General features: G+C 65.5%; 54 protein-coding genes and 3 pseudogenes (2 of these 57 cut by a window edge). 31 read left to right on the plus strand and 26 right to left on the minus strand.

Annotation, left to right across the window (positions count from 1 at the left end):
• The 5 genes and pseudogenes from OKW52_RS03395 to OKW52_RS03415 form a co-directional block, all read left to right on the plus strand.
• Positions 1-644, plus strand: the 3' portion of a protein-coding gene (locus OKW52_RS03395) for a UDP-2,3-diacylglucosamine diphosphatase (RefSeq protein ID WP_264504458.1). The gene continues 106 nt to the left of window position 1, outside the view; the window shows 644 of its 750 coding nt (coding positions 107-750); the start codon falls outside the window, past its left edge; it ends in the stop codon at positions 642-644.
• Positions 645-647: 3 nt separating this feature from the next.
• Positions 648-812: a hypothetical protein gene (locus OKW52_RS03400; protein ID WP_264504459.1), complete on the plus strand. Its 165-nt coding sequence runs from the start codon at positions 648-650 to the stop codon at positions 810-812.
• Positions 790-1746 carry a ceramide glucosyltransferase gene (locus OKW52_RS03405; protein ID WP_264507648.1) on the plus strand — a complete coding sequence of 319 codons (957 nt, stop codon included), beginning with the start codon at positions 790-792 and terminating at the stop codon, positions 1744-1746. The genes OKW52_RS03400 and OKW52_RS03405 overlap by 23 nt, the downstream gene beginning before the upstream one ends.
• A 17-nt stretch (positions 1747-1763) precedes the next feature.
• Positions 1764-2315 (plus strand): DedA family protein, encoded by a 552-nt coding sequence (locus OKW52_RS03410; RefSeq protein ID WP_264504460.1) that lies wholly within the window; start codon positions 1764-1766, stop codon positions 2313-2315.
• A pseudogene (locus tag OKW52_RS03415) lies at positions 2312-2518 on the plus strand (glycosyltransferase family 2 protein); the annotation flags it as partial. The gene OKW52_RS03410 and the pseudogene OKW52_RS03415, both read left to right, overlap by 4 nt.
• Before the next feature lie 458 nt (positions 2519-2976).
• Here OKW52_RS03415 and OKW52_RS03420 read toward each other — a convergent pair.
• The 6 genes from OKW52_RS03420 to OKW52_RS03445 form a co-directional block, all read right to left on the minus strand.
• Positions 2977-4338: an MATE family efflux transporter gene (locus OKW52_RS03420; protein WP_264504461.1), complete on the minus strand. Its 1362-nt coding sequence runs from the start codon at positions 4336-4338 to the stop codon at positions 2977-2979.
• A 92-nt stretch (positions 4339-4430) separates the two neighbouring features.
• A complete protein-coding gene (locus OKW52_RS03425; protein ID WP_264504462.1) occupies positions 4431-5471 on the minus strand; it encodes a saccharopine dehydrogenase in 1041 nt (346 codons plus the stop codon).
• 1 nt (position 5472) lies between these two features.
• Positions 5473-5925, minus strand: coding sequence for a GAF domain-containing protein (locus OKW52_RS03430; protein WP_264504463.1), 453 nt, complete (start codon positions 5923-5925; stop codon positions 5473-5475).
• Positions 5926-6146: 221 nt separating this feature from the next.
• Positions 6147-6863, minus strand: a complete 717-nt coding sequence (locus OKW52_RS03435; RefSeq protein WP_264504464.1) for an LrgB family protein — start codon at positions 6861-6863, stop codon at positions 6147-6149.
• A complete protein-coding gene (locus OKW52_RS03440; RefSeq protein ID WP_264504465.1) occupies positions 6856-7209 on the minus strand; it encodes a CidA/LrgA family protein in 354 nt (117 codons plus the stop codon). Before OKW52_RS03440 ends, OKW52_RS03435 begins: the two co-directional genes overlap by 8 nt.
• Positions 7206-7643 carry a MarR family winged helix-turn-helix transcriptional regulator gene (locus tag OKW52_RS03445; RefSeq protein ID WP_264504466.1) on the minus strand — a complete coding sequence of 146 codons (438 nt, stop codon included), beginning with the start codon at positions 7641-7643 and terminating at the stop codon, positions 7206-7208. Before OKW52_RS03445 ends, OKW52_RS03440 begins: the two co-directional genes overlap by 4 nt.
• 141 nt (positions 7644-7784) lie before the next feature.
• Here OKW52_RS03445 and hmgA point away from each other — a divergent pair, with 141 nt between their 5' ends.
• Both hmgA and fahA read left to right on the plus strand, forming a co-directional pair.
• Positions 7785-9152: a homogentisate 1,2-dioxygenase gene (hmgA, locus tag OKW52_RS03450; RefSeq protein ID WP_264504467.1), complete on the plus strand. Its 1368-nt coding sequence runs from the start codon at positions 7785-7787 to the stop codon at positions 9150-9152.
• Positions 9153-9251: 99 nt separating this feature from the next.
• The gene (gene fahA / locus OKW52_RS03455; RefSeq protein WP_264504468.1) at positions 9252-10508 is read left to right on the plus strand and encodes a fumarylacetoacetase; all 1257 of its coding nucleotides are present in this window, start codon (positions 9252-9254) and stop codon (positions 10506-10508) included.
• A gap of 190 nt (positions 10509-10698) precedes the next feature.
• Here fahA and OKW52_RS03460 read toward each other — a convergent pair whose 3' ends face one another.
• From OKW52_RS03460 to OKW52_RS03480, 5 genes and pseudogenes are all read right to left on the minus strand, one after another.
• Positions 10699-11028, minus strand: a complete 330-nt coding sequence (locus OKW52_RS03460; protein WP_264504469.1) for a DUF3775 domain-containing protein — start codon at positions 11026-11028, stop codon at positions 10699-10701.
• A 50-nt stretch (positions 11029-11078) separates the two neighbouring features.
• Positions 11079-11810, minus strand: a complete 732-nt coding sequence (locus OKW52_RS03465; RefSeq protein WP_264504470.1) for an SDR family NAD(P)-dependent oxidoreductase — start codon at positions 11808-11810, stop codon at positions 11079-11081.
• Positions 11807-12358, minus strand: a complete 552-nt coding sequence (locus OKW52_RS03470) for a DUF3833 domain-containing protein (protein ID WP_264504471.1) — start codon at positions 12356-12358, stop codon at positions 11807-11809. The genes OKW52_RS03465 and OKW52_RS03470 overlap by 4 nt, the downstream gene beginning before the upstream one ends.
• Positions 12359-12367: 9 nt before the next feature.
• Positions 12368-13122, minus strand: a pseudogene (locus OKW52_RS03475) (DUF1365 domain-containing protein).
• Positions 13119-14411 carry an NAD(P)/FAD-dependent oxidoreductase gene (locus tag OKW52_RS03480; protein WP_264504472.1) on the minus strand — a complete coding sequence of 431 codons (1293 nt, stop codon included), beginning with the start codon at positions 14409-14411 and terminating at the stop codon, positions 13119-13121. The pseudogene OKW52_RS03475 and the gene OKW52_RS03480 overlap by 4 nt, the downstream one beginning before the upstream one ends.
• Before the next feature lie 240 nt (positions 14412-14651).
• Here OKW52_RS03480 and OKW52_RS03485 point away from each other — a divergent pair, with 240 nt between their 5' ends.
• The gene (locus OKW52_RS03485) at positions 14652-15158 is read left to right on the plus strand and encodes a sigma-70 family RNA polymerase sigma factor (RefSeq protein WP_264507649.1); all 507 of its coding nucleotides are present in this window, start codon (positions 14652-14654) and stop codon (positions 15156-15158) included.
• Positions 15159-15169: 11 nt separating this feature from the next.
• A complete protein-coding gene (locus tag OKW52_RS03490; protein WP_264504473.1) occupies positions 15170-15808 on the plus strand; it encodes a ChrR family anti-sigma-E factor in 639 nt (212 codons plus the stop codon).
• A 338-nt stretch (positions 15809-16146) separates the two neighbouring features.
• Here the strand turns inward: OKW52_RS03490 and ubiG are convergent, their stop codons facing one another.
• A complete protein-coding gene (gene ubiG, locus OKW52_RS03495; protein WP_264504474.1) occupies positions 16147-16884 on the minus strand; it encodes a bifunctional 2-polyprenyl-6-hydroxyphenol methylase/3-demethylubiquinol 3-O-methyltransferase UbiG in 738 nt (245 codons plus the stop codon).
• Positions 16885-16956: 72 nt separating this feature from the next.
• Here ubiG and pip point away from each other — a divergent pair, with 72 nt between their 5' ends.
• Complete coding sequence (gene pip / locus OKW52_RS03500; RefSeq protein WP_264507650.1) at positions 16957-17940, plus strand: prolyl aminopeptidase; 984 nt, start codon at positions 16957-16959, stop codon at positions 17938-17940.
• Here pip and OKW52_RS03505 read toward each other — a convergent pair.
• Entirely contained in the window at positions 17937-18809 is an 873-nt protein-coding gene (locus OKW52_RS03505; protein ID WP_264504475.1) for an esterase-like activity of phytase family protein, read from the minus strand. The genes pip and OKW52_RS03505 overlap by 4 nt on opposite strands.
• Before the next feature lie 183 nt (positions 18810-18992).
• On the opposite strand from OKW52_RS03505, the gene rimP reads away from it, so the two are divergent.
• The 5 genes from rimP (at position 18993) to OKW52_RS03530 (ending at position 25175) form a co-directional block, all read left to right on the plus strand.
• Positions 18993-19607, plus strand: a complete 615-nt coding sequence (gene rimP / locus OKW52_RS03510) for a ribosome maturation factor RimP (protein ID WP_264504476.1) — start codon at positions 18993-18995, stop codon at positions 19605-19607.
• A 3-nt stretch (positions 19608-19610) separates the two neighbouring features.
• Positions 19611-21221: a transcription termination factor NusA gene (gene nusA, locus OKW52_RS03515; RefSeq protein ID WP_264504477.1), complete on the plus strand. Its 1611-nt coding sequence runs from the start codon at positions 19611-19613 to the stop codon at positions 21219-21221.
• A 12-nt stretch (positions 21222-21233) separates the two neighbouring features.
• Positions 21234-21878, plus strand: coding sequence for an RNA-binding protein (locus OKW52_RS03520; RefSeq protein ID WP_127106584.1), 645 nt, complete (start codon positions 21234-21236; stop codon positions 21876-21878).
• A complete protein-coding gene (gene infB, locus OKW52_RS03525) occupies positions 21865-24414 on the plus strand; it encodes a translation initiation factor IF-2 (protein ID WP_264504478.1) in 2550 nt (849 codons plus the stop codon). The genes OKW52_RS03520 and infB overlap by 14 nt, the downstream gene beginning before the upstream one ends.
• Positions 24415-24536: 122 nt before the next feature.
• Complete coding sequence (locus OKW52_RS03530; protein ID WP_264504479.1) at positions 24537-25175, plus strand: LysE family translocator; 639 nt, start codon at positions 24537-24539, stop codon at positions 25173-25175.
• Here the strand turns inward: OKW52_RS03530 and OKW52_RS03535 are convergent.
• Together OKW52_RS03535 and deoC are read right to left on the minus strand one after the other, a co-directional pair.
• Positions 25172-27469, minus strand: a complete 2298-nt coding sequence (locus tag OKW52_RS03535) for an aldehyde dehydrogenase family protein (RefSeq protein ID WP_264504480.1) — start codon at positions 27467-27469, stop codon at positions 25172-25174. The genes OKW52_RS03530 and OKW52_RS03535 overlap by 4 nt on opposite strands.
• A gap of 7 nt (positions 27470-27476) precedes the next feature.
• Positions 27477-28427 carry a deoxyribose-phosphate aldolase gene (deoC, locus tag OKW52_RS03540; protein WP_264504481.1) on the minus strand — a complete coding sequence of 317 codons (951 nt, stop codon included), beginning with the start codon at positions 28425-28427 and terminating at the stop codon, positions 27477-27479.
• A 185-nt stretch (positions 28428-28612) separates the two neighbouring features.
• Between deoC and OKW52_RS03545 the strand changes: the two genes are divergently transcribed.
• Positions 28613-29701: an ABC transporter ATP-binding protein gene (locus OKW52_RS03545; protein ID WP_264504482.1), complete on the plus strand. Its 1089-nt coding sequence runs from the start codon at positions 28613-28615 to the stop codon at positions 29699-29701.
• 73 nt (positions 29702-29774) lie between these two features.
• On the plus strand, positions 29775-31136 hold the full coding sequence (locus tag OKW52_RS03550) for a lytic murein transglycosylase (protein ID WP_264504483.1): 1362 nt from the start codon (positions 29775-29777) through the stop codon (positions 31134-31136).
• Between the two features lie 128 nt (positions 31137-31264).
• Here the strand turns inward: OKW52_RS03550 and OKW52_RS03555 are convergent, their stop codons facing one another.
• Positions 31265-31576, minus strand: a complete 312-nt coding sequence (locus OKW52_RS03555) for an ArsR/SmtB family transcription factor (protein ID WP_264507651.1) — start codon at positions 31574-31576, stop codon at positions 31265-31267.
• 273 nt (positions 31577-31849) lie between these two features.
• On the opposite strand from OKW52_RS03555, the gene OKW52_RS03560 reads away from it, so the two are divergent.
• The 5 genes from OKW52_RS03560 (at position 31850) to OKW52_RS03580 (ending at position 34458) form a co-directional block, all read left to right on the plus strand.
• Positions 31850-32185, plus strand: a complete 336-nt coding sequence (locus OKW52_RS03560) for an AtpZ/AtpI family protein (protein ID WP_264504484.1) — start codon at positions 31850-31852, stop codon at positions 32183-32185.
• Positions 32186-32187: 2 nt separating this feature from the next.
• A complete protein-coding gene (locus OKW52_RS03565; protein WP_264504485.1) occupies positions 32188-32958 on the plus strand; it encodes a F0F1 ATP synthase subunit A in 771 nt (256 codons plus the stop codon).
• Between the two features lie 45 nt (positions 32959-33003).
• Positions 33004-33240, plus strand: coding sequence for a F0F1 ATP synthase subunit C (locus OKW52_RS03570; RefSeq protein ID WP_127106598.1), 237 nt, complete (start codon positions 33004-33006; stop codon positions 33238-33240).
• A 79-nt stretch (positions 33241-33319) separates the two neighbouring features.
• Positions 33320-33907 (plus strand): F0F1 ATP synthase subunit B', encoded by a 588-nt coding sequence (locus OKW52_RS03575; protein ID WP_264504486.1) that lies wholly within the window; start codon positions 33320-33322, stop codon positions 33905-33907.
• Entirely contained in the window at positions 33904-34458 is a 555-nt protein-coding gene (locus OKW52_RS03580; RefSeq protein WP_264504487.1) for a F0F1 ATP synthase subunit B, read from the plus strand. The genes OKW52_RS03575 and OKW52_RS03580 overlap by 4 nt, the downstream gene beginning before the upstream one ends.
• 80 nt (positions 34459-34538) lie before the next feature.
• Here the strand turns inward: OKW52_RS03580 and OKW52_RS03585 are convergent, their stop codons facing one another.
• Complete coding sequence (locus OKW52_RS03585; RefSeq protein WP_264504488.1) at positions 34539-35585, minus strand: NAD(P)/FAD-dependent oxidoreductase; 1047 nt, start codon at positions 35583-35585, stop codon at positions 34539-34541.
• Positions 35586-35640: 55 nt separating this feature from the next.
• On the opposite strand from OKW52_RS03585, the gene mnmD reads away from it, so the two are divergent.
• Positions 35641-36297 carry a tRNA (5-methylaminomethyl-2-thiouridine)(34)-methyltransferase MnmD gene (gene mnmD / locus OKW52_RS03590; protein WP_264504489.1) on the plus strand — a complete coding sequence of 219 codons (657 nt, stop codon included), beginning with the start codon at positions 35641-35643 and terminating at the stop codon, positions 36295-36297.
• Positions 36294-37171: pseudogene (locus OKW52_RS03595) on the plus strand (DMT family transporter). Before mnmD ends, OKW52_RS03595 begins: the two are co-directional and overlap by 4 nt.
• Here the strand turns inward: OKW52_RS03595 and OKW52_RS03600 are convergent.
• Positions 37168-37479, minus strand: coding sequence for a hypothetical protein (locus OKW52_RS03600; RefSeq protein WP_264504490.1), 312 nt, complete (start codon positions 37477-37479; stop codon positions 37168-37170). The pseudogene OKW52_RS03595 and the gene OKW52_RS03600 sit on opposite strands and share 4 nt — an antisense overlap.
• Positions 37480-37679: 200 nt before the next feature.
• Between OKW52_RS03600 and OKW52_RS03605 the strand changes: the two genes are divergently transcribed.
• Positions 37680-39263, plus strand: coding sequence for a GMC family oxidoreductase (locus tag OKW52_RS03605; RefSeq protein ID WP_264504491.1), 1584 nt, complete (start codon positions 37680-37682; stop codon positions 39261-39263).
• A 148-nt stretch (positions 39264-39411) separates the two neighbouring features.
• On the opposite strand, the gene OKW52_RS03610 is transcribed toward OKW52_RS03605, so the two are convergent.
• The gene (locus OKW52_RS03610; protein WP_264504492.1) at positions 39412-39867 is read right to left on the minus strand and encodes an Lrp/AsnC family transcriptional regulator; all 456 of its coding nucleotides are present in this window, start codon (positions 39865-39867) and stop codon (positions 39412-39414) included.
• A 133-nt stretch (positions 39868-40000) separates the two neighbouring features.
• Between OKW52_RS03610 and hppD the strand changes: the two genes are divergently transcribed.
• The 3 genes from hppD (at position 40001) to OKW52_RS03625 (ending at position 44500) form a co-directional block, all read left to right on the plus strand.
• Positions 40001-41095 carry a 4-hydroxyphenylpyruvate dioxygenase gene (gene hppD, locus OKW52_RS03615; RefSeq protein WP_264504493.1) on the plus strand — a complete coding sequence of 365 codons (1095 nt, stop codon included), beginning with the start codon at positions 40001-40003 and terminating at the stop codon, positions 41093-41095.
• Between the two features lie 169 nt (positions 41096-41264).
• Positions 41265-42278 (plus strand): TAXI family TRAP transporter solute-binding subunit, encoded by a 1014-nt coding sequence (locus OKW52_RS03620; RefSeq protein WP_264504494.1) that lies wholly within the window; start codon positions 41265-41267, stop codon positions 42276-42278.
• 74 nt (positions 42279-42352) lie between these two features.
• Positions 42353-44500: a TRAP transporter permease gene (locus OKW52_RS03625; RefSeq protein ID WP_264504495.1), complete on the plus strand. Its 2148-nt coding sequence runs from the start codon at positions 42353-42355 to the stop codon at positions 44498-44500.
• Positions 44501-44616: 116 nt separating this feature from the next.
• Here the strand turns inward: OKW52_RS03625 and OKW52_RS03630 are convergent, their stop codons facing one another.
• The gene (locus tag OKW52_RS03630; RefSeq protein WP_264504496.1) at positions 44617-45057 is read right to left on the minus strand and encodes a DsrE family protein; all 441 of its coding nucleotides are present in this window, start codon (positions 45055-45057) and stop codon (positions 44617-44619) included.
• A 129-nt stretch (positions 45058-45186) separates the two neighbouring features.
• The gene (locus OKW52_RS23205; RefSeq protein ID WP_319800451.1) at positions 45187-46038 is read right to left on the minus strand and encodes a GNAT family N-acetyltransferase; all 852 of its coding nucleotides are present in this window, start codon (positions 46036-46038) and stop codon (positions 45187-45189) included.
• A 239-nt stretch (positions 46039-46277) separates the two neighbouring features.
• On the opposite strand from OKW52_RS23205, the gene OKW52_RS03645 reads away from it, so the two are divergent.
• Positions 46278-49727, plus strand: coding sequence for a chromosome segregation SMC family protein (locus OKW52_RS03645; protein WP_264504497.1), 3450 nt, complete (start codon positions 46278-46280; stop codon positions 49725-49727).
• A 78-nt stretch (positions 49728-49805) separates the two neighbouring features.
• On the opposite strand, the gene OKW52_RS03650 is transcribed toward OKW52_RS03645, so the two are convergent.
• Positions 49806-50573, minus strand: a complete 768-nt coding sequence (locus tag OKW52_RS03650) for a 2-keto-4-pentenoate hydratase (protein ID WP_264504498.1) — start codon at positions 50571-50573, stop codon at positions 49806-49808.
• Positions 50570-51550 carry a type I glyceraldehyde-3-phosphate dehydrogenase gene (locus OKW52_RS03655; RefSeq protein WP_264504499.1) on the minus strand — a complete coding sequence of 327 codons (981 nt, stop codon included), beginning with the start codon at positions 51548-51550 and terminating at the stop codon, positions 50570-50572. The genes OKW52_RS03650 and OKW52_RS03655 overlap by 4 nt, the downstream gene beginning before the upstream one ends.
• Before the next feature lie 209 nt (positions 51551-51759).
• Here OKW52_RS03655 and hemP point away from each other — a divergent pair, with 209 nt between their 5' ends.
• Entirely contained in the window at positions 51760-51891 is a 132-nt protein-coding gene (hemP, locus tag OKW52_RS03660) for a hemin uptake protein HemP (protein ID WP_246022347.1), read from the plus strand.
• 9 nt (positions 51892-51900) lie between these two features.
• Here hemP and OKW52_RS03665 read toward each other — a convergent pair whose 3' ends face one another.
• The 3 genes from OKW52_RS03665 to OKW52_RS03675 all read right to left on the minus strand — a co-directional run bounded on the left by OKW52_RS03665 (position 51901) and on the right by OKW52_RS03675 (position 54668).
• Positions 51901-52980 carry an AbrB family transcriptional regulator gene (locus tag OKW52_RS03665; RefSeq protein ID WP_264504500.1) on the minus strand — a complete coding sequence of 360 codons (1080 nt, stop codon included), beginning with the start codon at positions 52978-52980 and terminating at the stop codon, positions 51901-51903.
• A 6-nt stretch (positions 52981-52986) separates the two neighbouring features.
• Positions 52987-53751: an SDR family NAD(P)-dependent oxidoreductase gene (locus OKW52_RS03670; protein WP_264504501.1), complete on the minus strand. Its 765-nt coding sequence runs from the start codon at positions 53749-53751 to the stop codon at positions 52987-52989.
• An 83-nt stretch (positions 53752-53834) separates the two neighbouring features.
• Positions 53835-54668, minus strand: coding sequence for a prephenate dehydratase (locus OKW52_RS03675; protein ID WP_264504502.1), 834 nt, complete (start codon positions 54666-54668; stop codon positions 53835-53837).
• Between the two features lie 120 nt (positions 54669-54788).
• On the opposite strand from OKW52_RS03675, the gene OKW52_RS03680 reads away from it, so the two are divergent.
• Positions 54789-55268 carry the 5' portion of a c-type cytochrome gene (locus OKW52_RS03680; RefSeq protein WP_264504503.1) on the plus strand. Its footprint extends 45 nt past the window's final position, so the window shows 480 of its 525 coding nt (coding positions 1-480); the start codon lies at positions 54789-54791; its stop codon lies off the right edge, out of view.

The raw sequence follows: 55268 nt of genomic DNA on the forward strand, positions 1-55268 counted from the left end.
ACCAGTGGCAGCCGCTGTTGCCGCACTGGAGCGCCGATGATCAGGCTGTCATCGACCACCTGAACGCCCGGCAGGCCGAAGGGGCGCAGCTGATCTATCTGCGCGGCAACCACGATCCCTACCCGGAGCGTGCCCCGGCGGGCACCCAGCCACGGGTCGCCGCGCAGGATCAGCACGTTCATCATGCGGCGGACGGCAAGCGTTATCTGGTGATTCACGGCGACAAGGTCGATGCGCGGATCTTTCGCGCCCATGCCTTCACGCGACTCGGCAGCCGCATCGATCATATGCTACGCTTGCTGGACCGGGGCCTGCAGCGCCTGTCGCGGCAATCACCCGGCGAGGCGAAAAGCTCGATCGAGGCGCTTCTGGCCTGGCTCAACACGCTGATGCATGTAGGCCGCAAGCATGAGCGCAAACTGGTCGATCTGGCACGGGCAGAGGGGTTGGACGGGGTGATCTGCGGACATTTCCACATTGCGGGCCTGCACCGGGACCACGGGTTGACCTATGCCAATTGCGGCGACTGGGTCGACAGCGCGACCGGGCTGATCGAGACCTTCGACGGCACGCTGAAACTGGTGACGGCTCCGGTGCCCGTGGCGTCTTCGCAGCCCGCCGTGCCCGATATGGTCGAGGCGTAAGTCATGCTGCTGGCTCTCTCCCTTACCGCCGCCGGGCTGCTGATCGTGCATCTGCTCACCGTGCTGCTGACGCTGCGGCGAGATCACCCCCGCGCGCCCGGCGCCCCGCAGCATCGGAGAGCCGCGCGTCACGCTGTTGCGCCCGGTGCATGGGCTGGATGCCTTTGATGCCGAGACGCTGGCGAGTTCCTTCGCGCAGGACTACCCGGACTATGAGGTGATCTTCTGTGCGCAAAGTGCCGATGACGCCGCCGTGCCGGTGCTGCGCGCGCTGATCGCGGCGAACCCGCGCGTCCCGGCGCAGCTGCTGATCGGCTACGATGCGATCACCGCCAATCCCAAGCTGAACAATCTGTGGAAGGGCTGGCAGGCAGCCACAGGTGACTGGATCTGCATGGCCGACGCCAATCTGTTGCTGCCTGCGGACTATCTGCGCACCGTCGTCGCCGCCTGGGGTCCGCGGACCGGGCTGGTTTCGTCTCCCGCCGTGGGCACGCGGCCGCAGGGCTGGGGCGGGCATCTGGAATGCGCCGTGCTCAACGCCAATCAGGCGCGGTTGCAGCTGGCCATCGACAGTCTGGGCAACGGGTTCACCCAAGGCAAGACGATGCTGGTCAACCGCGCGCTGATAGACCGGGCAGGGGGCTTTGCCGCGCTGGGCGCGTATCTGGCCGAGGATGCGACCGCGACCAAGATGGTGCGCTCGCTGGGCCTGCGGGTGACGCTGACGCCGATGCCGTTTTCGCAGCCGGTCGGGCAGCGCAGCCTGCGCGCGGTCTGGGACCGGCAGCTGCGCTGGAGCCGTGTGCGGCGTGACGGTTTCCCGGCGCTGTTCGCGTTCGAGCTGGCGAATGGTGCGGCGCTGCCGACGGTGCTGGCGCTGGTCGCTGGCGGCCCCGTGGTGGCGCTGGGCTATCTGGGCGTCTGGTATCTGGCCGAGATCCTGCTGATACGCCGCGCAGGCTGGCCGGGCAGCTGGCGCGATCTGGTGGCTTTGCCACTGCGCGACCTGATGCTTCCGGCGCTGTGGCTGGCCACCTTCGCCCGACGCGGGTTCGAGTGGCGTGGCACGGCGATGGGCGAGGTCACGGCAGCGGAATGATCAGCCAGGATACCCTGATGACGCTGGTCAGCGATTACGGACTGGCGATCCTTGCCCCTTTGGCGCTGCTCGAGGGGCCGATTGTCTCGGTGCTGGGCGGCTGGCTGGCCGGGCGCGGTGTGATGGTCGTGCAGGCGGTGTTTCTGTGCGTGGTGATCGCCGACGTGGTCGGCGACGCGGTGCTCTATGGCGTGGGTCGCTACGGTGGGCCGCGCGTGCCGCAGCGCTGGCGCGAAAGGCTGGGCCTGTCGCGCGACCGTCAGGCCGCGTTGATCGACCAGATCCATGCAGGCGGCGGGCGGCTGTTGGTGATCGGCAAGCTGACGCATGCGATGGGTTTCGCCGTGCTGGCGGCGGCCGGGGCCGCGCGCTATCCGTTCCTGCGCTTTCTGGCGGTGAACCTCATGGCGACGCTGCCGAAAAGCGCCGCGCTTGTCGCTTTGGGCTGGGCGCTGGGCGATTCCTGGGACCGCGCCGATGCGTGGCTGGCGCGGCTCGTGCTGGTCGGCGCGCTGCTGTCGGTCGTGGCGTTGACCTGGTGGTTCCGCCGCGCGCAGAGGCCCGCATGAACCCGCGCCTGACCTGCCTTATCGCTGCATGGAACGAGGGCGCGCGCCTGCCTGCGGTACTGGCCGCGCTACAGGACCACCCCCTGATCGACCGGCTGTTGGTGGTCGATGACGGCTCGACCGACGACACCGCGCGTGTGGCCGAGCGCGCCGGGGCCGAGGTGCTGCGCCTCACGCCCAACGGCGGCAAGACGGCGGCGCTGGCGGCGGGCATCGCCCGGCTTGAGGGCGAGCATGTGCTGGTGCTGGATGCCGACCTGACGGGCCTCACAGCGCGCGACATCACCGCCCTGGCCAGTCCCGTGTTGCGCGGTGTGGCCGAGGCGACGATCTCGCTGCGCGGCAACGCGCCGCGCACATGGCGCTGGCTGGGGGTCGATTACATCAGCGGTGAGCGGGTGCTGTCCGTCCCATTGCTCAAAACCCTCGCCCCGGCGCTGCCGGGCCTGCCGCGATTTGGCTTCGAGGTGTTTCTGAACCACGCGCTCAGGGCGCAGGGCCACCGTGTGGCGGTGGTGGGCTGGCCGGGGGTGGCCAGCCCCTCGAAAGCCAGCAAGCAGGGCCTGTGGCGGGGGCTGTGGGCCGATGTGCACATGATCCGCGACATCCTGCGCTGCCAGCCGGTTTCCGAACTGCTGGGCCAGATCAGCTGGCTGCGTGATCAGATCGCGCGCCAGAACCGCGCGTGCAGCGCCAGCGCCGCCGTGGTCAACCCGGCCACCAGACCCAGCCAGATGCCAACGCCGCCCAGATCGGTCAGGAAGCCCAACGCATACCCGGCGGGCAGACCGACCAGCCAATAGGCCACCGTCGCGATGACCATCGGCTGCCGCGTGTCCTGAATCCCGCGCAAGAGGCCCATCGCCACCACCTGCCCCGAATCCGCCAGCTGGAACAGCGCGGCGACCATCAGCAGGGTCACGCCCAGCGGTACGATAACGGCGCGTTGCGGCTCATCCGGTTTCAGGAACAGACCGACCATGTGCTCGGCGAAGACCCAGTAGATCAGCATGGTCAGCGTGGCAAAGCCCAGCGACAGGATGACCGACGCCTTTGCGGCAGAGCGCAACGCCGCCTCATCGCCGCGCCCGCGGGCGCGCCCGACCATCACCGTCGCCGCGTTCGACAGGCCCAGATGGACCATGAAGAACATCGCCGTGATCTCCAGCGCGATGGAATGCGCGGCCAGACTGTTCTTGCCCAGCCAGCCCATCATCACCGCCGACGCGGCGAAAAGCCCGGTCTCGGCCAGCATGGCCAGGCCGATGGGCAGTCCCAGCGCGTTCACCTGCCGCAGCGCCTGCCAGTCGGGCCGCCAGAAGCGCACCAGCAGCTGATAATGCTTCAGCGACGGGCGGGTGACCGCATAGGCCAGCAGCACGCCCATGGTGACGATCTGAACCAGCACCGAGGCCACGGCAGCCCCGCGAACCCCCATTTCAGGGAAACCCAGATTGCCGAAGATCAGCAGCCAGTTGACGCCGATGTTGACCAGAACGCCGATGATCGTGGCCCAGAACACCACCTGCGTGCGCCCCAGCGCGGCGAGGTAGCTTTTCAGCACCATCGCCACCAGCGCGGGTGCCAGACCGAAACCGACGATGGCCAGATAGCTGCCGCCCTGCTCGGCCACATCGGGGTCTTGCCCCAGCGCTGCCAGCAGCGGGGTCGAGAAGATGAACAACGGCAGCGCCAGCGCCGAATAGAACAGCGACAGCCACATGCCCATGCGGGTCACGCGCCGCACCTCGGTATCCTGCCCCGAGGCCGCTGACGACGCGACCATCGGCATCACCGCCTGCGCAAAGCCCATGCCCAGCGTGAACAGCACAAAGAACACCGTCGCCCCCAGCGCGCCGGCGGCAAGGGCGGTCACGGTGTACCAGCCAAGCATGATCGTATCGGTCACATGCAGCGCGAATTGTGCGACATGGCTGCCGATCAGCGGCAGGCCCAGCACCAGAACGGCGCGGGCATTCGGCAGGAAGCCGGTTTGAACGGGAATGGTCGAGGGGGCTGACATGGGAACAATCCAGCGTAACGCCCGGCGAAAATGCGCCGAGCCGTCCTGAATGCCTGCGATCCGGGCAAAGGACAACCCCGTAGGGTTGTTTTTTAACGTGTGAAGCGCGCGTACTCGGCCTGCGCGCGGCCCCAGACACCGTGCTCCAGATCGTCCAGCGTCAGAAGATGCGGCAGCAGCTGGGCGGCGAAGTCTTCCGAGGCTTCGATCGGCAGCAGCGACGGCAGGTTGTCGATCGCCATCACATCGAGCGGTAGCGCGTCATGCACGCGGACCACCGGGGCCTCCCAGCTGGTGGCGCGGTCATAGACCGGAACGGGGTTATAGGCGCTGCCCGGGTCACAGGCGATATCGCCGATGACGCGCAGCTGGCGGTCCAGGGTGCCGGCATCGGCGGGCACGAAGACGGGGCAGCCGGGGCGGGCAAGGATGCAGTTGAAGAACAGATCATGCGCCAGAACCTCGGGGAAGGGCCCGCCGCTGGCGGTCTCGGCCATGTCCCAGCGGGTGACGCGCAGGCCCAGCGCCTCGCACAGATCGGCAGCTCCGGTGCCGACGCGGCCCAGCGCGCCGATGATCAGCGCAGTCGGGCGGCGGCCGTCCAGCTCTTGTGAAAGGGCGGCGATCATCGCGTTCTTGTCGGCATAGCGCGCGACCGGGGGGCAGATATTGCCGGTATCCTGCGCCGCCCAGGCCTTGACGCTGACCCCGGCCCCGGCGAACCCGGCCCAGTAGCCGAAGGCGGCGACCCGGCGCCCGCGCTCGTCGACCAATGATTCCAGATCATAGAGCCTGCCACCCCCGGCCCTGAACCGCGCCAGCAGGGCAGGGCCGTCGGGCTGGCCCTTGTAGGCATGGCCGAAGAGGATGTGGCGATGGGGCAGGGGTGTGCCATCCTCGGGCAGTTCCTTGAGGCCAAAGATGATCGCATCCGGCGGCGCATCGGGCCAGCTGGCATAGGCAGCGCGGGTACAGCCGGCGTCGAGATAGGGCTGCAGGGGCAGGGCGCGCACCGGGCTTTCCTCGACGGTGATCTGAAAGCCCTTGGCGATCAGCGCCGCGGCACCCGCTGGCGTCAGACCAACGCGCTCTTCGTTCTGCCGCTGCTCGGCGCGGACCCACAGATGAACCATGTCAGACCCCTGCAAAGGTTTCGCTCAGGATGGCGGCCAAGGCCTCGGCATCCTGCTCGGTGAAGGCAGCGGGCAGATCGCTGTCGATGTCGAACACGCCGATCACCGCGCCACTGCCGTCGAAGACCGGCAGCACCAGCTCGGACCGCGTGGACGAGGCGCAGGCGATATGCCCGGGGAAGGCGTCGACATCAGGCACAAGCTGGACTTGCCCCGTGCGCGCAGCGGCACCGCAAACGCCTTTGGCGAAGGGGATCACCAGACAGCCGTGACCGCCCTGATACGGCCCGATCTTGAGCAATTCGGGGGCGGTGACGCGGTAGAACCCGGTCCAGTTGAACCGGTCATCCGAATGATGCACCTCGCAGGCGACGGTGGCCATGAGCGAGACGGCATCGGTCTCACCCTGGGTCAGGGCACGGATCGTGGCGGCAAGAGTGGGGTAGTCGGGCATGGCGGGCGCTCCAGTTCCCAGCGGTGTGCCATAGCGGCGCGGGCAGGAAAAGGGGGCCTTGCCCCCCTCTGCGCTGACGCGCATTCACCCCCCAGGATATTGAGAGAGCAAAGAGGCGCGTGGTTAACAAACCATTAAGCGCCCTCATCTGTCTCTAAATATCCCCGGGGGGGCGCGCCCTTGGGCGCGGCGGGGGGCTGGCCCCCCTGCCCGGCTGCCGTTCAGAGGAACAGCCGCAAGACGGCGGGCGCGATCAGCGCGGTCAGGATCGCGTTCAGGCCCATGCCGATCCCGGCAAAGGCCCCCGCTGTCGGATGCACCTGAAATGCGCGCGCCGTGCCGATGCCATGCGCTGCCGTGCCCACCGCCAGCCCCCGCGCGCGCCAGTCCGTCAGGCGCAGGGCGTTCAGCAGCGGCGTCGCGATCAGCGCGCCGGTGATGCCGGTCAGGATGACCAGCACCGCCGTCAGCGTCGGCGAGCCCCCGAGCGATTGCGCAATGCCGATGGCGACGGGGGCGGTGGTGCTTTTGGGGGCGAGAGAGGCGAGGGTTTCCATGTCCACCCCCATCGCCTTGGCGATAACGAGGGCCGAGGTGACGGCGACGACCGATCCGACCGACACCCCCGCCAGCACCGGCAGAATGGCGCGTCTCAGCCGCGCGCCCTGCGCATGCATCGGCACGGCCAGCGCCACCGTCGCCGGGCCGAGCAGGAAGTGGACGAACTGCGCGCCCTCGAAATACACCGCATAGGGCGTGCCGGTTGCCCAGAGCATCAGCCCAAGCAGCAGCACGGCGATCAGCACCGGGTTGGCGATCGGCTTTCGTCCGGCCTGTTCGGCAATGAGATCGGCGATGACATAGGCAACCAGCGTCAGAGTCAGCCAGAGCAGCGGGCCTTGCGCCAGATAGGACCAGATCTCGGCGAATTCACGCATCGCGGCTGCCTGTCAGCCGGGCGACCAGCGTGAAGGCCAGCGCCCCGGCCGCTATGGCCAGCGCCGTGGACACCACGATTGCCAGCCCCAGTGCCAGCGCCTGAGACCCCAGCCGGTCGAGATGGCCGATCACCCCGACGCCGGCCGGGACAAACAGCAACGACAGGTGGCGCAGGATGCCTTCGCCCACCGGCCGGACCATCGCGGCCAGCGGCGCCGAGGCCGACATCAGCGCCCAGAGCAGCGCCATGCCCAGCACCGGCCCCGGCACGGGCAGACCCAGCGCGCGCGCCGCCGCCTCGCCGGCCAGCTGGCACAACAGGATCAGCGTCAGGGCGCGGATCATCCCTTGGTGTCCAGCAGGGCGTTCAGCCCGGCCTCCAACCCCTCGACCAGCGGCCCGAGGCGCGCGCGCATCTCGGCCTGAAACGCCATCGCCACCGGCAGCACCCGCGCCACCAGCGCCTTGCCTTCGGGCGTCAGGCGCAGCACCAGCAGGCGACGGTCCACGGTGTTCACCGCCTTGGTGATATAGCCTGCCGCCTCGAGCCGGGACGCAGCCCGGCTGACCTTGGATTTCTCCATATCCACCCGCGCCTCGATATCGCGGACCGAGACATCGCCCGACTGGTGCAGATGCGCCAGCACGCGCCATTCGGGGATCGAGATGCCGAACTCCTCGCGGTAGCGGTCGGCAAAGGCGCGGCTGATGCGGCTGGCGGCGGCGTTCAGCCGGTAGGGCAGGAAATCATTCAGGTCGAAATCAGGCGTGTCGGTCATAAATCGCTCCGGCGGTCGCTTTAAGCCGACCACAAAGCCGGGATGAAATCAATCGACGCCTGTCACGGGGCTTGCATTGTTGCACCTGCAATGAAATAATGGACATCAGAAATGATCCAAATCCGCGAACAGGAGACGGCCATGACCGACCTCAGCCTGCCCAAAGGCATGATCCGCGCCCCCAGCGTGGCCGGCGTTCATGAGGGCTACATGCCCGGCTTCGGCAATGATTTCGAGACCGAGGCCCTGCCCGACGCCTTGCCACAAGGCCAGAACAGCCCGCAAAAATGCAACTACGGGCTTTATGCCGAGCAGCTTTCCGGCACTGCCTTCACCGCGCCGCGTGGCCAGAACGAGCGCAGCTGGTGTTACCGTATCCGGCCTTCGGTCAAGCATACCTCGCGATTCACCAAGATCGACGTGGCAGGCTGGAAAACCGCGCCGCATGTGATGCCCGATGTGATAAGTCTGGGCCAGTACCGTTGGGACCCGGTGCCGATGCCGGGCTCGGGCGACAGCTATACCTGGATCACCGGGATGCGGACCGTCACCACGGCAGGCGATGTGAACACGCAGGTCGGCATGGCGAGCCATGTGTATCTGGTGACAGCCTCGATGCAGGACGAGTATTTCTACTCAGCCGACAGTGAGCTGCTGGTGGTGCCGCAAGAGGGTCGTCTGCGGTTCTGTACCGAGATGGGGGTGATCGACCTTGAGCCCAAGGAAATCGCCATCCTGCCGCGCGGTCTGGTCTACCGGGTCGAGGTGCTGGACGGTCCCTGCCGCGGCTTTGTCTGCGAGAACTACGGCCAGAAATTCGACCTGCCCTCACGCGGGCCGATCGGTGCGAACTGCATGGCCAACCCGCGCGACTTCAAGACGCCGGTGGCGGCGTTCGAGGATCGCGAGGTGAAAAGCCGCGTGGTCATCAAGTGGTGCGGCCAGTTCCATGAGACCTTCATCGGCCACTCGCCGTTGGATGTGGTGGCGTGGCACGGCAATTATTGCCCGGTGAAATATGACTTGCGCACCTATTCGCCGGTTGGCGCGATCCTGTTCGACCACCCCGATCCGTCGATCTTTACGGTGCTGACCGCGCCTTCGGGGCAGGAAGGCACGGCGAATATCGATTTCGTGCTGTTCCGCGAGCGCTGGCTGGTGGCCGAGCACAGCTTCCGCCCGCCGTGGTATCACAAGAACATCATGTCCGAGCTGATGGGCAACATCTATGGCCAGTACGACGCCAAGCCGCACGGGTTCCAGCCCGGCGGGTTGAGCCTGCACAACTGCATGCTGCCGCATGGGCCGGACCGTGATGCGTTCGAGGGCGCGTCGAATGCGGACCTGAAACCGCATCTGCTGGACAACACCATGTCCTTCATGTTCGAGACGCGCTTTCCGCAGCAACTGACCGAATGGGCTGCCAAAGAGGCCCCGCTGCAGGACGATTACCTTGACTGCTGGACCTCGCTCGAGAAGAAATTCGACGGCACGCCCGGTATCAAATAGACCGGAGCCAAGACGCCTGCAGGGTGCATCCCTGCGCGCGGCTCTGTAAGGTGGGGTTCAACCCCACCCTACGCTGACCTTCCTAACGCAGGACTCACAATGACTCTCATCCGTTCCTGGGTCGACACCGCCAACGACCCCAGCTGCCCTTTTCCGCTGAACAACCTGCCCTATGGCGTCTTCTCGACCTCTGGCACGCAACCGCGCTGTGGCGTGGCGATTGGCGACAAGGTGCTCGACGTCGCGGCGATGGAGAAAGCGGGTTTGTTGCGGCTGGCGGACACGCCGCTGCTTGCCTCGGCCGTCTGGAACCCGCTGATGGACGCCGGAGCGGTGATCTGGGACAAGCTGCGCAGCCAACTGATGGGCCATCTGGCGCAGGGCGCAGACACGCAGGATCAGGTCGAGCCTTATCAGCACCCGCTCTCGGGTGTGACGATGCACATGCCCTTCGCTGTGACCGAATACACCGATTTCTACGCAGGCCGGAACCACGCGCAGAACGTGGGTTCCATCTTCCGCGGTAACGACAATGCGCTGCCCGTCAACTGGTTGCACATTCCGATCGGGTACAATGGCCGCGCGTCGTCGGTGGTTGTCTCGGGCACCGGTGTGCGCCGTCCCTGGGGCCAGCTGAAAAGCCCCGATCAGGAGGCGCCTGTCTTCCAGCCCTGCCGTCGCTTCGATCTGGAGCTGGAGATGGGGGCGATCGTCGGCAAACCCTCGACCGGACCGGTCACCGTGGCCGAGGCTGACGATATGATCTTTGGCTACGTGCTGCTGAACGACTGGTCGGCGCGCGATATTCAGGCGTGGGAATATGTCCCGCTGGGGCCGTTCCAGGCCAAGGCAACGGCGACGACCATCTCGCCGTGGATCGTCACCAAAGCCGCGCTGGCACCCTTCCGTGCCACGACCCCCGAGCGTGAAAAGCCGCTGCTGGCTTATTTGGAAGAGCCGCGGCCGATGCTCTACAACATCGACCTGCGCGTCGAACTCGCGCCTCAGGGCGGGACCGCGACGGAAATCGCGCGGACCAACTATACGCAGATGTATTACTCGGCGGCGCAGCAACTGGCGCATCACACGACGTCGGGCTGCCCGATGCGGGTGGGCGACCTGCTGGGTTCGGGCACCATTTCGGGGACGACCAAGGACAGCCGCGGTTCGATGCTGGAACTGAGCTGGAGCGGCAAGGAGCCGATCACGCTGGATGGCGGCGAGACGCGCAGCTTCCTTGAGGATGGCGACACGCTGACGTTGAAGGGCACCTGCCACGGCGACGGGTATTCCATCGGCTTTGGCGATTGCTCGGGCCGCATCCTGCCCGCGCTGACCGACCCTTACGCGCGCTGAGGACAAAAAGAGAGGGGGCCTTCAGCCCCCTCTTTGGCTGACGCCAAATTCACCCCCGAGGATATTTTTAGACAGATGATGCGGCCTTAACCTTTTGTTAACGCGGCTCTTTGCTCTTCAAATATCCCGGGGGTAGCGCGCAGCGCGCAGGGGGCAGCGCCCCCTGTCCGAGCTCGCAACAGGGCGGCACCTAGCGGTCGAAGAAATCCTCTTCCACATCCGTGACGTCGATATCCAGCGCTTCCAGCCCTGATTCGAGGTTTTCGGACAGGTGGGGCATCCCCATCAGGTAATCCGCCGTTGGCGTCGTCGCCTCGGTAAAGGCGGTTTCCAGCGCCTGCTCGTATTCCTCGGGCTCGAACGCGCCGCGGCCGATCCAGGCGATGGCGACCAGATGCGCCTTCTCGTCCTCGTTCATCGCGTCGATAAAGGCGTGCAGCTCGCCCGTCCGGCCGGTTTCGCGGGCTTGAAAGATGATGTGGACGACTTTCTTGAGGCTGATTTCGGGAGTCATGGCCATTCCTTTTTTCCCGACAATCGCGCCGATGGCGGGCACGTGCAAGAGGGCGGTCAGCGCTGGGCGAAAATCCGGTTCCACAGCGCTGTGGGGAAAAGCCGCCCGGCACGGAACAGCCACGAGAAGACCCTGGGGAACGACGTCATCGGTCGCCCGCTGTTCAGGGCGCGCATCATCTCGGCAGCAGCCTGTTCGGGATCCTGGATAAAGGGCATCGCGAAGCTGTTCTTGGCGGTCAGCCGCGTGCGGATAAAGCCCGGGTTGATCAGTTGCACCCGCACACCGGTTGCCTGCAAGTCCACCTGCAACGATTGCGCGAGGTTCATCAGCCCTGCTTTGGACGCGCCGTAGCCGATGCTTCCCGGCAGCCCCCGGAACCCGGCCAGCGAGCCGGTGAGCACCAGCCGTCCGCTGTTGCGGGCCAGCATGCCGGGCAGCACAGCGCCGACCACCCGCATCGCGCCCAGCAGGTTCACGTCGATCATTGCCAGCGCTTTACCCGTGTCCCATTCCTGCGCCCGCATCGGCCAGTAGGTGCCGGCCAGGAAAATAACGCCGTCCACGGTGCCGACTTCAGCCGCAGCCCCCGTGACCGAGGCATCGTCGGTCACATCCACCGCCAGCGCCCGTGCATCCGGCAATGTTTCTGCCAGATCCACAAGCCGTGCGCTGTTGCGCGCGGAGAGGATCAGCGTTGCGCCCTCGATCGACATCGCTTCGGCCAGAGCGCGGCCCAGACCTTCGGACGCACCGACCAGCCACCATGTCTGGCCTTGCAGGCTCATGTCAGTGCCGGTCGCAGGGTGGCGACCAGTTCGGCGACCTTGATGCCGAACTTGCGGAACTGACTGCGGTTGATGATCGTGCCGTTGTCCATCAGATACATCCAGTCGGTCACATCCAGCACCCAGCCTCCGGCGTGTTCCGGCAGGCGGATGCGGTACTTCAGCTGCAGCCCGGCACCCTCTTGCCGCCCGTGGCCCGGCTCGACGATATCGTCGGCATCGGCCACGACCGTCCCGTCATTGCCCATCGCCAGCGTCCAGCGGCGGTTCTGTACTTGCCCGCTGGCATAGCGGAACTGTTCTTCCAGCACGCCGCGGTTTCCGGTCCAGCGCCCGTGCATATCCGCCACAAAGCGTGAGGTCACGCGGCCTGTGGGCCCATAGATCACACCTTCGCACAGGATCGGGCCGTTCAGGTGGCGGCGGATGTCGATCTGCGGCTGCTGTCCTGCGTAATCCTCAGGGCGCTGGGCGGTGAAGCCGATGAAACGGCTGGCCAGATACCAGAGCACTCCCAACAGGGCGAGGATGGTTAACACATCGAGCATTGCGATCTCCTATCGCGAAACGTCGTGGGACGGCGGCTGCGGGCGGGGCCGATAGACCGCGCCTTTCCACCACAGTTTCAGCGCCTGCCAGTGGATCAGGGCCAGCACCCGTCGCGACCCCAAGGGGCGGCGCAGCATCGCCGCGATCAGCCCACGCGCCGTTGCCGGTTTGCGCGGGCCGGTCAGCGTGGCGATCAGCCCGCCCTTGGCATGGCCATAGGCGATGCGGATGGCGATGGCGTCGGGGCGGATGTCAAAACGGAACTGGTAATCGCCCTCGACCGGCTGAAAGGGCGAGACGTGGAAGATCTTGTGCGCCAGCAGCGTGTCCTCGGCGCGGATCGGTGCGAAGCCGTCGCGGTGGCACAGATAGGAATGGCGGTCGCCGAAGGTATTGCTCACCTCGGCAATCACGCAGATCAGCGCGTTCTGCGCGTCATGGCACAGCCAGAAGCTGACCGGGTTGAACACATGCCCCAGCACACGCGGCTGCGCCAGCAGGTCGATCCGCTCGGGCGACGGCGCACCGGCTGCCGCCAATACGTCCCGCACCCAGGCAGCGCCACGCCCTTGCGCGGCGCGCCGCCATGGTCGCTGTCATGCAGGGACAGCAGCCCCGCGCGGTTGCGGGCGAAAAGCCACGGCGCGGGCTGCGGCTTTTCCGCGTTCAGCAGCAGATAGTCGACGCCATAGCTGAATCGGTTGCTCAGCGTGTCGCTGCGCCCGTGAAAGGTGCGCCCGGCGATATGTTCGACGGCTGTCACGCGGCGGCCCTTTCGCGGGTTGCTCCCAGCTTGGTCACCACGTCCACGGCGCTGGCAAAGCCGTCCTCATGGAAGCCGTTCTTCATCCATGCGCCGCAGAACCATGTGTTGTGATGGCCATTGAGCACCCGCAACACATCCTGCGCGGCAAAGGCAGCGCGGTCATAGACCGGATGGCGGAAGGTGTGGCTGTCGTAGGTCAACTCGTCGCGGATCGGCCGGTTGCTGTTGAGGGTGACGAACATCTCATCCTCAGCCGGGATCGGCTGCAGGGCGTTCATCCAGTAGGACAGGCTGATACGCTCACGGTCCTGCGGCGAGTGTTCGGTATAAGTCCAGGCCGACCAGACCTTGCGCCGTTTAGGCATGATCGCGGCATCGCGGTGCAGCACCGCATGATTGTCCTGATAGCCGATGGCGGACAGCGCGACGCGCTCGGTTTGCGTCGCATCCGACAAGAGCGCCAGCGTGGTGTCGGAATGGGTGGCGAAGATCACCTCGTCAAAACTTTCCCAGGTGCCGCCCTCAAGGCGCACTTCGGCCCCGTTGGGGGTGCGGCGCACGGCGGCGGTGGGGGCACTGGTGCGGATATCGACGCCGCGCACCCGCAAATCGCGCTCAAGCCGGGTGACGTATTCGATCGACCCACCTTTGACGGTGTACCACTGGTGTTGGCCCGTGGCTGACAGCAGGGCGTGGTTGCGGAAGAAATCGACCATGGCGCGGGCGGGGAAATCCATGATCTTTTCCTTGGGCGTGGACCAGATCGCACCCGAGAACGGCTGGATATAGCGCTCGCGGAACCATGTCCCCATGCCCAGCGTATCCATCAGCGCGCCGATGCTCATGTCAGGGTCGGTGACGGCGGTATCGGCCCTGGCGTTGAAGCGCAGAATGTCGCGCAGCATCCGCAGAAAGCGCGGATCCGCGATGTTGCGGCGCGAGGCGAAGATCGTATCCAGCGTGTCCAGCGCGTATTCGCAGGCGCCTTGGTCGAAGGACGCCCCAAAGCCCATCGAGGCAGGGGCCGTCGGAACCTCCAGCGCCTCGAACATCGCGGTCAGGTTGGGGTAATTGGCGTGGTTGAACACGATGAACCCGGTGTCCACCGGTTGATCGCCCCGCTTGCCCGCCATCACGGTGCGCGCGTGGCCACCCAGGCGCGGCGCAGCCTCGATCAGGGTTACGCGGTGACCGGGGGCCAGCAGCCAGGCGGCGGCCATGCCAGAGATCCCGGCTCCGATGACGGCGATGCGCTTGGGGGCAACGGGGATAGACTCGAACGGCATCGGGATCTCCTGCAGGTTTCAACGGTTACGCTGCCGGAACGGGGTTGGATGACAAAAAGTTTCGGACCGCTTGATCCGCTTGCCCGCAGGCTTCGTATCCGGTCCATGTTGCAAGAACTCGCCATTCCGGGGACACTACCCCTGCCGATAGCTGCCCTGATGGGGCGGGCTGAACGGCATGAGGACAAAGGGCAGCATGACGTGACGGCGGAAGACGATAATGCCAAAGCGGTAACATGGATGCTGGCCGTGGCGCGCAATGCCGATCAGCAGGCCTTTGCGTCGCTGTTTGCGCGGTTTGCGCCGCGGGTGAAGGCGTTCCTGATCAAGTCAGGTGCGACGCCGACCCTGGCCGAGGATTGCGCGCAGGACGTGATGGCAACCGTCTGGCGCAAGGCCGGGCAGTTCGACCCGACCCGCGCGTCGGTCGCGACCTGGATCTTCACCATCGCGCGCAACCGGCGGATCGACATCCTGCGGCGGGACCGGCGGCCTGAACCGCAGGATCTGCCTTGGGGGCCCGAACCCGAGCCCGACCAGCTGGACGCGATGGTGTTGCAACAAGACACTGAACGCCTGAGCGCGGCGCTTGCCGCGCTGCCCGACAATCAACGCGCCTTGATCGAACGCGCTTATTTTGGCGATCTCAGCCACGGCGAGATCGCCAGGATTACCGGCCTGCCTTTGGGCACGATCAAGTCCCGTATCCGCCTGGCGCTGGAAAAACTGCGCCAGACCATGACCTGAGGATATCTCCGATGATCCGTCATCACCTCTCTGATTCCCTGCTGACCGGCTACTCGACCGGTTCGCTGCCCGAGGCTTTCAGCCTGCTGGTCGCCACGCATGTGTCGCTGTGCGACGAATGCCGCGCCCGGCTCGAGGCACAGGATGCCGTCGGCGGCGCGGTGCTCGAAAGCTGCGAAGCGGTGGCGATGAGCGATTCCAGCTTTGCGGCAACACTGGCCCTGCTTGGCGGTGCGACCCCCGAACGCGAAAAACCCGCGCCGTCGGCCGGCGTTTTCCCGGCACCGTTGCGAGAATACATTGGCGGGGATGCCGGGTCAGTGCGCTGGCGTCCGGTGGGCGGCGGTGTGCGCCAGGCGATCCTGCCAACGGCAAAAGGCGCAAGCGCCCGGCTGCTGTATATCCCCGCCGGAACCGCAGTGCCGGATCACGGGCATACCGGGACTGAACTGACGCTCGTCCTGTCGGGTGCCTTTGACGATGCGACCGATCATTTCGGTCCCGGCGATGTCGAGATCGCCGATGAGGATCTCGAACACACGCCCGTCGCCGCCCCTGGTGAACCGTGCATTTGCCTCGCCGTCACGGATGCGCCCCTGCGCTTCAACGGGCTGATCCCGCGGCTTTTGCAGCCATTCCTGAAGATCTGACCCGAGTCCTTTATAGGAGACGTCAGGCGGCTGCGGCGCTCGCCCCCATCGAGGGGGCTCGCACCGCGTGGGGCCAGCCCCACACCCCGCCAAAGGGGACGCACGCGCCCCCTTTGGGATCCCCCGTGGATATTTAACGACAGAAAATGGCACAGGAGGAGGCGCCGTTCATTTTCTGTCTCCAAATATCCTCGGGGGTGAATTCGGCGTTAGCCGAAGAGGGGGCAGAAGGCCCCCTGACGCGCGCCGCGCTCGCGGCGCGCCTGGCCCAACGGGAGGGGCAGGATCTGTGATCCTGCCGCGACGGGCGGGAGCCCCCCGTTGGTCTTTGCGTGCACTCAGTCCTTGCGCACCGAGGCCGTCACATAGTTGACGCTCAGATCACGATCAGACAGCGACCAGCGCCACAGGACGGGGTTGAACACCATGCCCTTGCGATCGACCGGGTCGAGGCCCGCTTGGCGGATCAGGGTGTAAAGCTCGTCCGGGGTGATGAACTTGGACCAGTCATGCGTCCCGCGCGGCAGCCAGCGCATGACCACTTCTGCCCCGAAGATCGCCATTGCATAGCTTTTCGGGTTGCGGTTCAGGGTCGAGCAGATCATCAGCCCTCCGGTTTTCAGCAGGTCATGGCAGGCCGTCAGATAGGCCAGCGGGTCGGACACATGCTCGACCACTTCCATGTTCAGCACCACGTCGAAGCGCTCGCCCGCCTCGGCCAGCGCTTCGGCCGTCGTGTGGCGGTAGTCGATGGTCAGCCCCGACTGCTCGGCATGCACCTGCGCCACCGGGATGTTGCCCGCAGCGGCATCCGCGCCGATCACGTCAGCCCCAAGCCGCGCCATCGGTTCCGACAGCAGCCCGCCGCCGCAGCCGATATCGAGCAGCCGCAGCCCGTCGAACGGCTTGGGCGCGCGCAGGTCGCGGTCGAATTCGGCGGCGATTTGCGTGGTGATATAGTCCAGCCGGCAGGGGTTGAGCTGGTGCAGCGGCTTGAACTTCCCCTGCGGGTCCCACCAATCGGCGGCCATGGCCTCGAATTTCGCGACTTCGGCGGGGTCGATGGTGCTTGTCATTCTGCGCTCCGACTTGTCTTTTGTCCTCGCATCCCGTGGAATGGGGATCGAGGGCAAGATATAGACCGGATGATGGACAAGTCCCACGAGCAAAAGAGCGCAGCCGCGTTTCTCTACCCGCCGATTGAACCCTATGAGCGGCGGGTTCTGGACGTAGGGCAGGGGCACAGCGTCTATATCGAGGAATCCGGCAATCCGGCGGGCGTGCCTGTGGTGGTGTTGCATGGCGGCCCCGGTGGCGGCTCCAGCCCGATGATGCGGCGGTTTTTCGACCCTGCGCATTATCGCATCGTGCTGTTCGACCAGCGCGGCTGCGGACGCTCGCGCCCGCATGCCAGTGTCGAGGCCAATACAACCCAGCATCTGATCGCCGATATCGAGGTGATCCGTCAGGCGCTGGGCATCGGTCGCTGGATCGTCTTTGGTGGCAGCTGGGGTGCCACGCTGGCGCTGGCCTATGCGCAGGCGCATCCCTCGCGCGCTGCGTGGCTGGTTCTGCGCGGCGTCTTCACCGGGACGCAGGCCGAACTGGACTGGTTTTATGGCGGCGGTGCCGGGCGGTTTTACCCGGAACTGTGGTCACGGTTCGTCGATGCCATTCCCGTGGACGAGCGCGACAATCTGATCGGTGCGTATCACAAGCGTCTGTTTTCCGGCGTTTTCGCGCAGGAATCGCGCTTTGCCCGGCTTTGGTCGGATTGGGAAAACGCTTTGGCGACGGTCGAGACGCGCGGCTTTTTCGAGACGCCGGTCGACTATGCCCGCGCCTTCGCCCGGTTGGAGAACCATTACTTCACCAACGCCTGTTTCTTTGAGCGCGATGGCCAGCTGTTGGCGGATCTGTGGCGGATGAGCGGGGTGCGTGGCACTATCGTGCAGGGTCAGCTGGACATGATCTGCCCGCCGGTCACCGCCTGGGGTCTGCACCGCAAATGGACCGGCAGCACCTTGCGTATGGTGCCGATGGCCGGGCATGCGCTGTCCGAGCCGGGGATCACCAGCGAGCTGGTCTCGGTCATGGACGGGTTGAAATCGGCCGGGCTGCTGCGCGATTAGGGCAAGCGGTATTCGGCGATTTCGGTCCGTTGCAGCATGTTCTGGTTGTCGTCGGATACAGTCGTCGCCCAAAGCTGCCCGCTGGCATCCTGCGTGACGCTGATGCCTTCGTGATTGTCGAGCGCGCCCATCGAGGTTTCCACCAGCGTTTCGGGCTGGCCCCAGGCACCGGGTCGCAAGCGACTGATGCGGCTGGCGAAAAAGGCAAGGCGGAATTTGCGTTCCAGCAGGTACAGGTTGCCGTCGGGGCCGAAATCCAGCCCCACGGGACGAAACCCGTCGCGGTCGGGCAAAAAGCCGACGATTTCCCACTGATTGGTCAGACGGTAGAGCGGGAAGGTGCCATCGAGCGGCGCTTCGGGCACGGCGAACACCGCGCCGGACTGATCCACCGCTATCCCTTCAAGCCCCTCATTCGAGGGCAGGCGCTGCCAGCTGTTCGCGCGGGGCAGGGCCTCGGCCGGCCCTGTTTCGTCGCGGTACTGCAGGATGCGGCTGGGCGAGCCTTCGAACGACACATGCAGCGTGCCGTCCGGGCGTTGGTCCAGCCCTTCGGAATCGGCGCGGTGGCCACGCAGGGCGCTGCCCGCCGTGCCGTTCAGCACAAAGTGTTCGATCTTTTCGATGCCGGTGATCACGCCCGCGTCATCGCGCAGCAGCCGGACGCGGACAACGAACCCCCGGTCGCTGAGCAGCAGGGCGCGGCGGCGGTCGCTGCTGAGCTCGATACCGGAAAACCCGCCGAAAAACGGCCCGCCGCTGTTCCAGTGGTAAAGCGAATCAGGGCGGCTGGTGACAGCGCGCGCCGCGCGGGCGGGCAGCAGCGCAGCGGCACCGAGGGCAAGGAAGTGGCGGCGGGACAGGGTCATGGCTGCGCGACCCTAACGGCGGAAACCAGCGGGGGAAATGCCGCGCCGCGACATATCTCTTGAAGTTGAGGGGATGTCGGCGTATATCCCCGTTCAACAGCGGCGCTGTGAGGTCCAAACTCACAGCCCACCGAGAAATTTCGCGGGCCGCTTGGCCCGTTTTTTTATTTCTGGAGCGTCGCGATGAGCGAACAAGACGACAGCACAGGATCGGTTGGCGATCTGGTGGCGCGTACGGCGATCGACCAGCGGCTGGCCGAGATCGTCAAACCTGCGGTCGAGGCCGCCGGGTTTGAACTGGTGCGCCTGCGGCTGATGTCGGGCAAGACCCGCACGCTGCAGATCATGGCCGACCGGCCCGATGGCGGGATCGAGATCGACGAACTGGGCGAGGTGACCACCATGGTCTCGGCCGTGCTGGACGTCGATGATCCGCTTGAAGATCCTTATGTGCTGGAAGTGTCGAGCCCCGGCATCGACCGCCCGCTGACCCGTCTCAAGGATTTCGATACCTGGGAAGGCTATGAAGCCCGGATCGAGACCAACGAGCTGATCGACGGTCGCCGCCGCTTCAAAGGCACGCTGCAAGGCACCGAAGGCACCGAGGTGCTGCTCGAGATCGAAGATCAGGGCGCGCCGGTCACCATCGGCCTGCAATTCGACTGGCTGTCAGATGCCAAGCTGGTTCTGACCGACGAGCTGATCGAAGAAACCCTGCGTGCCCGCAAGAGCAGCGGCGCGATTATCGAATCCGACTTCGACACCATCGAAACCGACAGCGCTTCCGAGGAGGAGTGATCCATGGCGATTACCAGTGCCAACCAGCTTGAACTGCTGCAAACCGCCGAAGCGGTCGCGCGTGAAAAACTGATCGACCCCGAACTGGTCGTGCAGGCGATGGAAGACAGCCTCGCCCGCGCCGCCAAGTCGCGCTACGGCGCTGATATGGACATCCGCGTCCACATCGACCGCAAGACGGGCCGCGCGCAGTTCACCCGTGTGCGCACGGTGGTCGAGGATGGGGCGTTCGAGAATCACCACTCGGAACTGACGCTGAAAGAGGCGAAAGCCTATCTCGCCGATCCGCAGATCGGCGATGAGGTCAAGGAAGAGGTGCCCCCGGTCGAGCTGGGCCGCATCGCCGCGCAATCGGCCAAGCAGGTGATCCTGCAGAAGGTCCGCGAAGCCGAGCGTGACCGCCAGTATGACGAATTCAAGGACCGCGCCGGGACCATCATCAACGGCACCGTCAAGCGCGAAGAGTATGGCAACATCATCGTCGATATCGGCCGTGGTGAAGGCATCCTGCGCCGGAATGAGAAGATCGGCCGCGAAAGCTATCGCCCGAACGATCGTATCCGCTGCTTCATCAAGGATGTGCGCCGTGAGGCCCGTGGCCCGCAGGTCTTCCTGTCGCGCACCGCGCCTGATTTCATGGCCGCGCTGTTCAAGATGGAAGTGCCCGAAATCTATGACGGCATCATCGAGATCAAGGCCGTTGCCCGTGACCCGGGCTCGCGCGCCAAGATCGCCGTGATCAGCTATGACAGCTCGATCGACCCGGTCGGCGCTTGCGTCGGTATGCGCGGTTCGCGCGTGCAGGCCGTGGTGAACGAGCTGCAGGGCGAAAAGATCGACATCATTCCGTGGAACGAGGATCAGGCGACCTTCCTGGTCAACGCGCTGCAGCCGGCTGAAGTGTCCAAGGTCGTCATCGACGAAGACGCCAGCCGCATCGAAGTCGTGGTGCCCGATGAGCAGCTGTCGCTGGCCATCGGTCGTCGTGGTCAGAACGTGCGTCTGGCCAGCCAGCTGACCGGTCTCGACATCGACATCATGACCGAATCGGACGAATCAGCCCGCCGTCAGGCGGAATTCGCCGAGCGCACCAAGCTGTTCATGGACTCGCTGGACGTCGACGAGATGATGGCGCAGCTCTTGGTGGCCGAAGGCTTCACCACGCTGGAAGAAGTCGCCTATGTCGAAATCGACGAACTGGTGTCGATTGACGGCTTCGACGAAGACACTGCCTCCGAGCTTCAGGCCCGCGCCCGCGACAAGATCGAAGCGGCCAATCAGGCGGCTCTGGACGCGGCGCGCAGCATGGGTGCAGAAGACAGCCTCATTGACTTTGACGGCCTGACACCCCAAATGCTCGAAGCACTGGCGAAGGACGGCATCAAGACGCTGGACGATTTCGCCACCTGCGCGGATTGGGAGCTGGCCGGTGGCTGGACCACCGATAACGGGCAGCGCATCAAGGATAACGGCATTCTCGAACCTTTCGAGATGAGCCTCGAAGAAGCCCAGACCCTGATCATGACGGCGCGTGTCCTTCTGGGATGGGTCGATCCGGCAGATCTCGAAACCGAGTCAGACGAAGACGCGGTCGAGGGCGAGGAAGACGCATAAGGAGACCTGCCCATGACGCGGGGCGGTCGCGATAAGGACCAGGACGGGCCCGAACGACGCTGTATCGTCACCGGAGAGGTGCAACCCAAAGGCGGGTTGATCCGCTTCGTGATCGGTCCAGAATCACAGGTGGTGCCCGATATCGAGGGGAAGCTGCCGGGCCGGGGCATTTATGTCGCGGCTGACAGGGCAGTCCTTGGACAGGCGGTCAAACGCCGCCTGTTCGCACGGGCGGCCAAGATGCCGGTAACGGTGTCTGACGGTCTGGACGATATGGTCCACGACCTGCTGACCCGCCGGGTGATCGAATTGATCGCTCTGGCGCGCAAGGCAGGGCAGGCAGTGGCGGGGTATGAAAAGACCCGCGACTGGCTGATGTCGGGTGAAGCGGCGGTGCTCGTGCAGGCCGCCGATGGCTCGGAACGGGGGAAAGCAAAGCTGCGACCCCCGGCGGGAAAGAACAGGCATGTGACCTGTCTGAGCGCTGGGGAAATCGGTTTGGCTTTCGGCCGGGAACATGTGATACATGCCGCGCTTGCCGCTGGTGGTCTGTCTGCACGTGTAGTAGAGGAAGCGGCGAAACTCGCGTGCATACGCGGGCAGAACGATGGTCCGATGCCATCGGAGAGGATTGACGAGACGCATGAGCGATACTGACGGCAAAAAACCCCTTGGGCTGCGTGGCGGTTCGACCCCCGGCCAGGTGAAGCAAAGCTTCAGCCACGGCCGGACCAAGGCGGTTGTGGTGGAGACCAAACGCAAGCGCGTTGTGGTGCCCAAGCCTGGTGGCACGGGCTCCTCGACCTCCGATGTTGCCCTCGCCAAGGCCTCTGCGACCGGGGGCACATCCCGCCGTCCGGCCGGGATTTCCGAAGCCGAGCTTGAGCGTCGTCTGGCCGCTGTGCGCGCTGCCAAATCGCGTGAGGTCGAAGAGGCCGCACAGCGTCTGGCGGATGAGCGCCAGCGCGAGGAAGATCGCGAGCGCCGCCGCGCCGAGATCGAAGAGAAAGAGCGCGAAGAGCGCGAACGCGAAGCCGCGCGCAAGGCCAAGGAAGACGAAGAGGCCCGCAAGGTCGCTGAAGCTGCCCAAGCGGCGGCCGATGCTGCCGCTGCAAAGGCCGCTCCGGCCCCGGCGCAGCAGCAAACTGCTGCCCCTGCGCAGGACCAGCGTTCCGCACCGCAAGCCGACCGTGGTGGCCCTGCCCGTCCCGGTGGCGGCACGCCGACCCCCCGCAAGGTGGATCGCGAGCGCGAAGCCAAGGAAAAAGGCGGCAAAGCCCGTGATGACGGTGGTCGTCGCGCTGGCAAGCTGACGCTGAATGCAGCGCTTAGTGGTGGTGAAGGCGGGCGTCAGCGCTCGATGGCCGCGATGAAGCGCAAGCAGGAAAAAGCCCGCGCCAAGGCGCTGGGTTACGGCCAGAAGGCTGAAAAGCAGGTGCGCGACGTGCAGCTGCCGGAAACCATCATCGTGCAAGAGCTGGCCAACCGTATGGCCGAGCGTGCGGCCGATGTGGTCAAGTCGCTCATGAAAATGGGCATGATGGTCGCCATGAACGAGCCCATCGACGCCGATACCGCCGAGCTGGTGATCGAAGAATTCGGTCACAAAGCCGTCCGCGTGTCGGATGCCGATGTGGAACAGGTCATCGACACGGTTCTGGACAAGTCCGAAGACCTCGTGACCCGTCCGCCGATCATCACGATCATGGGCCACGTTGACCATGGTAAAACCTCGCTGCTCGACGCGATCCGCAAGGCGAACGTCGTGTCGGGTGAAGCCGGTGGCATCACCCAGCATATCGGGGCGTATCAGGTGACCACGGATACCGGGGCGGTTCTGACCTTCCTCGACACGCCGGGCCACGCTGCGTTTACCTCGATGCGGGCGCGCGGTGCGAACGTGACGGATATCGTGGTTCTGGTGGTTGCAGCCGATGATTCGGTCATGCCGCAGACGATCGAGGCCATCAACCACGCGCGTGCCGCCAAGGTCCCGATGATCATCGCGATCAACAAGAGCGACAAGCACGGCGCTGATGCCAACCGCGTCCGCACCGAGCTGTTGCAGCACGAGGTCGTGGTCGAGGAAATGGGCGGCGACGTTCAGGCCGTCGAAGTTTCGGCCAAGACCGGCAAAGGTCTGGATACCCTGCTTGAAGCCATCGCGCTGCAAGCCGAGATCCTCGAACTGACCGCCAACCCGGGCCGTTCGGCGCAAGCCGCTGTTATCGAAGCCAAACTCGACGTGGGCCGCGGCCCCGTTGCGACGGTTCTGGTGCAGCACGGCACCCTGCGCAAAGGCGACATCTTTGTCGTCGGCGAGCAGTGGGGCAAGGTTCGCGCGCTGATCAACGATCAGGGCGAGCGGGTTGACGAAGCCGGTCCTTCGGTTCCGGTCGAGGTGCTTGGCCTCAACGGTACGCCCGGTGCCGGTGACGTTCTGAACGTCGCCGAAACCGAAGCGCAGGCCCGCGAGATCGCGGATTACCGCGAACAAGCCGCCAAGGACAAACGCGCTGCCGCCGGTGCCGCGACCACGCTGGAACAGCTGATGGCGAAAGCCAAAGCCGATCTGAGCGTGTCCGAACTGCCGGTTCTGGTGAAAGCCGACGTGCAGGGTTCTGCCGAGGCGATCGTTCAGGCGCTGGAGAAGGTCGGCAACGACGAGGTCCGCGTGCGCGTGTTGCACTATGGCGTCGGCGCGATCACCGATTCGGACGTTGGTCTGGCAGAAGCCAGCGGCGCGCCGATCATCGGTTTCAACGTCCGTGCCAATGCCACCGCCCGCAACTCGGCGTCGCAAAAGGGTGTCGAGATCCGCTACTACTCGATCATCTACGATCTGATCGACGACATCAAATCGGCGGCCTCGGGCCTGCTCAAAGACGAGATTCGCGAGAATTTCATCGGCTATGCGGAAATCCGCGAAGTCTTCAAAGTGTCCAACGTCGGTACGGTTGCCGGCTGTCTGGTCACCGAAGGTGTCGCCCGCCGTTCGGCTGGTGTCCGCCTGCTGCGCGACAACGTGGTGATCCACGAAGGCACGCTGAAGACGCTCAAGCGCTTCAAGGACGAGGTGAAAGAAGTCATCTCGGGTCAGGAATGCGGCATGGCCTTTGAAAATTACGAGGATATCCGCGTCAAGGACGTCATCGAGATCTTTGAACGCGAAACGGTCGAGCGCTCGCTCTGATCTGACCGCCAGAAAGACCAAGGGCCGGGGAGAAATCCCCGGCCCTTTTGCGTTGCCGCCGCTTGCCGAGTGCGCGGCGCAAGCATAGCGTCATCGCGCAACCCTTGTGTGCGGCTATCCCCATGACACTGTCCGAGCTTCTCACCTTCATCCTTGCGACGACGCTGCTGGTCACCTCACCCGGTCCCAACGGCGTGCTCATTGCGCGGATTGTGCCCGTCTCTGGCCGCGCTGCCGGGTTTGCGGCCATCGCCGGGTTCTTCACCGCCTTTTACATCCACGGCACGCTGTCGATTCTGGGTATCTCGATCATCCTGATGCAATCGGCGACGGCCTTCACTTTGGTGAAGCTGGCAGGCGCGGCCTATCTGTTCTGGGTCGGGACCAAATCGCTCTATGCCGCGTGGAAAGGCACGTCCGCGCTGGCCGCCGTGCCGCCAGCGCAGCGGGCGCGCAGCCTGCGCCGCGCCTATGTCGAGGGGCTGCTGACAAACGGGCTGAATCCCAAGGTGTCGATGTTCTATCTGGCGGTGTTTCCGCAGTTCATCCCGGTTGGCGCGCATCCGGTAGCGACAGCGTTCGAGCTGGTGTTCATCCACTCGATGATCAACGTGGTGTGGTTCAGCGCCATCGTCCTGCTGCTGTCGCGCCTGACTTCGATGACCCGCGGTGAGTCCTTTCAGCGTTGGCTCAAAGGGCTCACCGGGGTTGTGTTCATCGCTTTCGGGCTGAAGCTGGCGCGCTATCAGCCCGCATCCTAAGCGCCGTAAGGCACCCAGACCGTTTTCACCTGCACCGCGCGGCGCAGGAAGCTGCGCGATTGACCGGCCGGGCCGCTCCAGTCGCGCTGGCGCGCTTCGGTCCAGACGGGTTTGAGGTTCCCGGCGGACAGGGTTTCGGCCAGCCTGCAGGTTTCGGGTTCGGCAAAGACCCACAGCGCCGCCACATCGTCATGCTTGGCCAGCGTATCGGTCAGCTCGGCGCGCGGGCCGGTGACGATGTTGACCACGCCGCCGGGCAGGTCCGAGGTGTCGAACACTTGATACAGGTCCAGCGCCGGGACCGGGTTGGATTGCGAGGGCACGGCCACCACCCGGTTGCCCATCGCGATGGCGGGCAGGACGGTGCTGACGAAACCCAAAAGCGGCGCTTCCTCAGGGCAGATCACGCCCATCACGCCGAAGGGTTCCTTCAACGCCAGCGTGATATTGGCCGAGGCGGTGGAATGCACCCGCCCGTCGTATTTATCCGCCCAGGCCGCCCAGTAGAACGCACGCTCAACCGCCAGCGCGACTTCATCCTTTGGCCCAAGGTCTTTGCCGCGCGCGGCGATGTTTTCGGCCAGAAAATACAGCACTTGCGCACGGTTATGCCCGGTGACCTTGCTCCAGCCGCTGGCCTTGTGCGCCGCCTCAACCGCGTTGCGGATGTCCTTGCGGCTGCCCATGGGCACCTGCGCGCCCGGTACGGCATAGGAATACCCGCCATCCGGCCGCTTCTGCGCGCCGCCGATATAGAGTTTTCGCGTGCGGTCCACCGCGTCGCCCGTGGCCGAACCGGGCAGGGGTGACAGCGCCTCGGGGGCCTTGCGTTCCTTGCCGCTGGCCTCATCGCCGGTCAGATAGGCCAGCATCCCCTCGCGCGCGCCTTCACGCCCGAACCCTGATTCGCGCATGCCGCCGAAGGGCGCGTTGGCGTCGAACATGTTGGTGCCGTTGATCCAGACGACCCCGGCCTTGACTTGGCCCGCGATGTCCAGCGCGGTGGTGATGTTCTCGCTCCAGATGCTGGCGGCGAGGCCATAGCGGGTGTTGTTGGCCAGCTCGACCGCCTCGCCGGGGGTGCGGAACGTCATCAGCGTGACGATGGGGCCGAAGATCTCCTCGGTATGCGCGATGTTTGCGGCACCCAGATCGGTGAGCAGACCCGGCGGGCAGAACGAGCCCGGCCCCTCGGGCATCGGCGCTTGGTGCAGGATCGCCCCCTGCGCGATGGCCTTGTCCACAAGGCCGCGAATGCGCTCCAACTGGGTCGGGTGCACGACCGCGCCGATGTCGGTCGATTTGTCCAAGGGATCGCCCAGCCGCAGCTTGGCCATGCGCAGCTTCAGTCGGGCGGTGAAGCGTTCAGCCACCTGTTCCTGCACCAGAATGCGCGATCCGGCGCAGCAGACCTCGCCCTGATTGAACCAGATTGCATCGACAACGCCCTCGACAGCGGCATCCAGATCGGCCTCGGCGAAGACGATAAAAGGGGACTTGCCGCCCAGTTCCAGCGTCAGCGCCTTGCCGCTGCCGGCGGTTTCGCGGCGGATCAGGCGGCCCACATCGGTCGAACCGGTAAAGGCGATCTTGTCCACCTCAGCCGCGACCAGCGCCGCGCCCGTGCGCCCGTCGCCGGTGACGATGTTGACCACGCCCTTGGGCAGACCGGCCTCGACGCAGAGTTCGGCGAACAAGAGGGCGGTCAGCGGGGTGAACTCGGCCGGTTTCAGCACCACCGTGTTGCCCGCCGCCAGCGCGGGCGCGACTTTCCACGCCAGCATGAGCAGGGGAAAGTTCCACGGGATGATCTGCCCGCAGACGCCATGCGGGCGCATGCCGGGGAATTCATCGGCCAGCAACTCAGCCCAGCCCGCGTGGTGATAGAAATGCCGCACGGCCAGCGGTACGTCGATGTCGCGCGATTCGCGGATCGGTTTGCCGTTGTCGAGCGTTTCGAGCACCGCAAACAGCCGCTCGCGTTTCTGCATCAGCCGCGCCAGCGCATAGAGATAGCGCGCGCGCTGGCCGCCGGTCAGCTTGGCCCAGCCCTTGGCCGCAGCGCGGGCGGATTTCACCGCTTCCGCCACGTCGTCATCGGTGCCTTGCGTGACCTGCGCCAGTTCTGCGCCCGATGCGGGGTTGGTGACGGCGAATGTCTCACCCGGCTTGGTGAACGCGCCGTTGATGAAATGGCCAAACGCCCGGTCCTTCAACCAGTCCAGAGCGATGGCGGGTGATTCGGGCGCGGGGCCGTAATCCATGAGTGCGAGAGCCTCGGGTACAGTGGGCATGATGGCCTCAGGCGATGGCGTGACGGTGCGAGGCGGCATAGCGCCCGGTGACATGGTGTTCGAGCTGACGCTCGATATCGCCCAGCATCGACGAGGCGCCAAAGCGGAACAGGTCAGGCTCCAGCCACTCTCGGCCCAGCTCTTCCTTCATCAGGATCTGCCAGCTGATCGCGTCCTTGCCGGTCTTCATCCCGCCCGCTGGCTTGAAGCCGATCTTGACCCCGGTGCGTTCACCATAATCGCGCAGCGCGCGCACCATGGTCAGGCTGACCGGCAGCGTCGCATTGACGCCCTCTTTGCCGGTCGAGGTCTTGATGAAATCGGCCCCCGCCTGCATCGCCACCATCGAGGCGGCGTAGACATTGCTCAGCGTGACCAGATCGCCGGTGGCAAGGATGGCTTTCATATGCGCCTCGCCGCAGGCCTCGCGCATTATGGCGATCTCGTCATAAAGCGCTGACCAGTTGCCCTGAAACACATGCGCGCGGGTGATGACGATGTCGATCTCATCCGCACCTTGGTCCACGGCATAGCGGATCTCGGCCAGCCGCAGGTCCAGTGGCATCAGCCCGGCGGGAAAGCCGGTGGCGACCGAAGCGACGGGGATGCCGCTGTTGGACAGCGCGCGTTTGGCGGCGCCGACCATCGTGGGATAGACGCAGACCGCGCCGGTCTTGGGCATCTCTTGCAGCCCCAGCCCTTCGGCGATGCTGTCGGCGATCGGGCGGCGGGCCTTGGCACAAAGCCGGGCGACGCGCGCCTCGGTGTCATCGCCGGCCAGCGTGGTCAGGTCCATGCAGCGGATGGCGTTGACCATCCAGGCCGCCTGATGCTCTTTCTTCACGCTGCGCCGGGCGGTCAGCGTGGCTGCCCGACGCTCGGCAGCGGGGCGGTTGACCTGAACGCGGTCAAACCAGTCGGTCGTCAGGGGCAGTCCGGGATTGCGATCATGCGACATGGGGGTTTCCGACAACGAAAATCAGCCCAAGTATGCGCGGGGGGCGGCCATCGTGCAATCCCCACCCCTGACCGGTTGGTCAAATAACGCCGCTGTGCCTGCGACGCCAAAGCAAATTGACATCGCAGGCCTGCGCTCATAACCAAGCACAACGGTTGGAATTGGCCGAAAGGCCGGAGATGCCGATGACTGAGCTGCCCAAGACCCTGAGCTTCCGCATGCCGGCCGAAGCGTCGCCGCTGGGTTATCGCCAGCGGCCGTCGCGTCCGTTGCTGGAAGTCGACCGGCTGCGCAAAAGCTTCGCCCATGCCGACGCGGCTGCGGTCGAGCGGGTCTCGCTGGCCGTCGGTGAGGGCGAGCTCATGGCGTTGCTCGGCCCGTCGGGCTGCGGCAAGACCACGACACTGCGCATGATCGGCGGGTTCGAGCATCCCGACGAGGGCAGCGTGACCTTTGAAGGCCGCGACATCACCCAGTTGCCGCCCGAAGCACGCGGCATCGGCTTTGTGTTTCAGGATTATGCGCTGTTTCCGCATCTGAGCGTTCTGGACAACGTCAAGTTCGGCCTTCGCAAGCTGCCGCGGTCACAGGCGCAGGCGCGGGCGGAAGAGATGCTGTCGCTGGTCGGGCTGTCCGAACTGGGCAAACGCCGCCCGCACCAGCTGTCAGGCGGACAACAGCAACGCGTGGCACTGGCCCGCGCGCTCGCCGTCGCGCCCAAGCTGATCCTGCTGGACGAGCCGTTTTCGAACCTCGACGCCAAGATGCGCGTCGAGACCCGGCAGGAAGTGCGCAAGCTGCTGAAGGCGGCAGGTTCAGCCGGGATACTGGTCACGCATGATCAGGAAGAGGCGCTGGCGCTGGCCGACCGGATCGCGGTGATGGACCGGGGCCGGGTGGTGCAGGTCGGCACACCGGACGAGATTTACCGCAACCCGGTCAGCGAGTTCGTCGCCAATTTCATCGGGCGCTCCAACTTCCTGACCGGCACGGCGAACGGCATGCATGTGCAGACCGCCTTCGGCAATCTGCCCATGAGCCGGGCGGCGAACGGGGCGGTGACGCTGGCGGTGCGGCCCGAGCAGATCATGCTCGACGCTGATCCGACGGGCAAAGCGACGATTGTCGGGCGTGAGTTCCGCGGGCATGACCAGATCTATTGGGTACAAGAAGGCGAGAGCTGCCTGATCGTGATTTCAGGCCCCGGCCAGCAGCACACCATCGGCACCAAGGTGACGATGCGCATCTGCGATTGCGTGGTTCCGCTTACCTGAACACGCCTTGCTTTCGTTTAAGGCGAGTTTGCGGTACTCTTTGTGCAAAAGAAACGAACAGAGCAGGCCCTGAATGCAGATCCGTGCCGGACTATTCTGGCTGAGTGCCGCGTTGTCCCTGACCGCCCTGACCGCCGCTGCCGTTGAGCGGTCTCCGCGCCCGGTGGCGCGGCCGTCGCTGATTGCCGAGCCTGTCGTTGCGCAACTGGTGCAGGCGCGGGCCAATGATCCGGCGGTGCAGGCCTTGGCTCCTGACAGCAGCCGCCGCCCTGCGGCGCGGCCACGCACGCTGGCGTCGGCACCTGCCCCGGTTGCGGCAAGCGGCGAGTTCGGCGCATGGCTGCGCGGTTTTCGCACCCGCGCCCTGCGTGAGGGGATCTCGGCGCGGGTGTTCGACGCGGCCTTTGCGGGGGTCCGCCCGGACACCAGCACGCTGCGTCACGAAACCAGCCAGCCCGAGTTCAGCCGCCCGATCTGGGCCTATCTGGACAGCGCCGTGTCCGAGAGCCGCATCCGCAACGGTCAGGCGGCGCTGCGCGACCACCGCCGCGTGCTCGACGAGATCGAGGCACGCTATGACGTCGAACGCGAGGTGATCGTTGCCGTCTGGGGCATGGAAAGCGCCTATGGCGCGCTGCGCGGCTCGACACGGATCATCCCGGCGCTGTCGGCGCTGGCGATGGGCTCGCGCCGGGCGGATTTCTATGAACAACAGCTGATCGGCGCGCTGCGCATCATCCAGTCGGGCGATGTCGACGCCAGCCATATGGTCGGCAGCTGGGCCGGGGCGATGGGGCATACCCAGTTCATCCCGACCAGTTATCTGGCCTATGCTGTCGATTTCCGCGGCGACGGCGTGCGCGACATCTGGTCGGATGATCCGACGGATTCGCTGGCCTCGACGGCGGCGTATCTGGCAAGCCATGGCTGGCAACGCGGTCAGCCCTGGGGCGTCGAGGTGGTGATCCCGCGCAATTTCAACCCGCGTCTGGCCAATACGTCGCGCGATGCAGGCGAGTGGCGCTCGTTGGGGATCGAGCCCGTGCGCGGCGCGACGCTGCCGCGGTCGGGGGAGGCAACGCTGCTGTTCCCGGCGGGCTCACGCGGGCCGGCCATTCTGGCCTTTCAGAACTTCCGCGTCATCAAGCGCTATAACAACGCCGATGCCTATGCGATCGCGATTGGTCATCTGGCCGACCGGCTGCGCGGCGGCGGCGGCTTTGTCGGCGACTGGCCGCGCGACGACCGCCCGCTAAGCCTTGCCGAGCGCGAAGAGCTGCAACGGGTGCTGGCACGCTCGGGGCATTACGACGGGACAATTGACGGGCGCGTCGGGCAGGGCACGCTGGCGGCGGTGCGCGAGTGGCAATCGGCCAACGGGTTGCCGCCGGATGGCTATGTGTCGCTGGCACTGCTGCAACGGATGCGGCGCTGAGGGGTTTCGCCCTCAGGTCTTGACGCGTTGCGTCTCGCCTTCGGGCGACCGGGGCAGGGGGGCGTTGCCCCCCTCTTTGCTGCGCAAATTCACCCCCCAGGATATTTAAGGACAGATGATGGGCGAGGTCAGTCCGGGTCCGGGGGCGTGCCGAGTTCGGCAGCGAGGAAGCGCTCGAAGGCTTCGAGGTTGAGCGGTTCGAACTGGCCGAAGGCCTGCATCCACACCGAGGCGGCGCGCATGGCGTCGGGCTCGAGTTTGCACCATTTCACCCGGCCGCGTTTCTCCTGACTGATCAGCCCGGCCTCGGCCAGCAGGGCGAGGTGTTTGGAGATCGCGGCGAGGGAGATCGGGAAGGGCTCGGCGACGTCGGTGACCGCCATGTCATCTTCCAGCAGCATGGCAAGGATGGCGCGGCGGGTGGGGTCCGCAAGCGCCATGAAGACGATGTCGAGAGGATCGGGGCGCGGGATGGGGGTGCTCACGCTCTCAGCCGTAGCGGTGAGGAGGGGAGCGGTCAAGCGCGGCACGCGGGACATTCAATGAAATGGTTGAATGTGCAGGCGCGGCATCGGGAGTGTCCGAGTGCCCACGAACGCGTGAGGTAAATTGGAAAAATCGAGCAATATCAACGGCCTTAGGCCCGTCATTGGTTGTTGACTCTATGCCCCCCTGCTTCTAGGTTGCGCCGGACTGCTCTGAGGGGTTTCTGGATGAGCGAACCGACGGATCTGGAGCGACTGCGTGCGCTCGACGAGCGGCTCGCGAAGCTGAAAAAGGTGCAAGCACTCGATCTCAACGGCGTCGCAGAAGGTCACCGCATGGCGAACCACGCTTGGCGGATGGTCACCGAGCTTGTTGCCGGTCTGTTGATCGGCTTTGGCATCGGATACGGGCTGGATATGCTGTTTGGCACCATTCCCCTGTTTCTGGTGCTGTTCATTTTGCTGGGCCTTGCGGCCGGTGTTCGCGTGATGATGCGCACCGCTGCCGAGATCCAGCGCAAGACTGAAGAGACGGCGACGGCCGTCCGGAACGAAGGGGACTGACTGTGGCTGCAGAAGAGCATGGCGAAGGCCTGGCCTTCCACCCGATGGACCAATTCATCGTGCGGCCGCTGTTCGGCGACGGCGATGTGGGCGTGTTCACGATCACCAACGCCACGCTGTGGATGGCGCTGAGCGTTCTGGCTATTGCGTTGTTGTTCATCGTCGGCACCAAGGGCCGCGCGATCATCCCGACGCGGATCCAGTCGATTGCCGAGTTGGCCTATGGCTTCATCCACAAGATGGTTGAAGACGTTGCGGGCAAAGACGCGCTGAAGTTCTTCCCCTATATCTTCACCGTCTTCCTGTTCATCGTCGCCTCGAACTTCCTGGGCCTGCTGCCCAAGGCGTTCACGCCGACCTCGCATATCGCTGTCACCGCCGTTCTGGCGATCGGCGTGTTCCTGACCGTGACCATCGTCGGTTTCTACAAGAACGGCGTCGGCTTTCTGGGTCTGTTCTGGGTGTCGTCCGCGCCGCTGGCGCTGCGTCCGATCCTGGCCCTGATCGAGATCATCAGCTACTTCGTGCGTCCCGTCAGCCACTCCATTCGTCTGGCCGGCAACATGATGGCAGGCCATGCGGTGATCAAAGTGTTCGCTGCCTTCGCGCCGCTGATCCTGATCTCGGGCATCGGTATTGCCGTGACCCCATTGTCCATCATCGCCATCACCGCGATGTACGGGCTCGAAATTCTCGTGGCCTTCATTCAGGCCTACGTGTTCACCATCCTGACCTGCGTCTACCTCAAGGATGCGCTGCATCCGCACCACTGAGGTCGGGTTCTCCAACTCTGCTAATTCCAAACTAGGAGCTGTAAAATGACTGGCGATATCGTTCAAATGGGTGCGTACATCGGCGCTGGCCTGGCCTGCATGGGCATGGGTGGGGCAGCTGTGGGTGTGGGCAACGTTGCCGGCAACTTCCTGTCGGGCGCTCTGCGCAACCCGTCGGCCGCCGCTGGCCAGACCGCTACGCTGTTCATCGGCATCGCGTTCGCCGAAGCGCTGGGGATCTTCTCGTTCCTCGTTGCGCTCCTGCTGATGTTCGCAGTCTGATCCTGACACGCCCGTGATCCTTACGGCCGGGTGGGTCTGACGACCTGCCCGGCGGATTCGGTCAATCAGGAGGACGCCCATGTCTGCAGAAACCGCAGCCGAGCAAATCGCCGAACACGGCGCCGAGCACGGTGCCACTGCCGCGGGTCATGCGACCGAGGCGGCCTCGGGTGGTATGCCGCAACTCGACTTCGCAACCTTTCCGAACCAGATCTTCTGGCTCGTGGTGGCGCTTGTCGTGCTCTACTTCATTCTCTCGCGCGTGGCGCTGCCCCGGATCGGATCGGTTCTTGCCGAACGTACCGGGACCATCACCAACGATATCGCCGCTGCCGAGAGCTTCAAGACGCAGGCCGCCGAGGCCGAGGCAGCCTATCACAAGGCCCTCGATGACGCGCGCGCTGCTGCTGCCAAGGTGATCGAAGACGCCCGCGCCGATATCCAGAAGGATCTCGATGTGGCGATTGCCAAAGCGGATGCCGAGATTGCCGCGCGTACCGCGGAATCCGAGGTTCGCATCGGCGAAATCCGCGACAGCGCGGCCGAGGCGGTTACGACCGTCGCCAAGGACACCACCAAGGAAATCCTGGGTGTGTTCGGAGTCAAGGCTGATGCCCGTTCGGTGACCGCTGCTGTATCGAGCAACCTGAAAGGGGGTGCCGCATGATCCGGTTTCTTTCCCTGATCCTGGTCGTTGCCGCGTCGCCGGCGATGGCTGCCGGTTGGTCGATCTCGCTGCGCAACACCGACTTCGTGGTGTTGCTGGCCTTCCTGCTTTTCGTCGGCGTGCTCTTGTACTTCAAGGTTCCCAGCCTGCTGGCGGGCCTGCTGGACAAGCGCGCTGCGACGATCCGTGCCGAGCTGGATGAAGCCCGCAAGCTGCGCGAAGAAGCGCAGGAGTTGCGTGCCTCGTTCGAGCGCAAGAAGGCCGAAGTCAAAGAGCAGGCTGACCGCATCGTTGCCAAGGCGAAAGCCGACGCCGAGCAGGCCGCTGCGCAGGCGCGTATCGATCTGGAAGCCTCGATCGCCCGCCGTCTGCGCGGTGCCGAGGAGCAGATCGCGTCGGCCGAGGCTGCTGCGGTGAAAGAGGTTCGCGATACGGCGATTGCGGTGGCCATTGCGGCGTCGCGTGATCTGATCGCCAAGAACCTCAGCGCCGAGGATGCCAACAAGCTGATCGAAGACTCGATCGCAACCGTGGATGCGCGTCTGCACTGACCGCGCTCTGATGTTGCCCGAAAGGCCCCGCTCGCGCGGGGCCTTTTCGTTTGCGTAGGTCGGGGTTCACCCCGACTCTCTCACTGTCTTTTCAAACTATCCGCGACGCGGAAGCCGTCCGGCACCCCGTCTTCGCCGTCCAACAGCAGATCCGCTGCCAGTTCAGCCAGTTTTGGCGCCATGCCGAAGCCGATCTTGAACCCGCCGTTCAGCACATAATGCCCCGGCCTGCCCGGCCATTCCCCCAGCATGGGTGCGCGCGACCGGCTGCGAGGGCGCACCCCAGCCCAGCGTTCAAGCAGCGGCGCGTCAGCCAGATCGGGGCAGAGCGCGCGGGTGCGGGCGATCAGGTCATCAAGCTGTGCGTCGGTGGTGTCGGGTGCGTTGTAGTCACGCTCTGACGTTGAGCCCACAGCAACGGTGCCATCCGCATGGGGGATGATGTGCAGCGCGTCCGCGAAGAGCTGAGGCGCGTCGCGAAAGTCGGCACGGAACAGGGCCGCCTGACCTTTGACCCCGTTGCCGAGAGCCTGACCGAGATCCGCCCCCAATGCCTCAAGCCCCTGCACACCCGTCGCCCAAAGAACCCTCCCTTCGGGCGCAACCGCGCCACGCTCGACCACCACACCCTTGCTCGCCAGCGCCGCGACCAATGCCTCGGCCGCGCCGCGCGGGCGCATCCGGGCGGTGAGTGTGTCGTGGATGATCAGGCCGGTGGGTGATGAAAGCCGCATCCCCGGAACGCTGCCCACCGGCACCACGTTCCAAACCGCCAGCCCCTGCCACAGATCCTGTGCGTTCTGCCCGCGCTCGACCGCCCGCGCCACCGCAGCCTCATCCGCCAGCGGCTGCACGCGCCCGGTGCGCGCATAGCCCGGATCGCGCCCGCCGGACTGCGCCACATCGCGCCAGAACGCTTCGGCCATCATCAGGCTGTCAAACTGGAACGCCTTCTTGGCATTCCACTGCTCGGGCACATGCGGTGCCAGCGCGCCGACGATCCCGCCCGACGATCCTGCGCCAACGCGCACCGCCTCGATCACCCGGACCGAGGCCCCGCGCCGGGCCATCGCCCATGCGGCTGTCAGGCCAAAGATGCCCGCGCCCATCACCGTGATTTGTGCCATTGCCTTTCCCTCGCCTGCGCGTAAAGGTCACCCGTTCCTAATCCTTCACACGCGTATGAACCAGCCCAGCCTGACATGGACCGACGCCGACACGCCGGTCGCCACCGCCTTTGATGACCCCTATTTTACCGGGGGGCTGGAAGAGACCAATCATGTCTTTCTGGCAGGCAATGGATTGCCCGAGCGTCTGCGCGACGGGTTCCACGTCGCCGAACTGGGCTTTGGCACCGGGCTGAACCTGCTGGCCCTTGCGCATGTCTGGCAACCGGAGGGAACGCTGCATTTCACCTCGTTCGAGGCCTTCCCGATGGCTGCCACCGACATGGCCCGCGCGTTGGCACCCTTTGGCCTGCCGCAGGCCGACGCCTTGGTCGCGCAATGGGCCGCTGCCACCGGGCCGGTGCGCGCGGTCAACCTGCCCGGCATCAAGGCCCGGATCCACATCGGTGACGCCCGCGAGACACTGCCCGACTGGCCGCATGTCGCTGACGCGTGGTTTCTGGACGGCTTCGCCCCCGCCCGTAACCCCGAACTGTGGAATGAAGCCCTGATGGCGCAGGTCGCGCGCCACACCGCGCCGGGCGGCACCGCAGCCACGTATACCGCCGCAGGCCATGTCCGCCGCGGGCTTGAGGCCGCAGGCTTCACCGTGACCCGCCAGCCCGGTTTCGGGCGCAAGAAACACATGACCACCGCCAGGATGCCCCAATGACCACCCGTCAGAACACCACCCTCGGCGTCTGGCTGATGGTCGCCGTTACGTTGATCTTCGCTCTGCAGGATGGCATCTCGCGCCATCTGGCCGGGGAATACAACGTCTTCATGGTGGTGATGATCCGCTACTGGTTCTTTGCCACCTTCGTCATCGTCCTTGCCAGCCGCATGGCGGGCGGGTTGCGCAATGCGGCGCGCTCGCGCGCACCAAAGACGCAGATCTTTCGCGGAGCCTTGCTGGCGCTTGAAATCTTCGTGGCGATCATCAGCTTTGTCTGGCTGGGTCTGGTCGAGGCTCACGCCGTCTTTGCCACCTATCCGCTGCTGATCGCCGCGCTGTCGGGGCCGGTGCTGGGCGAGAAAGTCGGCTGGCGGCGCTGGGTCGCGATCGGCATCGGCTTTGTCGGCGTGCTGGTGATTCTGGAGCCGGGCTTTGGCGTGTTCAAGCCCGAGGCGCTGATGGCCGTCCTCGCCGCCTTCATGTTCGCGCTGTACGGCCTGTTGACCCGCTACGTCTCGCGGTTCGACTCAAGCGCTGTGAGTTTTTCTGGACCGGCGTTACCGGCGCGGTGGTCACCACTGCCGTAGGCATCTGGTTCTGGGAGCCGATGATCGGCAGCGACTGGGCGTGGATGGCGCTGCTCTGCGTCACCTCGGTCACCAGTCATTTCCTGCTGATCCGCGCGTATGAGGTTGCCGAGGCCTCGGCCATCCAGCCGTTCGCGTACCTGCAACTGGTCTTCGCCAGCACCATCGGGATCACCATCTTCAACGAAACACTACGCCCCAACGTTGCCGTCGGGGCGGTGATCGTGGTCTGCGCCGGGCTGTTCACCCTGTGGCGCGCGCGGGTGGCGGAAGCCCGGCCTTAACCGCTGGTGCAGAGCTGCTCGGCCAGCGCGCCAAAGGCACGGTAGCGGGCCCAGAATTCATTGTCCGCCCGCGTCGGCGACATGCGCACGGTCTGTGCTTCATCGGGATCGGTGAAAAAGCGCGCGGCGCGGCGCTGCTCTGACCGGGTCAGCGTGCGATCGGCGGCGGCGTCGATGCAGCGGCACAATTCGCGGTTCGACTGACGACGTTCCGAGTCATTGCAGGCGCGCTCGACCGGGCCAGCAACAGCGGTGGCCGGAGCCAAGGTTACAACCGCAAGAAATGCGGCGCTCAACAGATATTTCATAGATGCCTCGTTCAGGAGTGCAGCCCTTGGCAGGCCGTCTTAACAACGCGTTATAACACTACGTTAAATATACCAAAAATACGATATCGGGACAACCGCTAGCACTGGTATCGGCGGGTTTCCCCGCCGCAAAATCAGGGTGCTGTGTGATTGCGCGCGAATCGCCCTCTGCTACTCTTACCCTAACATCGGGGGGCACCATGGCGGATTGGGACTATATCATCGTGGGCGCGGGCAGCGCCGGGGCCGTGCTGGCCAACCGCCTGAGCGCCAGGCACCGGGTGCTGTTGCTCGAGGCCGGGGGCAGCGACAATTACCTCTGGGTGCATATCCCCGTCGGCTATCTCTACTGCATCGACAACCCTCGCACCGACTGGCAACTGCGCACCGCGGCCGAGCCGGGGCTGAACGGCCGCTCGCTGCTCTACCCGCGCGGCAAGGTGTTGGGCGGGTGCTCGTCGATCAACGGCATGCTCTATCTGCGCGGACAGGCGGCAGACTATGACCAGTGGCGGCAGGCGGGGAATACCGGCTGGGGCTGGGACGACGTGTTGCCGTTCTTCAAGAAGCACGAGGATTACGCGGCAGGCGAGCCGGGTGAGATGCACGGCACCGGCGGCGAGTGGCGGGTCGAGAACCAGCGGCTGCGCTGGGATATCTTGGATGACTGGGCGAAGGCGGCGCAAGAGGTCGGCATCCCGGCGGTCGAGGATTTCAACACCGGCGATAATGAGGGCGTGGCCTATTTCAAGGTCAACCAGCGCTCGGGCTGGCGCTGGAACACGGCCAAGGCGTTCCTGCGCCCGGCGCGGCGCTCGGGCAATCTGCAGATCCATACCGGGTCGCAGGCGACCGGGCTGATCTTCGACGGCACCCGCTGCGTCGGCGTGCGCTATCTGCGCGATGGTCAGCCAACCGAAGAGCGCGCAGCGGCCGAGGTGATCGTGTCGGCAGGCTCCATCGGCTCGACCCAGTTGCTGCAACTGGCAGGGATCGGCCCGGCCGAGCGGCTGCAGGCGCTGGGAATCGCGCCGCGACAGGACTGCGACGCCGGGGAGAACCTGCAAGACCACCTGCAACTGCGGCTTGCCTACAAGGTCACCGGGGGCAAGACACTGAACACCATGGCCAATTCGCTGGTCGGCAAGGCCATGATTGCGGCGCAATACGCGCTGATGCGGTCCGGGCCGATGTCGATGGCACCCAGCCAGCTGGGGGCCTTTGCCCGTTCTGGCCCTGATGTTGACCGTGCGGATCTTGAGTACCATGTCCAACCGCTGAGCCTCGACGCCTTCGGCCAGCCGCCGCACGCCTTTCCGGCGATCACCGCCAGCGTCTGCAACCTGCGTCCCGAAAGCCGCGGCCATGTCCGCATCGGTTCGAAAGACGCGCGGGAGGCGCCGGTCATCGCGCCCAACTACCTCAGCGCCGCCGCCGACCGCCGCGTGGCTGCCGCGTCGATCCGCCTGACCCGGCGGATCATGGCGGCGCCGGCCATGGCGCGCTACAAACCCGAAGAGTTCAAGCCCGGCCCGCAGGCGCAAAACGAAGATGACCTGATCCGCGCCGCTGGCGAGATCGGCACAACCATCTTTCACCCGGTGGGCACCTGCCGCATGGGCACCGACCCGCGCGCGGTGGTGGCCCCGGACCTGCGGGTGAACGGCGTGCAGGGGCTGCGGGTGGTGGATGCGTCCGTGATGCCGACCATCCCGTCGGGCAACACCAATTCGCCCACCCTCATGATCGCCGAAAAAGCCGCCGCGATGATTTTGGCCGGGTAGAGCGGGCACCCACCCCCACGGCAGAGTCAACTGAGCAGAGCGGCGCAGTTAACAAAGCGTTAAAGCCGCATTTTCTGTCTGAAAATATCCTCGGGGGGTGAATTCGGCGCCAGCCGAAGAGGGGGGCGGAAAGCCCCCTTGCCCGGCCTTACAGGGGAAGTCCGGCGAAGGTCTTGAGCTGGTTCATCACGATCTGGCTCTGCACCCGTGACACCGCAGGGTGGGGCAGCAGCCGCTCGTGGATCAGCACGTTCAGCGCCCCAAGATCCGCACACCAGACGCGCAGCAGGTAATCGGCCTCGCCGGTCAGGCTCCAGACGCTGACCACCTCGGGCAGCGTGCCCAGCAGGCGCTCGAAGCTTTTGGCGCGGTCGGGGGTGTGGGTGGCCATCTGCACCTGCACAAAGGCCTGCACACTCAGCCCCACCCGGGCCGGGTCCAGCCGGGCGGCATAGCTGAGGACATAGCCCTCGGCCTCGAGCCGGGCGCGGCGGCGCGCGGCCTGGCTGGGGGACAGGTTGATGCGCGCGCCAAGTTCTTGCGCGGTGAGCATCGCGTCGGTCTGGATCAGCGCCAGAATGCGCGCATCGGTTTCGTCGATCATGACATTCCATCGCATCAAAGTGGTGAAATCCGCATTTCACGCGCATCTCTGCCGGCCACACTGCCCCAGTTCGCGCCCCGCGCGCAAGCCATGCGCCCTAAGATGCACCCAACACGCATCATAGGAGAACGTCATGGGCCCCTTCCCGCATAACGCCCCGCGCGCCACGATCAGCGACAGCAACCCCGCCGGCACCGACGGGTTCGAGTTCGTCGAATTCGCGCATACCGAGCCGGAAACGCTGCGCACCCTCTTCGCCAGGATGGGTTATGAGAAGGTCGCGACCCACAAGACCAAGGCGATCGAGCTGTGGCAGCAGGGCGACATCACCTATGTGCTGAACGACGAACCCGGCAGCCACGCCCGCGCCTTTGTTGACGAGCACGGCCCCTGCGCGCCCTCGATGGGCTGGCGCGTTGTCGATGCGCAGCACGCCTTTGACCACGCTGTCGCCAAGGGTGCCGAGCCCTACACCGGCCCCGGCAAGACCATGGATGTGCCCGCGATCAAGGGGATCGGTGGCAGCCTGATCTATTTCGTCGATCAGTATTGGGATGCCTCGCCCTATAACGCCGAATTCGACTGGGTAGAGACGGCGCATCCGCAGGGCGTGGGCTTCTTTTATCTCGATCACCTGACCCACAACGTCCACAAGGGCAACATGGACGTCTGGTTCAAGTTCTACGGCGATCTGTTCAACTTCCGCGAGATCCGCTTTTTCGACATCGCTGGCAAATTCACCGGCCTGACCAGCCGCGCCCTGACCTCGCCCTGCGGTCGCATCCGCATCCCGATCAACGAGGATCGCGGCGAGACCGGGCAGATCGTCGAATACCTCAAGCGTTACAAGGGCGAGGGCATCCAGCATATCGCCGTCGGTTCCGAGGATATCTACAGCGCCACCGACGCGATTGCCGAGCGCGGCATCAAGTTCATGCCCGCCCCGCCGCATGCGTATTACGAATTGAGCAAGGACCGCGTCACCGGGCATCAGGAACCGCTGGATCAGATGGAAAAGCACGGCATCCTGATCGACGGTGAAGGCGTGGTGGATGGCGGCGAGACGCGCATCCTGTTGCAGATCTTCTCCAAGACCGTGATCGGGCCGATCTTCTTTGAATTCATCCAGCGCAAAGGCGATGACGGCTTTGGCGAGGGTAACTTCAAGGCGCTGTTTGAATCCATCGAGCAGGATCAGATCGAGCGCGGCGTCCTGAAAGCCAGCTGATCGGGCGGGGTGCAGAGGGTCTGTGTCCCTTAGCCTCTGCGCCCGTTCACCCGCTGACGATCTTTATGTTTGATTTCTGAAGCAAGTCAGGCATCCTTTCCCCAGCGTCGGAACAACCGACGGCAGAGCGACGGCTCTGACACGATAAAAGTCCTTGGGAGGATACCTTATGCTGAAGACCCTGACCCGCGTCGCCGCGGTGGCTGTTGCCATGTCTGCGCCCTTTGCGGCGACTGCCCAGAACACGCCGCGCGCCTATGTGCTGACCACTGCCGGAACCGGCGGCACCTATTATCCGGTCGGCGTGGCGCTGGCGACGCTGGCCAAGATCCATCTGCAAAACTCGCAAGGCATGGACATGTCGGCGATCTCGTCCGCCGGATCGGGCGAGAACGTCGTGCTGATGCGCGACAATCAGGCGCAATTCGCCATTCTTCAGGGTCTCTTCGGCGCTTGGGCCCGCAACGGCACCGGCGCGCTGGAAGAGGCCGGGCCGCAGGAAAACCTGCGCTCGATTGCGTTGCTCTGGCCGAACGTCGAGCATTATGTCCTGCGCACGTCGATGGCACCGACCGGCACCGTCGCCGATCTGCAAGAGTTCAGCGGCACCTTCAGCCTTGGCGCGCGCAACTCGGGTAACGAGTTCTCGAACAAGTTCATGCTGGAGAATTTCGGCATCGACTGGACCCAGTGGAATCAGGTGTATCAGGGCTTTGGCCCCTCGGTTGACGGGATGATCAACAGCACCATCGACGGCACGATCATCGGCTCGGGCGTTGGCGTCAGCACGATGACGCAGGTTGCGGCGCAGATGGGCGATGATGTCACCTTGCTGAACATCACCGACGAGCAGATGGCGGCGATGGATGGCGGCGCGGGGCTGTATTTCCGCTTCACCATTCCGGGCGGCACCTATCCGGGTATCGACGCCGATACGCAGACCATCGCGCAGCCGAACTTTCTGGCGGTGAATGCCGATGTGCCCGAAGAGGACGTCTATCTCTTCACCCGCACGATTTATGAAAACCTCGCCTTCCTGTGCAACATCCACCGCGCGACCTGCGACATGTCGCTGGACAATGCCATGTCGGGCCTGCCGCTGACCCTGCATCCGGGTGCCGCGCGCTACTATGAAGAGGCCGGGCTGACCATCCCCGCCAACATCGCCCCCGTCGCCGAGTGACCGACGCTCACCGCTGACGCTGAGCCGCCGCGCGTTCCCCGCGCGGCGGTGTTTGTGCTTACCGCGAGGGTGCCATGTCCCGATCTCCCGATGCCGCCGCTCCCGCTGTCAATGAGGCGCTCGATACCGGCGAAGAAGTCAATCTGCGGATGCGCCCGGCGGGTAGCCTGCCGGGGCGTGTCGCCTTCTGGTTCGGCGTCGCGCTGTCGCTGTTCCACATCTGGATGAACACGCTGGGCACCTGGCCCGAGCTGTGGCAGGCCTGCTTCCATTTCGCGGGTTTCGGCTTTCTGTGCGCGCTGCTCTATCCGGCTTTCACCGCGACGACCGACCGCGGCAGGCGCTGGGTGCTGGGGCTGGACGTGGTGCTGGGCCTCGGCGCGCTCTCGCTGTTCGCTTATCTCTATTTCAACGAGTTGAGCTTTTATTCCCGCCAGCAAACCACCGGCTTTGCGTGGTATGACTGGCTGTTCACCGGCATTGCGCTGCTGCTTGCCATCGAATTCACCCGCCGCACGACGGGCTGGGTGATCCCGATCCTGATCATCCTCAGCTTTACCTATGTCACCCTGTGGGGCCGCTGGGTGCCCGGGATGCTGACCTTTGCCGGGCTGCGCTCGGACACCATGCTGTTTCGGATTTTCTATACCGATGACGGGATGTTCGGCACGGTCGGGCGGATCTCGTCATCCTATGTGTTCATGTTCATCCTGTTCGGCGCCTTCCTGCTGCGCTCGGGTGCCGGGCATTTCATCATCGACTTCGCGCAGGTGCTGGCGCGGCGGATGGTCGGTGGGCCGGGACTGGTGGCGGTGATCGGCTCGGGGCTGATGGGGACGATATCGGGCTCGGCGGTGGCCAATACGGTCAGCACCGGCACCATCACCATCCCCTTGATGAAACGCGCCGGCATGCCCGCGCAGACCGCCGCGGCGACCGAGGCCGCGGCGTCGACCGGCGGGCAGATCATGCCGCCGATCATGGGGGCGGGTGCCTTTGTGATGGCCTCGTTCACGCAGGTGCCCTACCTGACCATCGCCGCCGTGTCGGTGATCCCGGCGATTCTGTATTTCGTGTCGATCGCGTTCTACGTCCGCATCACCGCCAAACGCCTGAACCTGAAACCGCAGACGGACGAGGTCACCAAGACGCTGGGACAGGTGCTGCGCGAGAATGGTCTGGCGTTCTTTGTGCCCATCGGCGTGTTGGTCGGGCTGATGATCTGGGGCTATACCCCGACCTACGCCGCCGGTTTCGCCATCCTTGCGGTGATCGTGGCCAGCTGGCTGACCAAGAACCCGATGGGGCCAAGGGCGGTGCTGGAAGCACTGGCACTGGGCGCGCGCAACATGGTGATGACGGCGGTGCTGCTGATCGCCATTGGCGTGGTGATCACGGCAGTGACGCTGTCGGGCGTCGGCAACACGTTTTCACTGATGATCGACGAATGGTCCGGCGGCTCGGTGCTGATCGCGATCATGCTGATCGCGCTGGCCTCTTTGGTGCTGGGGATGGGGCTGCCGGTGACGGCGGCCTATATCGTTGTCGCCACGCTCAGCGCGCCCGCATTGGCCGATATGATCCTGCGGTCCGAGGTGATCGACATGATCGCCATGGGCACGATCGGGCCGGGTCCGGGGGCGATGCTGATGCTGGGCTCGCCTCAACACGCGGCGGCGATCGGGCAGCCGATGGATGCGGCGCTGGCGGCGCAGATCCTGTCGGCGGCACCCATCGAGTTCAGCCGGATGATCACCGAACAATCCCTCGCCCCGCAGGCGATTACCGCCGCATTTCTGGCGGCGCATCTGATCGTGTTCTGGCTGTCGCAGGACAGTTCGGTCACACCGCCGGTCTGCTTGACCGCCTTTGCTGCTGCCGCGATTGCCGGGTCGCGACCGATGGCGACCGGGTTCACCGCGTGGAAGATGGCCAAGGGGCTGTATATCGTGCCGCTGCTCTTTGCCTTTTCACCGCTTCTGTCGGGGACAATCTGGCAGCAACTGGAGATCGCGCTGTTCACCATCGCGGCGCTCTACGCTTTGGCAGCGGCGTTCGAGGGGCATATGGAAGCGCCGATTGGCTGGCCGATGCGCGTGGTGTTGCTGGGCCTGTGCGCGGTGCTGATCTGGCCGGTGCAGGAATGGGAGCATTACGCGGCGCTGGTGGTGTTTGGCGTGTTGCTGGCGTGGAACGTCCGGCAGGACCGCGCGGCGGCGTAGGGCGAGGGGCTGCTCGCCCCTCGCGCTCCCTCGCCAGAGGGGGAGCACGCTCCCCCTCTGGACACCCCCCGTGGATATTTGAGGACAGATGATCGCGCGGACCGTCGTGAGATCCGTCAGGGGCGCAGATAGGCCCAGCCTTGTTGCTGCAGCTCAATCAGATGGACCGCGCCCGAAGGGACAATCTGTGCCTCGGGCATCAGGGAAATGTCATGTCCTGCCTGCCGCTGCATGCCTTGCAGCGTGTTGTTGCAGGCCTGAAAGCTGATATTCTCGTGCTCGAGCGACATCTGGCTGATGCGGTCCGCCACCGGTGAGGTATCGGCGCGCAGCATGTTCAGGCCGGGGCCATAGGTGACGATCTGGATCTCGACCTCTTCACCCTGTTCTTCGTAATACTGGATGATGTTGTTGGCGTTGTTGAGCACCATGTTCATGCGGGCGGGGTCGTTTTCGTCCAGATGAATGGCGACGCGGTTGACCTCGGCCAGAGCGGCGAGCGGGGCAAGAATGAGCAGCGCGGCCAGGCCTGCGCCGCGCAGGGCGGTGGTGATCATGGGGTGTGTCCTCCCGTGGGTGATACGCGTCCTCCCAAAACGCGCGGGGCCGATGCGGACCCAGTCGCAGGATAGGCACGCGAGGGCGCGTTGCGCAATAAAGAGATGCGCATATGCGAATGCACTTGGTCAGACCGGCCGCTGGTAGGTGATTGACGTCGGGCGGTCATGGCCCGCATGTGCGGTGCGGTCGGTTTCCGCGAAGCCCATCGCCTGAAACGCGGCCTGATTGCCAACCAGTTCCACCCGCGTTTGCAGCGTGACCGAGGGCAGGCCCAATGCCCGCGCGCGCTCCATCGCCAGCGCAACCATCACCCGTGACAGGCCGGTGCCGCGATGGCCTTCTGCAACCGCCAGCTTGCCCAGATACAGCGTGTCCGCCTTGGGCGTCAGGATCACGCAGGCGGCGGGGCCGGGCTCGATGACCCACAGTTCATTCAGCGCGGCATCGCGGGCGAGATCATCAACCGTCATCCGGTTCAGCGAGGACGGCGGATCAATCACCCCGTCCATATAAGCAAACGCCTTCGTCAGCAGCGCATGAACCGCGCGCATGTCCTCGTCAGCCCGCATCCGCCGGGGCGCCAACGCGCATTCCATGAACACCGAGGCCGGCACATCCGCATAGCCGCCAAACGGCCCGCACCGGGTGAAGCCGTGGCGCTGGTAGAGCTTGATCGCCTCGGTATTCAGCGGCCCGGTTTCCAGCATCAGCCGGGGCAGCGCCCGCTTTCGCCCCTCGGCCAGCAGCGCGACCATCAGCGCATTCGCCACGCCCTGACCGCGCGCGGCGGGGTCGACGAACATCGACTTCACCTCGGCATACCCGTCGCGCAAAGCCAGCGCCGCCGTGCCGACAACCCGCCCGTCCAGCCGCGCGGTGAAAAAGGCGATATCGGGCGTGCACAGGTCATCAATCGACAGGAAATGGTTATCCTCGGGCGCGTAGAGGCTTTGCAGATAGGCATGCGACGCCTGCAACAGCGCGGTCGCACCGGGGTCGCGGGGGAATCGGCAAGGACGGTGACTGGCATCGGCATTCTCGCGCTTTTTCGCTACGCTGCGGCAGGATCGTGGCAGGGTCAATCCCCGCAAACTGTGGCGCAAGCACCGCAATATCTTGTGGATAACCGCCCTGAAACCGCCACATCCGGCCCTGTTCCTTGACTCCTTTGCGTGCGACAACAGACTGTCGCGACTCAGCATCAAAGGTCTTGTCCTTGCATTTCACCCGCCTGCGCCTGAACGGTTTCAAAAGCTTCGTGGACCCCACCGAACTGGTGATCCGCAACGGGCTGACCGGCGTTGTCGGGCCGAATGGCTGCGGCAAATCCAACCTGCTGGAAGCGCTGCGCTGGGTGATGGGCGAGAACCGCCCGACAGCGATGCGCGGTTCAGGCATGGAGGACGTGGTCTTTGCCGGGACCAACAGCCGCGGTGCGCGTGCCTTTGCCGAGGTGGCGCTTTCGGTCGATAACTCGGACCGGCTGGCCCCCGCTGGCTTCAACGATTCCGACACGCTGGACATCACCCGCCGCATCACCCGCGACGCTGGATCGGCCTACAAGGTTAACGGCAAGGATGTGCGCGCCCGCGATGTGCAGATGCTGTTTGCCGATGCCTCGACCGGCGCGCATTCGCCCGCCTTGGTGCGGCAGGGGCAGATTTCCGAACTGATCAACGCCAAGCCCAAGGCGCGGCGCCGCATTCTGGAAGAGGCTGCCGGGATCTCGGGCCTGTACCAGCGGCGGCACGAGGCCGAGCTGCGCCTGAACGCGACCGAGGCCAATCTGGAGCGTGTCGGCGACACGGTGGATCAGCTGGCGCAGCAGATGGCGGTTCTGGCGCGGCAGGCACGGCAGGCGGCGCGTTACCGCGAGATCGGCGTCGATCTGCGCAAGTTCGAAGGCATGATCCTGTACCGCCGCTGGCGCGAGGCCGCGCAGGCGCGGGCCGAGGTGCAGGCGGCGCATGGGCAGGCGGTGACGCTGGCAGCGACCGCCGAACGCGCCGCGCGTGAGGCGAAGACGGCGAGGGAAGGGCGCGAAGACGCGCTGCCGCCGCTGCGCGAGGAAGAGGCGATTGCCGGGGCGATCCTGCAACGCCTGCATGTCCAGCGCGACACGCTGACCGATCAGGAAGCCCGCGCGCGCGAAGCCGTGCAGACGCTGATGACCCGCATCGACCAGCTGCGGCAGGACGCGCAGCGCGAAGCCGGGCTGGCGGCGGATGCGGATGAGACGATCGAGCGGCTGCAGTGGGAAGAGGAGCAGCTGGCGCGCGCGTCCGAGGGCCATGACGAAAAGCTGGCCGAGGCGGTGGAGGCGGCGCGCGAAGCCTCGGATGTGCTGGCCGATATCGAGGCGCATCTGACCGAAATGACCGAGGATGTCGCGCGCCTGTCCGCGCGGCACCAGTCGCTGACCCGTCAGGCCAGCGATGCCCGCGCCGAAGGCACGCGCGCCGCCGCCGGGGCGCAGCGCGCGGCCGATGAGGCGGCGCAGGCGACGGCGCGGGTTGAGGGGGCGGAGCAGGCGCAGGAAGCCGCGAACGAGGCACGCGACGGCGCGCAGGATCTGCTGGAAGCCGCCGAGGAAACCCTGATCGAGACCGAAGCCGCCCGCGCCGATGCGCAATCGGCCGAGGTCGAAGCCCGCGCCGCCCGCGCCGGGGCGGAAGGCGAGGCGACGGCGCTGTCGGCGGAACTCAACGCGCTGGACCGGCTGATCTCACGCGACCGGGACGCGGCCAGCGATCTGCTCGACCAGATCCGCGTCGCGCCGGGCTTTGAACGCGCGCTGGGCGCTGCGCTGGGCGACGATCTGCGCGCCGGGGCGGCTGAGGCGGGCTCGGGCTGGCGCGCGCTGCCGGGCTATGATGATGCCGCAGCACTTCCCGCCGGGGCCGAGCCGCTGGCCCGCCACGTCACCGCGCCGGGTGAGTTGACGCGCCGCCTGTCGCAGATCGGCCTGAGCGACGCTGCCGAGGCGCAAGCCCTGCACGTCGCCCTGCGCCCCGGCCAGCAGCTGGTCACACGTGAGGGCGATTTGTGGCGCTGGGACGGGCTGATGCAGCGCGGCGAGGATGCGCCAAGCGCCGCCGCGATCCGCCTGACCCAGCGCAACCGGCTGGACGCCCTGCGCGAAGACCTGGACGAGGCCGAAGCACGGCAGGACGCCGCCCGCGACGCGCATCAGCAGTTGCAATCCCGCCTGACCCAGCTGACCGAGGCCGACCGCATGGCCCGCGACGCCCGCCGTTCGGCCGAATCGCGGCTGACCGAGGCGAGCCGCGCGCTCAGCCGGGCCGAGGCTGACGCAAGCCTCGCCCAGTCCAAACGCGAGAGCGCCGAACTGGCGCTGGAACGCATGCAGGCCGAGGCGGAAGCCGCTGAGGCCCGGCTGGCCGAGGCCGAAGAGGCGCTGGCCGAACTCGACGATCTGGATGCCGTGCGCAGCAAGCTGGAAACCACCCGCACGCAGGTCGAGGCCGCGCGCATCGCGATGATGGCCCGCCGCGCCGCGCAGGAAGAAATCCGCCGCGAAGGCACCGCGCGCCGGACACGCGGGCAGGAAGTGGCGCGCGACATTCAAAGCTGGACGGCGCGCAAATCCACCGCCGCCGGGCGCATCGCCGATCTGGAACGGCGCGAGGAAGAGGCGCAGGACGAATTATCCGAAGCCACCGCCGCGCCCGAGGAAATCCTTGCGCGCCGGGCCGAGCTGAACGACGCGATCAGCGAGGCCGAGACCCGCCGCACCACTGCTGTCGAGGCGCTGCTGTCGGGCGAAAGCGCCCTGCGCGCCGCGCAGGAAACCGAGCGCACCGCCGAACGCGCCGCCGGTGAGGCCCGCGAGGCCCGCGCGCGGGCTGAAGCGCGCGTCGATGCGGCGGGGGAGGCCGTGACGCTGGCCGCCAACCGCATCGCTGATGAGCTGGACACCACGCCGCAAGGGCTGCTCAACCAGATCGGCACGGATGTGGACGCGATCCCCGATTCGGGCCATCTGGAAACCGAAATCGCCCGCCTGCGCCGCGCCCGTGATGCGCTGGGCGCGGTGAACCTGCGGGCTGAGGAAGACGCCAAGGCGGTCGAGGAAGAGCACACCACGCTGGTGACGGAGAAGGCCGATCTGGAAGCCGCGGTTGCCAAACTGCGCGGCGGTATCTCGGCGCTGAACCGCGAGGGGCGTGAGCGGTTGCTGGCGGCCTTCGATCAGGTCAACGGCAACTTCGCCACGCTGTTTACTCACCTCTTCGGCGGTGGCGAGGCGCGGCTGGTGCTGGTGGAAAGCGACGATCCGCTGGAAGCCGGGCTTGAGATCCTGTGCCAGCCGCCGGGCAAGAAGCTGAGCTCGCTCAGCCTGTTGTCGGGCGGTGAACAGACCCTGACCGCGCTGGCGCTGATCTTTGGCGTGTTCCTCGCCAACCCCGCGCCGATCTGCGTGCTGGACGAGGTCGACGCCCCGCTCGACGACGCCAATGTCATGCGCTTCTGCGACCTGCTGGACGAAATGACCCGCCGCACCGAGACGCGCTTCCTGATCATCACCCATAATGCGCTGACCATGGCGCGCATGGACCGGCTGTTCGGCGTGACCATGGCCGAGCAAGGGGTGAGCCAGCTGGTGAGCGTGGACCTCAAGAGCGCGGAATCGCTGGTGGCGTGACGGGCAAGGGGGCTTTCCGCCCCCTCTTCGGCTGACGCCGAATTCACCCCCGAGGATATTTTCGGACAGATGATGCGGTCAGGTGACGCTCAGCGAGAGCGGCGGCAGGTCGGCGCCAGTGATCCGCGTGGTCCAGCTTTCGCCGGCGCTGATCGGCAGCGCGCGGGTCAGGGTGCCGGTGCTGATCACCCAACCGGGGGGCAGCAGATCCCTGCCGCGCTGCGCGGTGAGGTCACGCAGGGCGGCCAGTGGTCCGCCGCCGAGGACGTTGCTTGCGTGGCCGTTGTCCATCACTTGATCGTTGCACAGCAGGGTGATGCTGAGGGTAGAGAGGCTGGCAAGCAGCTCGGGTGTGGCAGGGACGAAGGCCCCCGTGACCAGCGCGCCATGCAGGGCACCGGCGGCGACGGTATCGGGGGCGCGGAAACGCCAGCCGGGGAAAGGGCTTTGCACGACCTCGAACCCGCGCGCGACGCTGTCGATGCAGGCCATGAGCGCGGCGTCGTCCATGTCCGGCGTCGGCGAGTCGGCGAGTTTGAGGACGATCTCGGGCTCGATCCGGGGTTCGATGAAGCCGGCGGCAACAATCGGGCCTTCGCGCCAAGTCGTGTCGAAGATGGGGCCGAGGATCGGGGCGTGGACGTTGTATTCGTCCCAGATCGTGGTGTTGGTGAAGCCGGTCTTGACCCCCACAACCCGTGCGCCGCGCCGGATGCGGGCGGCGGTGAGCATGGCCTGCGCCTGATAGGCGCGGGGCAGGTCGAAGCCGGGGTCGCTGTCGGTGATCGGGGACAGCGACTGGCCGGTGTCAAAGGCGTGCAGCAGCGCGTCGGAGACAGTGATCATGCGGATGGTCCCATGCGCAGCGCCATGTCGAGCATACGGCAGGAAAAGCCCCACTCGTTGTCGTACCAGCCGAACACGCGGATCAGTCCGCCGCCGGTGACGCGGGTTTCGGGCAGGGCCATGACGATGCTCTCGGGCCGGGCGCGCAGGTCGGAGGAGACCAGCGGCTTGTTCGTCCAGCCGATCACCCCGCCTGCAGCGCGCAGCACGGCATTGACTGCATCCACATCGGCGGGGCGCTTGGGCACGACACAGAGATCCACCGCCGAGACGCTGGCCGTGGGCACGCGGACGGCGGCGCATTCGATCACGCCGGCAAGATCGGGCAAAACCCGGTCCAGCAGTCGCCCGGCGCTGGTGGTGGTGGGGACCATCGACAGCGCAGCGGCGCGGTTGCGGGCGGGGTCGCTGCTGCGCGGCGCGTCAACGGTGGGTTGCGATCCGGTGTAGCAGTGGATCGTGGTCATCCAGCCCGCTGTGACGCCGAGCGCCTCATCCAGCACGCGCACCAGCGGGGCCAGCGCGTTGGTGGTGCACGAGGCGTTGGAGACCACGCTCATCTCAGCCCGCAGGTCGGCATCATTGGCGCCCAGAACGACGGTGGCATCGGCGGCGTCTGACGGGCCCGAGATCAGCACGCGGCGCGCGCCGGCGCGCAACCCGCGCTCTGCCACGTCGCGGCTGTCGGCTTTGCCCGTGCATTCAAGCACCAGATCGACGCCGCGCAGATCCAGCGTGGAGAGGTCGAGCGCCTGGGTCAGCGGCAGGCGGCGGCCCTGTACGATCAGTACGTTGTCCTCCAGCTCGACATCGGCGAGCGGGCCAAAGACGCTGTCGTATTCCAGCAGATAGGCGCAGGTTTCGGCCGGGGCGATGTCGTTGATGCCGGTGATCTCGATCCCCGGGCAACCGCCCTTGAGCCAGGCGCGCAGCACTGTGCGGCCGATCCGTCCAAACCCGTTGATCATCACCTTCATGGCGTGCCTCCGTACTCTCAGGCGTACTCTCAGGAGAACTTGCTAGGCCTGTGCGGCGGAAAGCTCAACCGCGATCGCACGGCGATTTAATCCGAGTAAACGAATCGGGATTGACTCGGCAAAGTGTTTTTGTCAGGATTAACCCAGATGCACAGGAGCCCGCTATGTCCCTTTACTCGCAACCAGACTTCACCCGCGCCGAACCCGTCATGCAGCCCGAATTGCCGGTACATTCGGCCCGCGCCTTGACCGGCGGCGGCACGCAGGCGCGTATCGAGCTGGACGGCAAGGTGTACGACCTGCGCATCACCCGCGCCGGCAAGCTGATCCTGACGAAGTAAGGCGCGGCCTTAACCGCGCATCAGCTTGGTGCCCAGCCGGGCCGTTGTCACCGCCAGCAGTATCCGTGCCAGATGGTGCATGGTGACGAAAACCGCGCTCAGATGCAGCGAGAGGGCGACCAGCGCCATCTCGCTGACCCCGCCGGGGGCAAAGGCGAGAATTACGGCTGAGATCGGCTGACCGACGCGGTCGGCCAGCAGCCAACCGAAGACTGCCGCAACCACCAGCATCAGCGCCACGTTGACCGAGGACAGCAAGACTGCCTTGCCTGCCTCGCCGCGTGTGAAGCCCGACAGGCGCACGCCCAGCGATGTGCCCATCACCCATTGCGTGACCAGAACCGCCCAGAACGGCGGGGCCGCATGGGTAAAGCCGGTTGCATGCGCGATGCCGCTGAACAGCAGCGGGCCGGACAGAACGGCAGCGGGCAGGCGCATCAGCGTGGCCGTGAAATATCCCGCTGCGCCAAGGCCGGTCAGCACCAGCACATCCCAGACCGTTAACGGGTCGTGCGACGTGGTCAGTGCCACGCCGGCGGCGCTGCCGACGGCATGCCCTTCGATCAGCGAAAATACGATGGGAATCAGGACAATGCACAGGATCAGCCGCAGGAATTGCAGCATGATCAGCATGGGCATATCCGCGCCGTCGCGCTCGCCCATGTCCAGCGCCTCGATAAAGCCGCCGGGCATGGCAGCGTAATAGGCGGTGGAGGGCGTCAGCTGGCCGACACGGCGATAGAACTGATAGCCCAGAAACTGCGCCAGCGGGATAAAGGCGACCAGCGCGGCCATGGTCATCCACCAGCGCTGGGCCTGCGTGACGAAATCCGCCGGAAAACTGGCCCCGATCGCCACGCCGACGATCGGGATGAACACCGAGCGCCACTTTTGCGGCACGGCGAGCGGCTGGCTTTTGACCCGCAGCCCAAGACGCGCGGCCAGCGTGATGCCGATCATCGGCCCCAGCAGCATGCCCAGCGGCAGGCCGAGCCACGTCGCCACCAGACCGCAGATCCCCCCCAATCCAAACGTGACCAGAACCACGGAGAGAGAGAGATTGTCGGTCAGACGGGCGAGGCGGCTCATACCGGGTTACATCTGCCCGCCGGCGATTTCGATGGTCTGGCCGTTGACGCTGCTCGACCCCGGGCCGCAGAGCCATTGCGCGGCGGCGGCAACTTCATCGGCCGTGACCAGACGTTTGTGGCGGTTGGTCTTGACCATCATCTGACGCGCCTGATCGGCGTCGATCCCGGCGCGGGCCGAGATGGATTCGGTGTTGCGGGTGACGATATCGGTGTCGGTATAGCCCGGGCAAATCGCGTTGAAGGTCAGGTCCATGCCCAGATATTCCTCGCTCAGACCGCGCATCAGGCCGATCATCCCGTGCTTGGACGCGGTGTAGGCAGGCGCGCCTTTAAGCCCCTTGATCCCGGCAATGGACGAGATGAACAGCGTGCGGCCATAGCCTTCGGACAGCATGCCGCCCAGACATTCCCGCACGGTCAGATAAGCGCCATCCAGATTGATCGCCATCATCGTGCGCCAGAAGGCCATGTCCATCTTGGCCATGGATTTACCCTCGGCGATGCCCGCATTGGCCACGCAAATTGTGATCGGCCCGCGTGCGGCGATGGCGTCGGCGCAGCCCTGCACCACGCTCGCCTCATCGGAAACGTCCATGACCAGCGGATACAGGCCCGGTGTTGCCTCGGCCGCTGCCGCCAGTACGTCACCGCGACGGCCGGTGATGGTGACCTGGGCGCCCTGAGCGGCCAGCATTTGGGCGATGGCCAGCCCGATGCCGGTGCCGCCGCCGGTGACCAGCGCGTGGCGGCCCTTGTGATGCAGGTTCATGATCGTCCTCCCGTTTTGCGAGGCGAGCCTAGACCGCAGTTGCAAGGAAGCAAAGCCGCCCCGTCGCGTGACCGCACGTCCGTTCAGCCGCGCGCGTCAGACGCCGGGTAGGTGCCCAGAATGTGCAGCCGTGTGGTGAAATAGGACAGCTCGTCCAGCGCCAGTTTGACATTGGCGTCGTCGGGGTGCCCTTCGATATCGGCATAAAACTGCGTCGCGGTGAACGAGCCATCAACCATATAGCTTTCCAGCTTGGTCATGTTCACGCCGTTGGTCGCGAACCCGCCCATGGCCTTGTACAGCGCGGCCGGGATGTTGCGGACCTGAAACACGAAGGTCGTCACCATGCCATGCGCCCCGCGCCGGGTCATGTCAGGTTTGGGCGACATGACCAGAAAGCGGGTGGTGTTGTGGTGGTTGTCCTCGATGTCGGTGGCCAGCACCTCAAGCCCGTAGATCTGCGCGGCCATCTCGCTGGCCAGCACACCGTGACCGGGCGTGCGGTGTTTGGCCAGTTCGGCGGCGGCACCGGCGCTGTCGGCGGCGGCCTCGGCGCGGATGCCGTGGTTCTGCAGGAAGCCGCGCGCCTGTGGAATCAACACCATATGGGCGCGAACGTCGGTGACGTCCTCCAGCTTGGTGCCCGCCAGCCCCATCAGCGCGATGCGGACACGCACGAAGGCTTCATCGACGATATGCAGGCCGCTTTCCGGCAACAGCCGGTGAATGTCGGCAACACGGCCATAGGTCGAGTTCTCGACCGGCAGCATCGCCAGGTCGGCCCGCCCGTCGCGCACGGCGTCGATCACCTCGTCAAAGGTCCGGCAGGGCAGCGCTTCGAAGTCAGGCCGCGAAGCCGCGCAGGCCTCGTGCGAATAGGCGCCCAATTCGCCCTGAAATGCGATGCGTTTGCTCATGCCGTCCCCTGCTCGCGAAAACACTGCCGTGCGGTCAATTCGTCGCGGTAACTATCGCTTGAAATCGCCGAGGGGAAGCGGGTAGAAGAACCCGACTTATGCTCTGGCACGGGATGCGACATGTTCGATACCATGGTTATCACCAAAACGCTTGGCGCGCTTTGCGCGGCGATGCTGATTTTCCTCTTCGGCAAATGGGCGGCCGAGACGATCTATATGCCCAGCCATGATGCCGCCCATGCCCATGCGGTCTATCCTCTGCCCATCGAAGAAGGCAGCGAACCTGCTGCGCCCGCCGAAGATGCGGCCCCGATTGACGTGATGGCGCTGTATGCCGACGCCGACGCTGCTGCCGGTGAAAGCCTGTGGCGCAACTGCCGCTCGTGCCACTCGCTGGAAGTTGGTCGCAACGGCACCGGCCCGTCGCTGCATGGTGTTGTCGGCCGTGCGGTCGATGCGGTTGACGGTTTCAACTACTCGGGCGCGCTGCTGGCTGTCGGCGACACCTGGAGCGTCGAGGCGCTGAACCACTTCCTGACCGATCCCAGCGCGGCTGCACCCGGCACGCGGATGTCGTTCCGGGGTATCCGGGACGTCAAT

The organism is Pararhodobacter zhoushanensis, assembly GCF_025949695.1.
In the GTDB taxonomy this organism is placed as follows: domain Bacteria; phylum Pseudomonadota; class Alphaproteobacteria; order Rhodobacterales; family Rhodobacteraceae; genus Pararhodobacter; species Pararhodobacter zhoushanensis_A.

Bases quoted from the DNA above. Each gene is read 5' to 3' on its own strand.
- infB (WP_264504478.1), top strand. From the start codon at position 21,865: ATGAGCGATACTGACGGCAAAAAACCCCTTGGGCTGCGTGGCGGTTCG.
- OKW52_RS03580 (WP_264504487.1), top strand. From the start codon at position 33,904: ATGATCCGGTTTCTTTCCCTGATCCTGGTCGTTGCCGCGTCGCCGGCG.
- OKW52_RS03435 (WP_264504464.1), bottom strand. From the start codon at position 6,863: ATGCGTGAATTCGCCGAGATCTGGTCCTATCTGGCGCAAGGCCCGCTG.
- OKW52_RS03430 (WP_264504463.1), bottom strand. From the start codon at position 5,925: ATGCCCGACTACCCCACTCTTGCCGCCACGATCCGTGCCCTGACCCAG.
- OKW52_RS03550 (WP_264504483.1), top strand. From the start codon at position 29,775: ATGCAGATCCGTGCCGGACTATTCTGGCTGAGTGCCGCGTTGTCCCTG.
- OKW52_RS03505 (WP_264504475.1), bottom strand. From the start codon at position 18,809: ATGACCCTGTCCCGCCGCCACTTCCTTGCCCTCGGTGCCGCTGCGCTG.
- OKW52_RS03625 (WP_264504495.1), top strand. From the start codon at position 42,353: ATGTCCCGATCTCCCGATGCCGCCGCTCCCGCTGTCAATGAGGCGCTC.
- OKW52_RS03560 (WP_264504484.1), top strand. From the start codon at position 31,850: ATGAGCGAACCGACGGATCTGGAGCGACTGCGTGCGCTCGACGAGCGG.
- OKW52_RS03400 (WP_264504459.1), top strand. From the start codon at position 648: ATGCTGCTGGCTCTCTCCCTTACCGCCGCCGGGCTGCTGATCGTGCAT.
- OKW52_RS03470 (WP_264504471.1), bottom strand. From the start codon at position 12,358: ATGCTCGATGTGTTAACCATCCTCGCCCTGTTGGGAGTGCTCTGGTAT.
- OKW52_RS03575 (WP_264504486.1), top strand. From the start codon at position 33,320: ATGTCTGCAGAAACCGCAGCCGAGCAAATCGCCGAACACGGCGCCGAG.
- OKW52_RS03555 (WP_264507651.1), bottom strand. From the start codon at position 31,576: ATGGCGCTTGCGGACCCCACCCGCCGCGCCATCCTTGCCATGCTGCTG.
- OKW52_RS03570 (WP_127106598.1), top strand. From the start codon at position 33,004: ATGACTGGCGATATCGTTCAAATGGGTGCGTACATCGGCGCTGGCCTG.
- OKW52_RS03620 (WP_264504494.1), top strand. From the start codon at position 41,265: ATGCTGAAGACCCTGACCCGCGTCGCCGCGGTGGCTGTTGCCATGTCT.
- nusA (WP_264504477.1), top strand. From the start codon at position 19,611: ATGGCGATTACCAGTGCCAACCAGCTTGAACTGCTGCAAACCGCCGAA.
- OKW52_RS03440 (WP_264504465.1), bottom strand. From the start codon at position 7,209: ATGATCCGCGCCCTGACGCTGATCCTGTTGTGCCAGCTGGCCGGCGAG.
- OKW52_RS03420 (WP_264504461.1), bottom strand. From the start codon at position 4,338: ATGTCAGCCCCCTCGACCATTCCCGTTCAAACCGGCTTCCTGCCGAAT.
- OKW52_RS03520 (WP_127106584.1), top strand. From the start codon at position 21,234: ATGACGCGGGGCGGTCGCGATAAGGACCAGGACGGGCCCGAACGACGC.
- hemP (WP_246022347.1), top strand. From the start codon at position 51,760: ATGCAGCCCGAATTGCCGGTACATTCGGCCCGCGCCTTGACCGGCGGC.
- deoC (WP_264504481.1), bottom strand. From the start codon at position 28,427: ATGTCGCATGATCGCAATCCCGGACTGCCCCTGACGACCGACTGGTTT.
- OKW52_RS03610 (WP_264504492.1), bottom strand. From the start codon at position 39,867: ATGATCGACGAAACCGATGCGCGCATTCTGGCGCTGATCCAGACCGAC.
- OKW52_RS03670 (WP_264504501.1), bottom strand. From the start codon at position 53,751: ATGAACCTGCATCACAAGGGCCGCCACGCGCTGGTCACCGGCGGCGGC.
- hppD (WP_264504493.1), top strand. From the start codon at position 40,001: ATGGGCCCCTTCCCGCATAACGCCCCGCGCGCCACGATCAGCGACAGC.
- fahA (WP_264504468.1), top strand. From the start codon at position 9,252: ATGACTCTCATCCGTTCCTGGGTCGACACCGCCAACGACCCCAGCTGC.
- OKW52_RS03490 (WP_264504473.1), top strand. From the start codon at position 15,170: ATGATCCGTCATCACCTCTCTGATTCCCTGCTGACCGGCTACTCGACC.
- OKW52_RS03585 (WP_264504488.1), bottom strand. From the start codon at position 35,585: ATGGCACAAATCACGGTGATGGGCGCGGGCATCTTTGGCCTGACAGCC.
- OKW52_RS03410 (WP_264504460.1), top strand. From the start codon at position 1,764: ATGACGCTGGTCAGCGATTACGGACTGGCGATCCTTGCCCCTTTGGCG.
- hmgA (WP_264504467.1), top strand. From the start codon at position 7,785: ATGACCGACCTCAGCCTGCCCAAAGGCATGATCCGCGCCCCCAGCGTG.
- OKW52_RS03655 (WP_264504499.1), bottom strand. From the start codon at position 51,550: ATGAAGGTGATGATCAACGGGTTTGGACGGATCGGCCGCACAGTGCTG.
- OKW52_RS03480 (WP_264504472.1), bottom strand. From the start codon at position 14,411: ATGCCGTTCGAGTCTATCCCCGTTGCCCCCAAGCGCATCGCCGTCATC.
- OKW52_RS03600 (WP_264504490.1), bottom strand. From the start codon at position 37,479: ATGAAATATCTGTTGAGCGCCGCATTTCTTGCGGTTGTAACCTTGGCT.
- rimP (WP_264504476.1), top strand. From the start codon at position 18,993: ATGAGCGAACAAGACGACAGCACAGGATCGGTTGGCGATCTGGTGGCG.
- OKW52_RS03485 (WP_264507649.1), top strand. From the start codon at position 14,652: ATGCTGGCCGTGGCGCGCAATGCCGATCAGCAGGCCTTTGCGTCGCTG.
- ubiG (WP_264504474.1), bottom strand. From the start codon at position 16,884: ATGACAAGCACCATCGACCCCGCCGAAGTCGCGAAATTCGAGGCCATG.
- pip (WP_264507650.1), top strand. From the start codon at position 16,957: ATGGACAAGTCCCACGAGCAAAAGAGCGCAGCCGCGTTTCTCTACCCG.
- OKW52_RS03535 (WP_264504480.1), bottom strand. From the start codon at position 27,469: ATGCCCACTGTACCCGAGGCTCTCGCACTCATGGATTACGGCCCCGCG.
- OKW52_RS03545 (WP_264504482.1), top strand. From the start codon at position 28,613: ATGACTGAGCTGCCCAAGACCCTGAGCTTCCGCATGCCGGCCGAAGCG.
- mnmD (WP_264504489.1), top strand. From the start codon at position 35,641: ATGAACCAGCCCAGCCTGACATGGACCGACGCCGACACGCCGGTCGCC.
- OKW52_RS03605 (WP_264504491.1), top strand. From the start codon at position 37,680: ATGGCGGATTGGGACTATATCATCGTGGGCGCGGGCAGCGCCGGGGCC.
- OKW52_RS03465 (WP_264504470.1), bottom strand. From the start codon at position 11,810: ATGAGCCTGCAAGGCCAGACATGGTGGCTGGTCGGTGCGTCCGAAGGT.
- OKW52_RS03445 (WP_264504466.1), bottom strand. From the start codon at position 7,643: ATGACCGACACGCCTGATTTCGACCTGAATGATTTCCTGCCCTACCGG.
- OKW52_RS03460 (WP_264504469.1), bottom strand. From the start codon at position 11,028: ATGGCCATGACTCCCGAAATCAGCCTCAAGAAAGTCGTCCACATCATC.
- OKW52_RS03665 (WP_264504500.1), bottom strand. From the start codon at position 52,980: ATGAGCCGCCTCGCCCGTCTGACCGACAATCTCTCTCTCTCCGTGGTT.
- OKW52_RS03650 (WP_264504498.1), bottom strand. From the start codon at position 50,573: ATGATCACTGTCTCCGACGCGCTGCTGCACGCCTTTGACACCGGCCAG.
- OKW52_RS03675 (WP_264504502.1), bottom strand. From the start codon at position 54,668: ATGAGCAAACGCATCGCATTTCAGGGCGAATTGGGCGCCTATTCGCAC.
- OKW52_RS03530 (WP_264504479.1), top strand. From the start codon at position 24,537: ATGACACTGTCCGAGCTTCTCACCTTCATCCTTGCGACGACGCTGCTG.
- OKW52_RS03425 (WP_264504462.1), bottom strand. From the start codon at position 5,471: ATGGTTCATCTGTGGGTCCGCGCCGAGCAGCGGCAGAACGAAGAGCGC.
- OKW52_RS03630 (WP_264504496.1), bottom strand. From the start codon at position 45,057: ATGATCACCACCGCCCTGCGCGGCGCAGGCCTGGCCGCGCTGCTCATT.